This is a genomic window from Paludibaculum fermentans (assembly GCF_051172195.1).
GTDB lineage: Bacteria > Acidobacteriota > Terriglobia > Bryobacterales > Bryobacteraceae > Paludibaculum > Paludibaculum fermentans_A.
In genome coordinates this window covers 1093556-1151226 of the sequence record NZ_JBPJAQ010000002.1, presented here as the reverse complement: position 1 = coordinate 1151226, position 57671 = coordinate 1093556, and the positions used below count along the sequence as shown (strand labels likewise).

Here is a 57671-nt window from a genome sequence, read left to right as displayed (position 1 = left end):
AGAAACTGTTGCCCGCGATGAACGACGAGAAGCAGGCCGGGGGAATCGAGGCCAGCGTGAACAGGAAGAACATGGCCGTGGCCAGCGGGCCACCGATGCCGGAAACGACGGCGTCGTAGTTATAGCCCTGGACGTTGGGCATCAGTACACGAGCTCCGGCGACCGAGACCAGCGGCAGCCCGCCGGCAATCATGATGGCCGCGACAATGCCCACCAGCCCGCCCCACTTCACATCGCTCGTGTTGCGCGCGTTGCTGCCGAAGTCGGTGCCGGCGGCGCCGGCCGTGGCGAAGAAGCCGATGACAATCTGCAGCAGCATCGTGAACGCGACGAAGGAGTTCGGCTCGGACGGCACGTGTCCGGAGATGCCGGGCGAGACTTTCACGAAGACGACCAGAATCATCAGCAGCGGAATGAAGTTCAGGAACGTGGCAATGCGCGCCACATACTGGATGCCCATCACGCCGATCCATGCCATCAGGTAGCCCCAGATGACGCCCGTGACGATGAACGGCATGGTGCCGGCCTTGGCCTCGATGCCCAGCGCCGTCAGGACGAACTTCGTGGCAAAGAACGTGCCCACCGCCAGCCAGCCCACCTGTAGCAGGCCCATCAGCAAGCCGGGCATGGCGTAGCCGCCCCGTGTGCCGAAGGTCGAACTGCCGATGACGTAGAGCGGATACCCGGTCTTCATCCCCAGGATCGCCGGCACGTAGTAGTACAGCGCGTAGCTCAACAGTCCCGCCGCGGCCAGCGCCAGCAGGCAGACGGTTAGTGTGCCGCGCGTGATGGTCCCGGCGGCAATGGAGTTATAGAAGGCGATCCAGAGGAAGACGCCGGCATAACTGGGAGCGGTGTTCTTGTACCAGGGAGCCCGGTTCGTAACCGGGTTGGGTACGGCTTTGGAGAGGTAGTCAGGCAGCATACAAGGCTGCCGAATCTTATCAGAAGTGCGGGTGGAGTGCGCGGGTATTGCGCGAAGAGGCTAGTGGATGCGGGCCGAGAGGTTGGTCATCATCTTTTCAAACTTCACGCGCTGCTCCGGAGTGAGCACGTGGGTGATGCGCTGTTTGCCGTCTGACCGGAAATCGTCCATCTGCCCTTGCAGGTTCTGGTAGTAGAGCACGAACTCGTCGAGCACGGTCTCAATCTGCACGGCCTGTTCGGGGGTGAGGTTGAGCTCTTTGCGCATCATTTCCAGCGTCAACTCGCGGCCGCCTTCTTTCCAATAGGGAGACGCAGGAGCCCGGTTGGCCGTCAGGCGCACGGTGAGCGCACCCGCGGCGGCGCCGCACAGAAAAATGGTCAGCAACAACATCACGATCCTGGGGTTGTGCCAGGAGGGCCGGTTGTCGGCAAGACTGGATCGCACGCTCACCTTGAAATAATACTCCCCGCGGCTAGTCGGACGAGACGGGCAGGGCCGAAGCCGTGGCGCCGGTGCTGTAGGTCGCCAGGTTTACCAGAACCACTTCCCGATCGTGACGCGGATCGTCGCCGCTGGCATGCGGCAAATCGTAGCCGGCCATGATTGTCATGGGATCGCTATCGATCGCCATGGATTCGGAATTCGTCTGGAACACCGCCGAGGTCAGTAGTACGAACAAAGCCAGGGACGCGTACATGAGCCGTTTGCCAAAAGCCGGCTCCAGAAAAATAGACCAGAATGAGTTGCCGGATTGGGCTTCGATGCGATCCATCACGCGAGCGTAGAAGCCCGCGGCCGGCTCGACATCGGCAGGCGCGCGCAACGACCGAAGCAGGGTCACCTGTTCCACCATTTGACCCACTTCGTCGCGACACTCCGCACACACGCTCAGATGGCGTTCCAGACCCTGGTATCGATGCGATTCCACCTTACCGGAGAGGAAGTCTTCAAGTCCGTCCTCGATGGGCTGATGCATAACCGTCTTCCCTCAAAAGTATCCGTTGCTCGGACTCCTGCTTTGGCCGCTGGTCTCTATCACTGCACCGTCCGGCTCATGCTGCCCGGTCCGGCCGCCAACGTACCGCCACTTTCAACCCCATGGGGCACTAAACCCCTTGGGATTATCATACCCGGACCACTCCTGGTTGCAAGTGGGTCCAGGGAATCCTATTCCGCGGTCAACCGGGCCCCTGAACCCCGGGTGAGCCTCTGCGCTGCCTTTAGTAGCTTCTGGCGAGCGCGAAATAACTTCACTTTGATCGTGTTTTCGTTCATCCCGGTCATTGCCGCCAACTCCTCAACGGAATGACCTTCCACTTCTTTCAACATCATCAGGTTCCGGTCTTCCTCGGAAACCTTCGACAAAAGCTTGAGCACCAGGTCTCGTTTGGCCAGGGTATCGTCAGCGGCGGGGGTGCCATCGGGCTCGCTCCGCTCCATGCTCACCGCGTCGTCCTCGCTGAAGTCGCTCTCGTATACCAGCTTCCGCACTTTCTTCTTGCGCAGGTAGTCGTAGCACTCGTTCACTGTGATCTTGTAGACCCAGGTGAGCAGGCTGCTGCGGAAGTCGAAGCTGTTGATCGAGAAGTAGACCTTGGTGAAAACCTGTTGAGCGATATCCTCGGCGTCGTTGCGGTTCCGCAGTATGCCGAAAATGATCGAGAAGACCTTAGACTGGTAGCGGTCGACGATTTCCCCAAAGGCGAGCTGATCGCGCGCCTGGACTCGTTTGACCAGTTCAGCTTCTTCGGTCTTGCGGTAATCCACTCGCGTTTTACCCTGACGGGAGGCCTTTGCCTGTACCCCGGCATCGGGAAGCGGTAGCACGCCGGTGTAGCTGCTCATACGCCCTAACCGACGCGCGCCGTTCGAGTCCGGTTTCAATTGATTCCGTTACGTTTGAGTCACTTCGGCGCTCTCATCGATGCCGGCGGAATCAGGATGTGTCTACCATAGCAGATCCACGCACCCTTTGGCTTGCACGCCGCATCTTCTATAATGAAAATGTCAACCGGATCCCGTGCTATCATGTGGATTCCGGACTAAACAGTAGGAGGTCGACTAACGCAATGATTACATTGACCCAGACAGCAGTCGGTAAGGTGAAGGAAATCCTCGACGCACAGGAACCGAAACCCGAAGGGCTGCGCATCTCGGTGGTCGGCGGCGGTTGCTCGGGCTTCAGCTACTCCATGGCCTTCGAGAACGCCCCCGGCATGCTCGACAAGACTTACAAGTACGGCGAACTCAAGGTGTTCGTCGACCAGGCCAGCATGCTCTACCTGGACGGCGCCGAAGTCGACTACGTCGAGAGCCTGGAAGGTTCGGGCTTTAAGTTCAACAACCCGCAGGTGAAGTCCACCTGTGGCTGCGGCTCCAGCTTCAGCGTCTAACCGGCGCAGCGGGCCGTCTCAGTGAAGAACAGAAGGGCGTGCAGGACCGTTCAGGTTCTGTACGCCCTTTTTTCGCGTCTATAGTTCCCAGGAGTTCTCCATGTCCAATCCGCCCCAGCCCGGTCTCGACCTCGGCCATCTGATGACGGAGCAGATCAACGCCGCCTCGGCCGGCCTCGACACGCTGCCTACCGCCGAGATGCTGGCGGTCTTCAACCGCGAAGACCAACGGGTCGCCCTGGCGGTAGAACAGGAATTGCCCCGCATCGCACAGGCCGTCGATGCCATTGCGGACGCGATCCGGGCCGGCGGACGGCTCTTCTACACCGGCGCCGGCACCAGCGGCCGGTTGGGCGTCCTCGATGCTTCCGAGTGCCCGCCCACCTTCAATGTACCCGCGGGGCTCGTCGTCGGATTGATCGCCGGCGGCGACACCGCGCTGCGCAATGCTGTGGAAGGCAGCGAGGATTCCGCCGTCGCGGGCCGCGCCGATTTGCAGGCGCATGGCTTCACAAAAGCCGACGTCCTGGTGGGGATCGCCGCCAGCGGCCGTACCCCTTACGTGCTGGGCGGCATGGCCCTCGCCAACGAACTAGGCGCAGTGACGATCGCCATCGCCTGTTCGCCGGACTCGGCCATCGGGCGGGCTGCGCAAATCCCCATCGAGGTGCTCTCCGGCCCCGAAGTCGTCACTGGCTCCACCCGGTTGAAGGCGGGCACGGCCACCAAACTCGTCCTCAACATGCTGTCGACGGGAGCCATGGTGAAGCTCGGCTATGTCTACTCCAATCTGATGGTGAACGTCCAGCCGACCAACGAGAAACTGCAGGACCGTGCCATTCGGATCGTGATGGCCATCAGCGGGCTCGACCGCGCAGCCGCCGCCGCCGCCCTGTCAGCCTCGGGCCGCGACGTGCGCCTGGCGATTGTCATGGGCAAGCTCGGCCTCTCGCGCGAACAGGCGGCTGAGAAACTCAAGGCCAGCGGCGGGCGGGTGCGCGAGGCAATCGGGTAGAATCGGGGAGTCATGAAGCATGCCACTGGATTCCTCGCCATCGTGAATGATGCCAAAACGCGTGTCCGGGAGATCGACATCCCGGCCTACCTCGAGATGCAGCAGGCGGGCACTCCGCATATCCTCATCGATACACGCGAGCAGAGCGAATGGGCCGCCGGGCACATTCCCGGAGCGATTCACCTGAGCAAGGGCATCATCGAACGCGACATCGAGGCCCAGGTCCCCGACGCCGGAACGAAGCTGGTGCTTTACTGCGGCGGCGGCTACCGTAGCGCCCTGGCCGCCGACAACTTACAGAAGATGGGCTACACCGATTGCATCTCCATGGATGGCGGCTGGCGCGGTTGGACCGAGCGTTCCCTGCCCGTCGAAAAATAGGCTCGTTAGAAAGCCTTGAGCAGTGTGGTGAGCAGGCGGAAGCCGATGTGGGCCAGCGTGGCCACTTCCAGCACGCGCACGAAGAACACCACCCGCTCGTTCATGAACTCGAAGCGGATGAAGAGCGCGCAGATTACGGCCACGTACACGACGTAGGGATTCAGTACCTGATCATAGGAATTCAGGTACGTCACGAGCACAAGATAGAACAGCAGCGGCCAGCTATTTTCCAGGCGCATGCTGAACCGGCTCATGCCGATCCAGATTGCCCCCATCAGCAGCCCAAATGTCGCGAGAAGCCCAATGTTCCCCATACGCCAAACCCAGCCACATCAGCTAGAAAGTCCATAATACGCTGGTGTAGCCTGTGTTTGCGCGGTAATTCTGCAACGGCAGGAGATCTTCGCGATAGCGGTAATACTGATACCCGGCGTTCCACCGAAGCTTGGGCAGAATCTTTACTGAGATGCGTGCCAGCGGCGCGTCAAACCCCATCGGGAACGTCTGAACGGAGCGCAGCAGCGCCAGGGTCGAGCCACCCTGCGGCGAGCCGCCGGCGTCCCGTGTCAGGCTGAGCCCGGCGTAGAGATCCACCCGGCCCTTGATCGAAAAGTGCGCCCCCAGGTGGCCGGTATGCAGATTGCTGAGGAATAGCGACTGGTCGCCATTGATCTGGGCCGAAGCCAGGAAGTAGGCCAAACCCGTCGCGGTGTACGAGTGGATCTTCGAGTAGCCCGCATCCAGCGAGAACCAGTCGCGCGGCATCCACGAACCGTCGAACGAATACTGCCGCACCCGGGCGCTGTGCGCGAACAGCGATGTGGAGTTGTTGTTCGTATACGACTTCGCCAGGGCCGAGAGCGTCCACGGCCCCTGGCGGTAGGAGGCGCGCGCCGAGACGGCGTGGTAGTTCTTCTCGGACGTCGGGAAGAACGGCCGGTCCTGCCTGCCCAGTTCGCCATCCACCGACACGGTGAACGGCTTCCACGGCTTCAGTCGGATGCCGGCCACGCCCGCGTTCAGCTTGTTCGTCTGCTCCGTCCGCACCGAGAACGGGAAGTTCTCCACGGTCACCTGCTCCACACTGCGGATCTGGCGGTTGGAATACTGATACCCCCCACGGATGGTGATCCAGGGTTTGGCTTGATACTGGGCGTCGGTGGCGTTGGTGATATTGCGAATGCCCAGATAGTCGAAGTTGACGTAGGCCGTAGTGAGGGAGGCGTTCTCGAGCTCGACATAGGACGAGTCGCCCTCCATCCGGGTGGAGTGGAAGCCGGTATGGTTCGTGATCGTCAACTTGGCCGTGGGAAACAGGCTGAGGGTCAGGTTGCCGGTGGCTACAGGCCGCCGTGCATTGCCGCTGACCAGCACCTGCCGGTTGCGCGCCCCGCCGAACCGGTCGGTACCCAGGGCCGTCTCATCGAAGGTGAAATTGCGGCTGCCCGCCGACCAGGAGAAGCGCCCGTTCACTGCCCAGTGCTCCCCCTTCTCGCGAAACAGGTTCAGCCGGAACGAAGGCGTGTTCCCCTTGTAGGGACTGTCGCGCAGGAAGCCGCTCAGCGTCGTCCGGTCCGTGGTGTTGTTGCCGGCGGAGGCGCCAGCCAGGGCAGCCGGCATCTCTTCCCGGTAAAACTCCCACGACTGCATCCAGTTCACCTTGACGCCCAGCACCTTCAACTCATTGCCGAAACGGACCTCGTTCTGCCGCCTGTGGACATCGGCGAACAGCGGAAACTCATCGCCGCGCACGTCAAATACGTTCACAGTTGTCAGTGCGGACCCTTCCTGCACATTCCGGCTGAACCCCAGGAAGAACCGCACGCGCCCCTGCGGAAACAGCGTGAAATCGTGATCCTGCATCTGCCGGTTGGTGTTGGTGGCATGCAAGCCGTTGGCGATGGCGAGCGCCGGATTGAAATACTCGCTGGAGCGCCACACCAGGTCGTAACGGTACAGCCCGTTCTTCGCGATGCGTAGATTCGCAAACTGGTAGGGATCGTTACCCAACCCCTGCGTCGACAGCACCAGCTCATCCATCCAGCTGCCGTGCCCGTCCCGCGAGCGCACAGCTAGCCTGCTGCCCAGCAGCCGGATGCCGTTGCCATAGTTCACATCGCTGCGGTACTTGCCGAGGTTCCCGTCCACTTCGCGAAACCGGTAGCCCACTTCCCAGGACTGCAGCAGGTTATAGTTCCCGATGTTTTCGCCGCGCGCCTCGCCCACCTTCTCATCGGTGGGAGCCGCTGGCGGTTGCCCCCACACCAGGAAGCCGCAACCCAGAAGTATGCCCAGCAGCCGGATTCTCATCGCAGGAACCTCTGGTCGGCGTTCGAGCCGTGGATTCGAATGTGGCAGAGTGTACAGTTCCGGAATCGTGGATCAGCCATGTTGTGCGTCGGCGGAGTCAGCTGTATGCCATCGGCATCACGCCCGAACGTACCCGCGCCGTTATGGCATTCCAGGCACACAGTGAACACCACGGGCCGTTTCAACATCCTGGCGTTGGCAGTGCCGTGAGGTACGTGGCAGGAGGAGCAGCCATCCACCCGCACCGCCGGGTGCTCGAAGGCGAACGGCCCGCGCTTGTCGGTATGACATTTCAGGCACGGCTCTTCGTTGTTCAGGGCTGTATCCACCATGCGCGGCCGGGCACCCATGCTCCAGCTCGCCGCATTGGCGCCGTGCGGATTGTGGCAGTCCGAACAGTTCATGAAGCCTTCGTTGACGCGATGCTTGAACGGCTGCGAAAACTGCGCCCGCACATTGCCGTGGCAGCCATAGCACACCTCGCGCTGCTCCTTGGCAAGCAGGGCCTTCTGCGTCTTCGATTTATGGATGGAGTGACACGAATTGCAGGCCACAGAGGCCTGCGTGTGGGACGACCGCCGGATGTTCGCCCGGCCCAGGCTCTCGGCGTGGCATTGCAGGCAGGTATCCACCACCTGCTTGGGCTGCATCAGCGAAAAAGCCGAGATCTTCGACTTGTCGCCCTTCGCCGCCACATGCTCGCTGCCCGGACCATGACAACCTTCGCAGCCTGTCTTCTCAGGCGGCTCCTTACCGCTCGCAATCGTCTTGTAATGCGGATTACGGTAGAAATCAACGGAGAGGCCCGGGTGGCACGTTTTGCACGCCGCGCTGCCAACATACTGCGATGCCGCCAGCGAGGTAGCCGCCCCGAGAGAAATCTGTGCCGCTGTCGCCAGCAGCCTGATCCACCAACTGTTACCCGCCATGCCTACCTCAATAGACAAGGCCGGATCGCGTGCGGAACACGATCCGGCCGAAGTCTCTTAAGTTGTGCGGCAGGCCTGCCCGGCAGACTCCGGGCTGCTACTACCAGACGTAGCTGATGGAAACCGTGGGCACGATGTTGAAAATCCACCCGCCGAGGCTGCCGGTAACCGGGGTGATGACGTCGGTCGGCATCTCGTTGAAATAGCCGCGGACTTCGCCACGCAACTGCATGTGCGGGCTAAGAGCGACTCGCACGCCGCCGCCAGCGGTCACAATCGGCTTCCACTGGCTGGTATTGGTCAGCACGGCCAGGTTGCCCAGCGGCTGCAGGGCCACAGCCGATCCGGTGCCGGTGAATTGCTTCATGCCGCCGCCCACCAGGAAGTAGGGACGGAACTTGGCTTCCTTGTTCTTGTTCGCGTAGATGTGCACGTCGTAGTGAATAGCCTGCGAACGGCCGCCCATGGTGTAGCTCTTGCCAAGGCCGGCCAGTTCCATCTGATTCGACATGTACGAATACCGGACCTCACCGCCCAGCCGGCCGCCGATCTGGCCGACGAAGCCGCTGAAACTGTATCCGGGTTTGAACTTGGCGCTGATATCGCCCGACGTCGTTGTCAATGTCTTGGCGTTATACAGCGAAGCGCCGCCACCTGCGCCAACCTCAAAACGTTGTCCGTATGCCACTGACGACAATAGTGTAACCATGCCCGCGGCGATCATCAGGGAAACGATCCTGGAACGAAACATAGCGATCCTGCTTTTTTTCTTGTTTTAGTGTTGATGCGGGCCAGGCCCTTCACCCGCTGTGGAGGCTGGCCGAAGTCCTGGCGAAATGGCAGTGGAGCGGCAACCCACTCCACTGCCTCCGGTCTAGTCGATTACGCGGACGTTGACTGAGCTGGAATACCCACCCTGCTGGATTTGCATGGTCTGGTTCATGCCCTTGGGTACCTTGAACGGCACCGTCACCTTGATCTCGTACACACCCACCTGGCCCGATACCAGTTGCGATGTGATCACCGGCAGCCGGTAGCCGTTGATCGTCACCGACGGGTCGGTCAGCACGACCGGTGCATCGGCCGGAGCCGGCGTACCTGCCGGAATCTCGGGATTCGTCACGCCCATGCCGGTGAGATAGATCACCAGTTCATCGTTGCTGCGAATCGGATTCGAGGGGGTCACCACTTCACCGTTCGAGGAACGAACCACTGTGGGCACTTCGTAGTCCGCGGCCAGCGTCGTGCGGAACACGCTCGGCGCCGTCGGCAGCACCGTCAGGTTGTAGTTGTCACTGACACCACCCGGCGTCCGCAGCACCATCGTCACATTGCCTTCCGCCTGGAACGGCAGCTGCGCGTTGATCTGCGAGGGCGAAACCATCAGCATCGGGACGGCCAGGCCGTTCACCGTCAGGCAGCTCTCACCCAATGCCGTCGGCAGCGGAATCTCCTTCGTCGCCAGGTTCGTGGGGCTCAGGTTGCTGCCCTGCACGATCACCAGGCCGCCCGGTGCCACGGCGCTGGTCTTGTCCGCCGCGTTCACCACGCGGTCAATCTGCGGGATCGCCGTGGCCGCGTCGTAGTTCCAGGCCAGAATTGTGAAGCCCGAAGTCGACAGGTTCACCAGGGCGGAACGGTCCGGCAGCGTCGCCAGCGTGCGGGTAAACACCGCATCGGTTGAGCCGAGGATGGGTGCTTCCACCATGCGTGTGGAGTTGCGCCCCATGCCGCTCGACAGATCCACGCGCTGGATCACGCCCGGGCTCGAGGAGTCCGCCGCGCCGGTCCGGTAGCCCGTCTGGTCAATGAAGACGAAACCGGATGAACTGCCGACCGCGGTATCAAACTCCGCCACTGGCACCAGCGATGCATTGAAGAGGGTGGTGCCGATGACGAACTGATTGAAGCTCGAAGCCGCGAAAGCGCCGCTCAGGGCTGTGAAATCCTGCCGGGACACCGTGAAGGCATCCGAGTTGGCATTGTAGAGCAGGACATTGCCGTCCGACATCGCAGCCATGATCGAACTGCCGTTCGCCGAGGCCACCAGTGCCGTATTCAGCGCGATGTTGTTGTCATAGACGCCCAGCGTGGGCAATTCCGTCGCGGTACGGCTGAAGAGGTCGATCCGGTCGATCGTATTCTTCGGGCCGGCCACTCGGGTCGCCGAGAGAATCGCATTCGCCGAGGCCGCGATCGTGCGGGGGTAGTGCCCGAACGGGAAGCGGATGGGCGCCTGCTGTTCCAGCGTCTCCAGGTCATAAACATTCGCGTACTGGGAATTGTCGTTGCCCACCAGCAGCAGCTTGCGGTCGAACGTCAGCGCCATCGAAGTGGGCGTGTTGCCCGTACGCAGAGTAGCAATCTGCGTATAGTTGCTGCCGTCGAACACCAGCACCTGGTTTGTATCCTGGCGCAGGATAAAGAAGCGGTTGCGGAACGGATCGGCCAGGATGTCCACCAGTTTGCCGGGGACGTTCTGGAACGTGCCGCGCTGATCGGGATCCTGCAGATTGACCAGCAGACGGACGGACGAAGGAATATTTACAGCAGTGGCCGATTTCACGTTGATTGTCGCCGTCAGCGTGCCGCGCTGATTCTGGAAAGCGCTGGGATCGATCGCCACCTTTACCGTCATCGGGGTCTTGCCCCGGCTGGGCGAAATGCTGATGCCCGAAGATGTCGTCGACAGCGAGAAGTCGGTCTGTCCGCCGCTGGGATCAACAATCGTGAGTTCCTTGGTGATCACGCCCTGGCTGCAGAAGCTGTTGCGGAACACCAGGTCGGGCTGCGCCGCAACCACCCGCGGGCTGCCCGCAAGGTTGCCCACCGGCAGGATCATCACACCACTCTGAGACAGAGCATACATGGTGGAGCCATCGGAAGAGAGGATACCCTTCCCGGCCAGATGCTCCGGCAGCTTGATCTTCTCGCGCACCGCCAGGTTGTCGGCGTCGACAATCGTCATCACGGGCGACGGCAGGGTCGTGTCCGGAGTGTTGTTGGAATTGCCGCTACCTGTACCCGTACCTGTGGTCGCCGTGGCTTCGGGCACTTCAGCATAGATGATGCCGCGATCGGAATCGATGGCATGCGAGCCAATGTTGAGCAGGCCTCTTGGATTGCCGAACTGGTTGGTCACGCTCACCCGGTCGAACACCGCCCATCCCGCGGCGTAATAGGATCCATCCCGGGAAACGCTAATCGCCCGGGGACCCAGTGGCGGTACGGCCACATATCCACCCGAGCTCACGGTCCGTGACGAGACGTCATAAGTGAACAAAATCGTGTCCGTGACACCGTGGATCACCAGGCCGTCGCCCGACGCCTGAATGGATGCGCCCACGATCTCAGTCGGATAATTCGCCGGCGGCTGCGGCAGTGTTTTCGCCGTAACACCCGCGACCGTGTCCAGCACACGCATCGTGCCTAACTCCGGATCGAACAGGATGAACTGCGTACTCGTCAACACCAGCGCCTGGCCGTCGATCCCGAAAGCGACGCCAAAAGGCGGATCCGCCAGCGAAAACGTCTGCTTCGCTCGTGAATCCAGCTCAATCACCGTCAGCGCATTGCGCGGTGTGTTCGGCGCCGTGAAGTTGCCATAGTGCCCCACCACCAGGTAGCGGCCGTCCGGCGACAGCGACAGTGAACTCGGCTGGGAAGCCACATTGATAGACCGCGTCAATTCGCCAGTTTGAGCCGAAACAACGTCAACCCGGTTCGCAGTGAAGTTCGCAACGTACAACAGGCCGCGAGGCTCATCCAAAGCCAAGTCGGCGGAAGCACCCCCGAGCGCAACAACCTTGCCGAAAGTCTGGCCCCAGGCGCTCGTTGCCAAGACCATTCCGATTACCGCGATCCACCATCTTGACGTACGCATCGTACTCTCCCTCACTCAACAAAAATCAAACAAATTCCATCCGGTCGAACCCAGCGGTCACGGCCCGGCCTCCGGCCTTCCGGCTCTCTCCCGGCCAGAGCCATGCCCCGCTGGATCACATTCAAGTCTCTTCCCGAAGTCCCGGATATTCCGGGGTCCGGGCGCGAGCAGAAGCCTACTCGTCGGATTCCTTGCCCTTGCGGCGCATGATGATGACGCCAAGAAATACAACGGCCAGAACGGCGCAGGCCACGCGAACGAGTGAAGTCGTTTCCATTTGAGATTTCTCCTTTCCCTATCCCGCGAACAAACAATCGAACTCTTGTGAGGCTTCTCTCTTTGAGAGACCACTCACACGCCAGTCATCATGGGGACCAATTCCCGCATGATCTTGACAGCCACAGGTCCAACCGTCACCACGAACAATGACGGCAAAATACAGAAGAAGATCGGGAACACCAGCTTGACGCCCAGCTTGGCCGCTTTTTCCTCGGCGATCTGCCGCGCCTGCACCCGCATAAAATCGGAGTGCGCGCGCAAGCTCTGCGCCACACCTGTACCGAAGCGGTCCGACTGGATCAGTACGGCAACCAGCTTCTTTAAATCGTCCACAGCCGTTCGTTCCGCCAGGTTCCTCAGCGCTTCCGGCCGCCGCTTGCCGGCCTTCAGCTCCAGGTTCACCATCGCGAACTCTTCGCTGATTTCCGGATGCGCATGCTCCAGTTCCTTGGCCACCTGCAGAATCGCCTGGTCCAGGCCAAGCCCCGACTCCACGCAGACCACCATCAGGTCAAGCGAATTGGCCAGGCCGCGGCGAATCTCTTTCTGCCGGCGGCGAGACATGATCGACACATACTCGTTCGGCCCGAAGAAGCCCAACCCGGCGGCAGCCAGCACCGCGGCGCCTTTGTTGAATCCTTCCGCCGATGAATTCCAGACGACCGCCGTCATGATCAGCGGCAGCGCCACACCCAGCACGACCTTCGACCCGTACAGCATCCGCAGCGCATTCGGCCCACGCATCCCGGCCCGCATCAGGCGCCGCTGCATCACCGAAACGTCCTTTGGCGACGCCGGCAGCACGGTGCCCAGCCGGTTCAGCATGTCGCGGAATACCAGGCTGGGATGCGTAGGCATCTCCTCTTCCGGATTCACGCCGCCACCGGTCACACGCTCAATCGCTTCCTTCGGCCGCAGCCAGAGCTTCATCCCCAGCAGCGCGATACCAATCGCCACCCCCAGGAAGACCACGAAACTGAGTATCATTGCCATGGACTAGACCTCGATATTCACGATCTTCTTGATGATGAGATAGCCGATAATCTGCAATCCGACCGCGCCCAGCGCCATCATGTTGCCAATCTCCTCGCGGGCGAAAAAGGTCACGTAATCGGGATTGACCAGGAACATGATCGCCGCCACCGCGCAGGGGATGGACGACAGCGCCATGCCCGTCATACGGCCGTGCGCGCTGATCGCCTTGATCTTGCCGCGCAGCTTGAACCGTTCACGAATCACATACGCCAGCTTGTCCAGGATCTCGGCCAGGTTGCCGCCCGTCCGCTTTTGCAGCAGGACGGCGGAAACAAAGAAGTGCACGTCGAGGGATGGCACGCGAACAGCCAGCTTCTGCAGCGCCGCATCCAGCGGCAACCCCAGGTTGTGCTCTTCAAAAGTGCGCCGGAACTCACCCGCCAGCGGCTCCTGGAACTCACGGTGCAGCATCTCCAGCGATACCGAGAACGCATGCCCGGCGCGCATCGAACGCGCTACAAATTCCAGGCTCTCCGGGAACTGCTCTTCAAACTTGTGCAGCCGCTGCTTCTTCTTGTGCGACACGAACATGAGCGGCAGGCAGGCCGCCGTCAGGGCCGGCAACACCGATAGCGACTGGAACCGCGCGGGCAGAAACAGCCAGCCGGCCGCAAATCCGGCCAGGAACAACGCCAGGCACATGTGCACCAGGCGCGCCACTTTCCACTTCAGTCCGGCCTGGTCGAGCAGCGTCTTCAGGCGGTCCTGCAACTGATAGCGATGCAAAACCCGCAGCACATACTTGCCGGTGATCTTGTCTTCCTCGGTGATCAGCGGGATGGCCGACTTCTCGCCCTTCTTGCCGCGGCCCAGCCGGTTCGTTCCCAGCAGCCGGTGCTTGATCTTGTCCGCATCGGCGCTCTTGAACGCGTTCGACAGAATCCACCAGCCGCCCGCTACGGCGGCCCAGATAACCAGGAGGATGAGGATGAAGTTCATGACCCTCAGATCTCCACTACTTCGTCGAATAAGTCAGGCCGCAGGCGGATGCCGGCCGCCAGCAGTTTCTCGTAGAATTTCGGCCGGATGCCGGTCGCCGCGAATCGGCCCAGCACTCGTCCTTCCGGGGACAGGCCGCGCTTTTCGAAGACAAAAATGTCCTGCAATGTCACGACCTCGCCTTCCATGCCTGTCACTTCCGTAATGTTCGTCACGCGGCGCGAACCGTCGCTCAGGCGGGCCGCCTGCACCAGTACGTGCACCGCGCTGGCAATCTGCTGGCGGATCGACAGCAGCTGCATGCTCGCGTTGGCCAGCGAAACCATCACTTCCAGACGGCTGATACCGTCGCGCGGGGAGTTCGCGTGGATCGTTGTCAACGATCCGTCGTGACCCGTGTTCATCGCCTGCAGCATGTCCAGCGCTTCCGGTCCGCGGACTTCGCCCACCACAATGCGGTCGGGACGCATACGCAAACTGTTGATCAACAGCTCGCGCTGGCGCACCGCGCCGTGGCCTTCCAGGTTCGGAGGACGCGTTTCGAGGCGTGCCACGTGCGGCTGCTTCAGCTGCAGTTCGGCCGCGTCCTCAATCGTGATAATGCGTTCTTTGGGGTTGATGAAGAAGGACAGCGCATTCAACAGCGTCGTCTTACCGGCGCCCGTACCACCGATGATGATGATGTTCAGGTGGGCCTTGACGGCCGCTTCCAGCAACTCCATCATGCCGCGCGTCAGGGCCTTCTTCTCCACCAGGTCAGCCGGCATCAGCTTGTCCTGGGAAAATCGGCGGATGGACATCAGTGGCCCGTCCAGCGCCAGCGGAGGAATGATCGCGTTGACGCGGCTGCCGTCCAGCAGGCGGGCGTCCACCATCGGCGTCGATTCGTCGACACGGCGGCCCACCTGGCTGACAATCTTGTCGATGATGCGCAACAGGTGCTGGTCGTCGCGGAATGTGACGCTGGTCAGTTCCAGCAGGCCCTTCCGTTCCACGTAAACCTGTTTGCTGCCGTTCACCAGGATGTCCGAGATCGTCGGATCCTGCAGCAGCGGTTCCAGCGGACCAAGACCAAAGACCTCGTCCAGAACCTCTTCACAAATCTGCTGCTTCTCCAGCGCGCTCAACAGCGTCGGTTCGCTGTCGATCAGCGAGATCAGCGCCGAACGCACCTCGCCCCGCACCCGCTGGTTGTCGATCGTGGCCAGCGCTTCCAGATTGATCTTGTCCAGCAGCTTGCGATGGAGTGTGAACTTGAGTTCCTGGTACTCCGGTTTCAACGACGACTTGGGCTTTCCGGCATTCTTCAGAAGCCGTTGTTCCCAGGAGATCGGCTGAGCCGGTTTTTGATCCATCGTCGGAATCATGCTGGTCCTCTAAGATTCTTTCCGGGCAGCGTCTGCTGCCTGCTCCTAATTGATCGGCCACCCACGCGAAAAACTTGAGAGGCCATTAACCCTCTGAAAGCGCCGGCTTGGTTTCCAGCATTCCGGAGCCGGTCTTCCGGTCGCCCTGGCCCAGTCCGGCGATTCGCGCCGAAATCTGCTCAATGCTGCGGCCCAGATCGCAATCAGCCGGCAGCGGTTCGGCCCTCGTGACCACCTTGTGCAACGCGTAGTAATCATTCGGGAACGAGGCGAATACTGAACACGTGAAAATCTTTTCCATGTCCGCGGTCGAGATGTCTGCCTTCCGGTTTACCCGGTTGACCACCATCTGGAACCGGTCCTTGCCATAGCCCAGTTGCCCCAGCATGCCCACCGCGCGCCGCGCCAGATGCAGGCTGGGCAGTTCCGAAGTCGAGACCAGGTAGGACTGGTCCGCCTCCGACAACACAAACAGGCTCAGCCGGTGGAATACCGTCGGCAGATCCACCACCACCCAGTCGTAGAGCATGCGCGCGTACTCCAGCACGTCGTGCAGCCGGCTGAATTCAATCGAATCCGACATCGCCGCGTCGGGCGCCGCCAGAACGTCCAGCCCACCCGCATTCACGACCAGCGAGGACCACAAACCCGGATCAAGCTGCTCAGACCGCTCCAGCGCATCCATCAGCGAATACGTCGGATTCACCTTCAGGGCAAATGCTATCGATCCGCTCAGGATGTCGAAGTCCGCCAGCAGCACTCGCTTTCCAGTAAGCCTCTTCAGGCAGAAGGCAGTCTGTGTCGCCAGCGTCGAAGCCCCGGACCCCGGTTTCGCCGACGAGAAGGCCACCACCTTCCCGAAATCCTGCCTGGGGTGGCCTTCCGGCTCACGCATGCGCGTGACGCGGAGCGCCGCTTCTTTCTGCGCCGCCACGTCAAACGGTTCGTACAGGAATTCGCAGGCGCCGGCCCGCAGGCTCTGGATCAGCACTTGCGGATCGTTGTCGTTGTGAACCCCGATCACCTGGATCGTCGGTTGAAAGCCGGCGATGAACCGCATCAGCCGGAGCGCCACTTGCAGATCTGTGGCGACGTCCAGCAACACCACCTCCGGTTGAATCTGCCTCAGGCGGATCTCGAGGGTTTGCTCCTGCGGATAGCTCTTCAGCTCCGACAGCACCTCGAACACCCGTGATTCGGCCAGCGACAACTGAAGGCGTCGAGCCATCTCGCGATCCTCTGCTATGAGCAGAGTCGTCAAGGATGGCTCTCGAACTGTGCCACGCCCCTTCATTCGATTTCCAGAACCCCTGTATCTACGCGTCTCGGCCTCAGACCTACTTGACTGGAGGAGTCCGCTTCATCGCGTCCTTATGGATCTGCGCCGGATCACCCTTGATGATCTTGGCGCCCGACCCGACGTTCGACGACTGCGTCTGGCCATTCGGCAGCATCATCGGATTCAGGAACCCGCCCGGCAGGTTCGGCAGCAACTTCGGATCCGACGCGCTCTGCGGCTCGACGAGTTCCGGCGTCACCATCACGATCAACTCTGTCTTCTGGCGGTTTTCGTTGCGGCTCTTGAACAGTTGTCCCAGCAGCGGAATGTTGGACAGGCCCGGCATCTTGGCGAAGACTTCATTCGTACGGTCATCCACCAGTCCGCCAATGATGAAGCTCTGCCCAGGCCCAAGCTCGATCGTCGATTCCACACGACGCGTAGCCAAAGCGGGAATCACAAAGCCGCTCACCGACACCGCGTTCGCTAGGTCAATCGTCGAAACCTCAGGCTTCACATACATCTTCAGCGTGCCGTTCTCGGTCAGCGACGGGTTGAAGGTCAACCGGATGCCGTATTCACGGAACTGAATCGTCACCGCACCGGAATTGGCGCCGCCCTGCAGCACCGGAACCGGGAATTCGCCGCCTACCAGGAAGCTGGCTTCCTTGTTGTTGCTCGTGATCAGGTTCGGCTCCGCCAGGATCTGCAGCATGCCCTGCTGTTGCAGCAGCTTCACAAACGCGGCCAGGTTCAGGTCCGGCCGGAAGGCAAAGATGTTCAACGCATCGGTAATGCTGAACGTGTTCCCACCACCACCGATCGCGTCCGGTCTGGTCGACCCGAACTGGCCCGTGCCCACGCTGCCAACTGTGTTCAAGGCGCCCAGCGACGTGAGATTCACCGCAAACTGATTCGTATAGTTGCGATTCAGCTCGGCGAACTTCACCCGCAGCAGCACCTGCTTCTCAATCGGAGCCGAGCGCACCTTCATGTTGTTCACGACGCTCTTCGCCATCGGGGTCAGATACGCCAGAATGCGCTCCACCACCAATTGGCTCGAAACCGTGCCCGTGATCGAAATCGTGTCTCGGGCGCTGCCCACCTGGATGTCTTCCTTCGGGAAGGCATCGCGGATCAGCTTGCGCGCCGGATCCAGATTCTGCTCCACATTGATGTTGTAGAAGTTGCGCTGTCCCGACTTCGCCCAGATCACCAGCGTCGCCGCGCCAAGTCCCTTGGCGTGCAGCAGGATCTCCCGCGTCGAAACAGGCACATAGTCCACTACCTCCGGATTCGACGTCGAGATCCGGTTTACATCCTCCGGGTAGTCGATGACCACGCTCTTGCCCAACGTGACGCGGATGTCTTCCGCCCCACCCTGCGCGTGCAGAGCCTGTGCACCGGATACCATTAACAGAGCCAGCCCCACGGCCAGCCCGAGCGCGATTTTGATGATTCGTTGCATGGCGCTTACTGGTTCCTTCCGGCGTCTTCGTTCGATTTCTTGCTTGCGACGTTCTCGACCTTCTTGTCGATCCCGCGGATGGTGATGATCTGGTCAGGCACCGGAGCTGGAGGAGGCGCTGCCGCCGGGGCCGCTGCCACGGCTACCGGAGCAGGACGCGCCCGCCGCGGCCTCTGCACCAACCCGTCCGGATCGTCCGAACGCTGGCCGCCGCCACCGGTCATCCGGCTATGGCTGCCATACAGCGTCGAAAGACTCAGCCCTTCCGTCTTCTCAATGTTCTGGTCGCCGCCGTTGCGCAGCACCAGTTGGATGCGGCCCTCATTGCCGGCCAGCGTCAACAACTCAGCCTGCTGCGGCGTCACCAGCACCGTTACGTTCGGCGCGTCCACCGGCTTGCCGGACTGGTCGGTCTGCATCATCTGGCCCGACGACAGCACCAGGATGTTCTGCAGCACGGTCTTCGTCACCGTCGTCTGATTCCCCGGGGGATGCCCCGTAATCAGCACGTCCACACGCATGCCAGGCAAAACGTAGCCCGCTACGCCCACCACATCGTTGACGCGAACCGTCACGGCTCGCATACCGACGGGGATGATCGGCGCCAGGCCCACTCCGCTGCCGCGCTGCGCCAGGCGGCCTTCACTGATCGGCTCTTCCGCCAGGATCGAAGACACCACCGGACGGTCCAGGACGTCTTCCGGCTTGCTGAACGCACCCTTGGGGAACGCCTGCACCGGCACTTTGATCACCTTCACGTCCGCCGTCTTCACGGTGAGGCCCACCGGCAGCGGCCGCGCGGCAATTACCATGTCTCGCAGGTCGCTTACCTCCTGCTTCTTCGGGCCGTTGGCCCGCGAGGTCATCTGGTAGAAGATGCTGCTGACAACCAGCGCAAACACCAGACTCACCCCGAGTACTGTTAGAAACCTGCGATCCATTTTCTTGCCTCCTGATCCATGGCCTCTACCGTCGCCGGTGTAAGGCGCTTTGCCATCCAATTTCGATGTCCAGCCCCGTGGGCCGTGGATCGTGTCTCCACATCACCGCGTTGCACCATCGATAGGCTCGCGGAGTGAACCCGCCGGACTCCACTTCCGGCTCGCCTCCGCATCGCCAACGGGCAGTCGGTACCGCTGACCGCCTCCGTCTCACTCATCACATGCGCCTCCGGGAACGGCCGCTCCTTACCAACTCGGAACTCCGCTCTCTCCTGGGCTCCACCGGGCCGGGCAATAATGGCCCCGCCGCAAAGCCCGTGGCCAGCGCAAAGGAGATCAAATCCTCACCCGATGGCAACCGCCATTCGCAGTCTGCCGTCAGGCCGCCTGCCACCGCATTTGCCAGTGGCGCTTCCATCTCCAACCGGGATATCGCGGTGCCGGGGGTCATCAACGTCTCCTGTGCATCTTTCGGCTGTCTCAAGGATTTTCATTAGCCCCCGCATCCGTGTTTTCGACACCCGCCCGAGCCGCTTCAACACCTTCCACCGCACGCCGCCGGAACACGATCGCCTTGCCGTCGTCCTCCACCACCTGCCACTCACCCGACTCCTTCAACACCGTCGCCAGCGGGGACTTCACCTTCAACAACGCCGCCGTAAAACCGTACTTCCGCATCACGTCTTTCCAGCGGTATTCACCCGCCATCATCTGGGCATACTCCTTCGTCAGCGCTTCCCCATAGAAATCGCTGCGCCCATCGAAAAACACCTTCTGCTGCGGGTAAAACTTGTAGATTAGGTAGTCCGCCCACTGGTCTTCCGTCGCCACCCGCGACGTCTTCAGCAGGTCCGCATGTCGCGCCGCCATCTTCGTCGGGAACCGGAAACTCGGAAAATCGGTTGGCCAGGGAATCGGCAGAATCGGCAACGCAATCAAAATAAAGGGGATCACCGCCCAGACACTCGTCCGGTGCAGGCCCGGCTGCGCCTCGCGCGCCAAACCCTGCAGTATGCCTAAGGTCGATTTCTTCCCTGCTCCGCTCGTCCAGGACATCCAGGCTCCCTGGATCTCATCGGCTAAAAAAGGCAAAGCAAGGGCCACGAAGATCGGAATGTGCCGCGCTGAAACTAGCGACGAGTGCGCCCAGAATAGGATCAGCAGCGGACCCACAAACTGCTTCCGCCGTAAGGCCCATCCAGCCCCGATCAGCGACCCCAGCAGGATCAGTTCGAACTGCGACATGTTCTCTGACCGGAAGGTCGGCGACTGGAACTCACTCACCATGTCCTTGATCCAGCTCACGCTCAGGTATTCCGCCATGTGCACGTGCAGCCGCCACCCATACGGGTTCAGCAGCGAGGCCGCCAGGCACGTCGCGGCCAGCGTAAGATAGCGTTTTACCGTCCCCCACTCCGCGGTCCCAAACCACGCTTCCACCGCCGTCCCCACCGCCACCAGCCCCAGGATCGCGATCAGCGACAGCCACCCGCCGTGCAGGTTGGTCCACACCGCCGTCACCGGCACAAGCGCCCAGATCCACTTCGTCGGCTTCCGCAAATCAGCCTGGATCAGCCAGCTGCAGGCCGCCACCAGCAGCAGCGTCCAAAGGTGCGGCCGCGCCAGCAAATGCACCGTGGCCGACCCAAAACCCATCAGCGCCAGCGGTAACGCTATGAAAATATTGGCCCCACGCCACACCATGTGGCGGAAGATCAGCCCGCAGAACAAAGCCGAACACAGGATCCCGAACAGCAGCACGCCCTTCATGCCCGCCGCCGAGTGCATCAGGGAGAACAGGATGTCCGACAGCCACTCCCACGCAAACCAGGGCTGCCCCGGCTTCGTGAACGAGAAGATGTCACCGCTCACAAACTGACGGTGCTGCAGGATCCAGTCACCCGTACGGATATGCCAGCCCGTGTCCCCGTCGAACAGCAGCAGGCCCGTGCCCCCGTCCGCCAGCCCGAAGAACCAGAACGGCAGCGAGATGAACAGCAGGTCGAACAGCGAAGGCAGCAGCCAGCGCGACAGACTGCCCTGTTCCAGCGCGCCCAGCCCGTCTCCGCGCACCGGCAGCGCCGCACTCTGTTCCGCCAAGGGATTGCTGGATGTGGCCATGTGACCGCGAGACCCTCCTGAGGCAGGGACCTGAGAAGTCCCTCAGGTTTAGATCGGCGCGGGATGCGGAAACAATTAGACCTGGACTAGTTCCTGGGCAGAAACAGCAGCACCTTGCCGTCCTCGTCCGCCAGCCGCCATTCGGCCGCTTCGCCCAGGACGCTCGCCAGCGGGCTCCGCCGGTCCACTAGAAATGCGGTAAACCCATACTTCTTAACCAGTTGCCGCCAATCGTACGGAGCGTTCAACAGGTTGCAGTAGTCCCGCGCCAGCTTCTCGCCAAAGAAGTCGCTGCGGCCATCCAGGAAGGTCTTCTGTCCCGCCGCCCCACGGTAGATCAGGTAGTCCGCCCATTGATCCGACGCGAACACCCGGTTGTGCGCCAGCAGCTCCCGGTGCTTGGCCACCATCGCGATGGGAAACGACTCCGCGCTCAGGTCGGCCGGCCAATGCAGCGGAGCCAGCGGCGCCGCCAGAAACGGCACCAGCACCCAGACGCTCGCCCTCGAAATCGCCGGCTGCGCATCCGCCGCTATCCCCCGCACAATTCCCGCCATCGATTTCCTAGCCGCGCTGCCCGTCCATGCCTGCCACAGCCGTGCCAATTCCCCGGCCAGTAAAGGCAAGGCCACCGTCAAAAACAGGGGGATATGCCGCGCCGACAGCAGGCTCTCGTGAGCCCAGAACAACAACAGCACCGGCCCCACCAGCGCCCTGCGCCTCAGCATCTGGCTCACCGCCACCACAGACAGCAGCAGGACCACTTCGAACATCGCCATGTTCTCGGTCCGGAACATCGGCGACTTGTATTCGCTGATCAGTTCCTTCGCCCAGCCCTCTGTCAGGAACTCAAAAGTGTGGACATGCAGGTGCCAGCCGTACGGATTCAGCAGCGAAGCCGCCAGGCAGCCGCCGGCCAGCCCGGCATACCGCCACACTGTCTTCCACTCCGCCCGGCCCAGCCAGCTCTCGCCAGCCTTCGCCACCGCCACCAGTCCCAGAATCGCCACCAGCGCCAGCCAGCCCCCGTGCAGGTTCGTCCAGACCGCGGTCAACGGCAGCAGTAGCCAGATCCGCCGGCCCGGCTTTTCCAGGTCCGCTTCGATCATCCACATCGCCAGCGCCAGCAGCACCATCGTCCAGATGTGCGGCCGCGCCAGCAGGTGGACGCTCGCCGCCCCAAATCCGAGCATCACCAGGGGAAAAGCAATGAAGATGTTCGCGCCCTGCCGCACCATGGTCCTGAACAGCAGCGCCACATACAGCGACGCCAGGGCCATCGTCAGCAGCACGATCCCTTTCAGCCCCGCGGCTGTGTGGATCACGGAATACAGCACATCGGTCAGCCACTCCCAGGCAAACCACGGCTGTCCCGTCTTGCTGAACGAAAACAGGTCCTCGCGCACAAACTGCTTGTGCTGCAGCATCCAATCGCCTGTGCGGATGTGCCAGCCGGTATCCCCATCCGACAACAGCGACGACGCCACATCGCCCGACAGCACGAAGAACCACAGCGGCAGCACCACCACGATCACGTCGAACAGGGAAGGCCGCAGCCAGCGCCGCCACGCCGCCTCATGCCCGGTCAGGCCAGGCGCGCGCAGGGTCTCCGGCGGGGAACCGGACTCGTGGCCAGGGGCGGAGAGGAATGTGGACATGGCTGGGCCGCTCGTCTCAGCGGACCGCATCCTGCGCCCGCTATCCCCTTTGATCGGCCCCACCCGCCCAAACGTTTAGCCCGCCGTCACCATTGCACCAGCCACACCACCGCCCCCGTCACGTACATTGCCGTGAAGCCGCCCAACACTCGCAGCCCAAACGCCCGGCCTCCACTCGAAAAGGCCACCACCGCCTTGAAAATCGCATTCGCCGTCAGGGAGATCAGGATGCCCGCCACGGCCAGCCACACCGCCGTCTGCCCGTCCCGCAACAGTCCACCCAAGGTGAAGGAGATCGCGTCCACATCGACTGAGCCGCCAATCGCACTCGACGCCAACAGGCCCGACGTCCCAAACTCCGTCGTCATGCCCCGCGCCACCAACCGCACCAGCGCAAACAGCACGCCGAACTGGATCGCCGGCAACAGCCGCAGCGGGTTGCTCAACTTCACCGCCTCCGGAGCCTGTACAGCCGCGGCCCGGATGCTCCGCCTCAGCCAGATCGTAGCCGCCACCCCAGCCACTGTCATAAACCCCAGCAGCGGCAGGCACGCCGCCGCCAGTGGCCCCCCGGCCAGCCACAGCAGCATCGCTACCCTGGGAAACTGCACCGTATTCGCCAGTACCGTCGCCATCGCCAGGCTGCGCGCCCGCTCCGGTTCCTCATGCGCCTGCCGCGCAAACGCGGTCGTCGCCGCCGTCGTCGATCCAATCCCGCCCAGCACCGCCGTCAGCGGCAACCCCCGCTCCTCCCCCAGGAACTTCTGCAGGAAATAGCCAAGGTAGGAGATCGAACACACCAGAATCACGAAAATCCAGACCCGCCTCGGCTCCAGGAATTGGTAGGGGCCATAGCTCCCGTCCGGCAGCACCGGCAGGATCACGAAAATCACCGCCAGGAATCGCAGCGTGTCGAAATACTCACCCTCCGTCAGCGACTCCACCAGGAACTTCCGCAGCGGCTCCCGCGCATCCAGGAACAGCGCCAGAATCACGGTCAGCGCAATCGCCAGCGCCGACCCCCAACCCAACCCCGGCGTCGACGTCAATACACACAACAGAAACGTGACCACCGCCACGATCTCTGTCGTGATCCCCGTCCGCCCCGGAGTCTGAATCCGGAATATCGCCACCAGCGCCGTAATCGCCAGTAGCGCCGTACACGTCAGCCACGGAATATTCAGAATCCCGCACACTCCGCCCGCCAGGCCGATCCCGATGAAGTCCCGCAGCCCCGCGTGCCGCTCCTTCCGGTCGGTCTCCCGTTCAATCCCGACGATCAGGCCAATCAGCAGCGACTCGCCCATCGCTATCCACGCCGGAGCAAGATGATCCATAGGTTCCGGCCTTATTCTGCCTCAGACTCACTTGAAAATGCGACCCCTTCTGCTCTACCCTTGGTTCGATGCAAGCTCCACTGTCTCTTCGCGTTAGCGCCTGGGTCCTGTTTGCCATGGGTCTCGCCCATACCTTGGGACACATCGCGGGTCTCAAAGAATGGCGCACGCCTCCGGACGAGAGGACACGCATTCTCGTCACGACCATGAACAATTACATGGTCGGCAGCTCCCCCGTCGATCGCAGCGTGACAAGTATTTATCTGGGATTCAGTCTGGTTGTGGCGGCAACGCCCATGATGATGGCGGCCCTCGTCCTGGTCGCTTCCAAAGCCCTTCAGGAAGATCGCCCCAATTTGCGCCGCCTCACGCGCATCTACCTCGCCGGCCTGCTCGTGCTCTCGGCCATCTCCATCAACTACTTCATCTGGCCGCCCACGATTTTCCTGCTCACCGCCTTCGGCTTCGCTGCCTGGGCCATGGCCGGACTGCGCAAAGCGTAGCCCGCCGCCATCTCAACGGGACTTACTGTTCACGAGGCAGCCTGCGCGCCTCTTCCCTTGCCCGCCGGGCCTCTTCCCTGGCTTGCCGCGCCGCCTCCCTCGTCTCTTCCCGAGCCTGATGCGCCGCGTCTCTTACCGAATCCCGCACTTCCCGGTGCGCCTTCTGCGCCTCGATCCGCGCCTCCCTCGCCGCTTTCTCCAGCTCTTCTTTTGCCTCGCGCGTAGACGACTTCACTTCGCGAGCCGCTTCCCGCATCTCGTGCGCCGCTTCGTGCGCCGCCTCCCGCGCTTCTGTCGCCGCCTGCCGCATATCGTCGCGCACCTGCCGGCGGTCGTGCCAAGTACAACCAGTCAGGCCGCCCAGAAGCGGAACTATGAAAATAAGGAGGATTGTTACTCTCATCTCGCTCTTCTATTCCATACGCACGCCGCACGCGGATTGTTCGGCCAGAGTGCCACTGCCCCTCGACTCGCTCGCCATCTCCCCCGAATTCTACTATTCCGCCCGCAGCGAACCAACCATCGGCATCCGCACCGCCGCCCGCGCCGTCACCCACGCCGCCCCCAAACCCACGGCAAAGATCACCAGCAGCGCCCCAAACATCGCCATCACCGGCCAGCCCGACCCTTCCCCCGCCAGCGCCGGACCCACGGCCACCAGTGCGCTCAGGAACCCGGCCAGCAATCCCGCCGCCAGCACCGCGCCCGTTTCCATCAGGATCATCCTCGACAGTTGCCGCGGTTCATACCCCGCCGCCCTCAACATTGCGAACTCCCGCCTTCGCTCCCAGACATTGCGGATCATCACTACCCCCAATCCAGCCGTCCCCAGCAGCAACCCCAATACCCCCAGCACCTGGAACGCACTCAAATACGTGTTCTCCACCCGGTGGTACGCCGCCAGCCGCGCCCGCGCCGGTTGCACCGCGAACCCATAGGCACTCAACGCCTGCTCCAGTGGACGCGCCGCCTCCAGCGGACCCTTCAGCAGAAATACCCGCCACCCCGTCACGTGCGGAAACAACCTCACGAAATTCTTTTCACTGATCAGCAATTCGCTCTGGAAAACGCTGCCCCGCAGTGCCGCCACCAGCCGCAACCGCAGCGGCGCAGCCCCCTCCCGCGCCACCTCCACCTCGTCCCCCACCTTCTTGTGCAACACATAGGCCAGGGAATTCTGGTCCACTATCGCCGGAATCGTGCCCCCATTCATCTGCGATTCCAGCAGCAGCCACGGATTCGCCTGCGTTTCGGCCGACTCGCCCGTCGACGCCGTAAACTGGAATCCATTCGATCGCAGAAACCCCTGAGGCACACCCAGAATCCGCGGATCCTTCGGGATATACAGGTTCAAATCGCTCACATCATCCCCAGGCCGCAGCCGGAACCGCGCCCACTGCAGCGAACCCGCCGCCTGCAGCCCCAGTTGCTCCAACCCCTGCCGCGTGCCTCCGTCGTACACCAGCGGCGCCTGCGATTCCGCATACAGCGCATAGCCGCCCGTCCCCTCCAACGTCTCCTTCTGCCGGAACGACTCCATCGCCACCAGCAGAAACGCACAGGGAGCAATCAGCGCCAGGCTCAACACCGTCCGCCTTCTCCTCCACGACAGGTTGCGCAAGGCCAGCCGGAACAACGCCCGCTTCCCGGGAATCGCCACCAGCGAAGGATACGGCCGCCGCAGCAGCCAGTCCATCCAGATCGTCAACGACGCCAGCAGGCAGGCGCCCGCCGCAAAGCAGCCGGTCCGCGCCCCAATCGTGCGCAGCACTGAGAGGCCCACCAGCGCCAGTGCCGCCGCCAGCGTCCCCCAACCCGCCAGCTTCAACCACGCCGGAGCGCTGTCGTCCGCCGTCTCCTCAATGTGGAACGCCTTCGGAGCCAGCCCCTCCCAGTTCCGCATCGACATCCATACGCCCAGCGCCGCCGCCGCCGCCCCGGCCACCGCGCCCTCCGCCATCAGCCGCCCGTGCACACTCAAATGCAGCAGCTGCGTGCCCGTCGCTCCGTTCCACCAGTTCTTCAAACCCGTCAATATAAAGGCCGCATACAGCGGCGCCAGCAGCAGGCCCACCGCGACGCCCGCCACCACCACCACCAGCCCTTCCACTTCAAACAGGCGCAGCAGCGAATCCGCCGGAAAGCCCAGCGCCAGCAGCAATCCCGTCTCGCGGTCCCGCTTCTCCACCCCCAGCCGCAGGATCAGCACCATCAGCAGAATCGCCGCGAACACCAGGAAACAACTGAAATACGCGAAATACTCGCCAAAGTCGGTCGACCCCGCCGCCGCCTCCAGGCTCTGCCGCCGCACCGCCCGGATCGTGAACAAGCCCGCCAGCGGATCGATCTCCGATCGCAGCAGGTTCCTCAATTGCGGCTCGTCCTGCATGAATCGCACCGATGTATATGACCCGAACCGCGTCCCCCACAGCTTCCGGCCCGCCTCCAGCGGAATCCACGCCTTCGGTGTCGTCCGGTACAAATCCCAGTACATCTGGTCGCGCGGCCGGATGCGTCTCCGGTCCATTGCAAACGGAGCCGCCCACTTCACCATCTGCGGCTGATCCGTAAACCCCGGCACCGGCGGCATAAAGTCACGGTCCGCCGCCAGCCCCGCAATCGGCACCACGCCCGCCAGTTCAAACTCCGCCTTCGTCTGCTGCGGCGCCCAGTTCGACTCGCCTGCCGCGAACTCCAGCGTCACCTTGTCGCCCAGCTTCACACCCAGATCGGCCGCCGCCCAGTCGTTAATCAGAATCGGCGGCTTCTTCGTCTTCGGCAGCGGCTTGTCATCGTGGATCTCCGCCATCGAGGCATCATCCAGGGCCGCTACCGCGGAGTACGGAATCGAGTGCCCGCCCACCCCAATCGTACGCACCCATGACACCAGCGACGGCCGCGCCAGTACACCCAGCTCCTTCGCCGTCTCAATCGCCTTGTCCGCCATCCGGTCGTCCAGGATCGTGCTCTCGTGCTCCAGCACCATCTCGTCCGTCGACGCCCGGTGCCTCAGCCGCAGCCCGACATCTTCCATCTGGAACTTCGACTTCAGCCGCGCAGCCAGTTCGGTCCCACCCCGCGGCCCCGAGAGCAGCACCACGTTCACTTCGTTGGGAACACCCAGCTCGTACTGCAGCCAGCCCAGCGGCACGAACACCGCGCGCACCTCGCCCTGCTCCGCCTGCAGGGAAAAATCACCCAGGCTCTCCGGCTGCACTCCGTGCGCCACCCTTACCTGCAAAACAGCCGCCGTGCCGTCCTTCGTCCCCTGCGGAGCCTCGCGCGGAATCGTCACCGGCCGCTCCACCAGCACGGAAACGGCACTGCCTGCCCGCGCCCCCAGTTCCGCCGCCAGCGCCTTGCTCAGATACGCTTCGCCGCCCGTGGGCGCATGGCCCGCCTGTCCGTGAAACTGATAGAAGGAGTCGTCCACCCCATAAACCACCACACCCGCGCCGCGGCCCGACAGCCCTTGCGACGCCCGCCCCTCCGCCGCCACCAGACCGCAACTCCGCCATTCCGGCCGGAAGAGTCCTGCGACCTCGTGGCGGAAGTAGCCCCGCGAGGTCAGCGTGTGTTCCGTCCCGCCCAGCCGCTGCGTTACCAGGCTCCCCAGGCTGTGCCGCACCGAATGCCCCGTCAATAGGGCGCCCGTGATCACCGCCGTCGCCGCGGCCGCGCCCAACGTTGCCGCCAGGTGCGATCGCCGGTAGAACACCAGCGACCGCCACAGGTACTGCAGCCGCGTCACAATCGGCCATCCGTCAGCAGCACCCGCCGGGGCAGCTTCGACGCGATCACCTGATTGTGGGTCGCCACCACCAGCGTGACGCCATATTCCTTGCGCAGCTTCTCCAGCAGTTCCGCTACTTCGTTCGCCGCCGTGCTCTCCAGGCTGCCCGTCGGCTCGTCGCACAACAGGATCTTCGGCCCCCGCACCATCGCCCGCGCCACCGCCGCCCGCTGCTTCTCCCCCGCTGACAGCGCCGCCGGCCGGTCGTTCAGCCGCTCCGCCAAACCCGCTTCTTCCAGCAGCTTTCGCGCCCGCTGCGGACCCATCGTGTCTTCCGGTCCGATCATCAACGGCACCATCACGTTTTCCAGCACCGTCAACTGCGGCAGCAGGCAATGATCCTGAAATACGAAGCCCACCTGCTCGTTCCGGAACTTCGCCTGCCCGGCTTCGTCCAATCCAAACGGATCCACACCGCCCACCTTCACCGTGCCGCTGGTCGGCCGGTCCAGTGTGCCCACCACCTGCAGCAGCGTCGACTTGCCGCTACCCCCCGGGCCCACCACCGCCACTCCGCCGCCATCCTCCACCTCCAGGCTCAGGCCGCGCAACACCTGCACCGCCCCGCCTGGACTATCGAAGGTTTTCACCAGCTCTCGCACTTCGAGCATCGGGATCCTTGCCGCAACAGGGCCGCCTCGGTCTGGCCAATACGCCCATTCGCTCCGCTTATGTTAGCGAAACCCCGGCGTGTTGCGCAGCCGTTTCAACGCTCCTGCAGCAAAAAGATGTTGCTCCTCACTTCGCCCCGTTCGAATACAATCCTGTCCGAAATCGGCGACCACGTCGGATACCGCACATAAACCGCCAGTGACCGGTTGTCCGACAGCCGCCGTGTCTCTTTACTGGTCCGCGAAGTCCAGTATAGATTCCACACGCCGTCCCTGAATCCCGCATAAACCACCCTGTCTCCATCCGGAGCCCATCCGGCCGGCCACGCGTGCCCTCGCCCTTCCGTCAGCACCACCGGAGCTCCGCCCTCCACCGGCACCATCACCAGGTTCGTGTTCTCCCCCTGATGCACTTCCCCCACCACCCAACGCCCATCCGGAGCCCACAATGGAAACCCGATCGAGGCGTCCTTCGGCGAGATTTGGCGAGCCGCGCCGCCAGCCAGATCCTGCACCCAGATGCTCTTCCGCCCGCCTTCGCCTGTTCTTTGCGTCACCACGCTGCGGCCATCCGGCGAGAGCCGCGCCCAGGCGTTCGGCTGCCCCTCCACCGGAACCTTTCGCAGTACCCCCTCCAACGATGTGAAACACATGCTGAACCCGCCTTCGTCCTTGCACAGGGTCGCCAGCTCCTTCCCATCCGGAGTCCACGACGGCATCCTCTCCCCCGGCGGCAGCGTCGTCACCTGCCTGGCGTTCCGCCCGTCCGCATCCATCAGCCAGAAATCCCCCGGCTCGCCAAACCGTCTCGAAAAGTACGCGATCTTGCTCCCATCAGGCGAGAACACCGGGAACGAATTCCGGAAGCTTGTGTCCTGCATCAGCACCTTCGGCTCGCCGCCCCCGGCCGGAATCTCACTCAGGGAGGTCGTCAGCTTGCTCACCGAAATGGCGAGCGCCGAGCCATCCCTGGAGGCCGCCAGGTCCCGCGGCATCGTGCCCGCCAAAGTGGCCGTCACCCGCCGCGCCTCGCCCACCGTCCCCCCGCCGCTCAACCCCACCTTGATAATGCTCACCCAGTCCTGTTTGCCATGGCCGACATAATATAAGGTGCGGCTGCCCGCCGCATAAGCCGTCGCGCCCAGCATCGGGACCGGCAGCTTCACCCTGGAGGCCGATCCACCCCGTGCGCCGATCGACCACAATTCCGGCCACGACACCCGCGTTGTTGACACGAACAGGATCGCCCCCTCCGGCATCCACAAAGGATTTGAATGCGCGCCCGGCGCGCTGTTCAGCCCTGTCAACTGCCGCGCCGCTCCACCCTGCGCCCCCACCACCCAGATCGTCGACGCGCCGCTCGGCAGCAGGTCCAGCGGTGAGAGCGAGAACACCCCCTCCGACTGGAATGCGATCTCATGGCCGTCCGGCGACCACGCCGGCCGCGACCCGAAATCCGTCACCATCCGCGCCACTCCGCCCAGTGCCGGCACCACCCCGATGCCGCCGCGCCGCTGCGATGTGAACGCCAGGTACTGCCCGTCCGGCGACCACGACGGTTGTAGATTCTGCATCCCGTCACTGGTCACCTGCAGCTCCCGCCCACCCTGCGCCAGCGGCCTCACATAGATCTCGAATCGGCCCGAGCGGTCCGACGAATAGGCGATAGACCGGCCATCCGGCGAGAAACTCGGGCAGATATCTACACCTGTAGAAGTGGTGAGCTGCATCATCTGGGGCGGCAGGGGAGCCGCCTGCTCCCGGCGCAGCCACCAGAACAACCCAAGCAGCGGAATGGCGGCCAGGTAGAACAGCACCCGTCGGTTCATCCGCTTCACCGGCACGACCGGCGTCTCGCTGACAGTCCGCACTTCCGGCAGGAACCGGTAGCCAATCGTCGGCACCGTCTCAATCACCCGCGAGTCCCGGGCTGTATCCCCTAGCTGTTTCCTCAGTTGCGCGATCACCCTCGTCAGCGCGTTATCCGAAACGAACGTCCCCGCCCAGACCGCTTGCACCAACTCGTCCTTGGTCACCGCACGGCCCCGGTTTTCCACCAGGTAAACCAGCACCCGGAACGCCTTGGGCTCCACTTCCAGCGCCGCGCCGCCCCGTAACAGTCGGTGGCCGCGTGTCTCGATCACTACGTCATCGAACTGATAAGAAAGACTTTCCACTAACATCACCAAACCATCATCCTTCCATCACGACTCACCTGGCGTACTAACCATACGCTGCCGTCATGAAATTAGTTCTCTGCCTTTTGATGGCCAGTGGTTGGACGTACGGATTCGCGGAACGAATGCCTGCCGCCGAAGTTCGTTTGAACGGAGCCGGACCTTTCCACTTCGCCGTCGACACCGGGGCAGGCTCCACCTTGATCAGTACGCGCCTCGCCGCCGCCGCTCGGCTCAAAGCCGATTACCGGGTCGAGATGGTCACCGCTGCCGGCAGCCGCATCGTTCCAGCCACCGCGAAGACCGCGCTCTCCGTACCTGGACTCGAAGTCCCCAATGTCGAGGTGCTTTGGTGTGATTGGCCGCTGCCGGACGGCGTCGATGGCATCCTGGGACAGAGCTTCCTGGCCGGTCAGTCCTACCGAATCGACACCCGGGCTGGCCTGGTGACCTTCGGGGCGTTCCCGGTCTCCGCGGGGCAGACGGTACCAATCGAGTGGATCGACGGCCGGATGGCGGTCAAAACTATGGCGCCCGGCCGCCGTACGCTCCACCTCATCGTCGATTCCGGAGCCTCCGAGATTGTCCTCTGGCCGAAACGGCCGCTGCCCCTGACCGATGTTGGCCAAGCTGTCGCCTCCAGCCATGCCGGCAGCAGTTCCGTCCCGCTGGTCCGGATTCCCTGGCTGCAAATTGGCTTCGTCCGTCTCAAAGAGCCCTTGGCGGGTCTCATGGCCGGAGATCACAACGAGGATGGCCTGCTGGCGACCCGGCACTTCCGCCACGTGTATGTCCTGGGAGATCGCGTCGCCTTCGAGCACTAGCTACTTCAGGATGCCCTTCACCACCGAGGCCTTCTCCACACCAGTTAGCCGCTGGTCCAAGCCTTGGTACTTGTAAGTAAAGGTTTCATGGTTGATCCCGAACTGTTGCAATAACGTGGCTTGCAGATCACGCACATGCACCGGATCCCTCACGATGTTGTAGCTGAACTCGTCCGTCTCGCCGTGCACCGTACCGCCCTTGATCCCGCCGCCGGCCAGCCACAGGCTGAAGCACCGCGGGTGGTGGTCGCGGCCGTAATCCTTGTCAGTCAACTTACCCTGGGAGTAGATGGTCCGCCCGAACTCCCCGCCCCAGATCACCAATGTGTCATCCAGCATGCCGCGCTGCTTCAGATCCTGTACCAGGGCGTATGAGGGCTGGTCGACGTCCTTGCACTGCGACGGCAGCACCTCCGGCAGGTTCCCGTGCACATCCCAACCGCGATGGTAGATCTGCACGAACCGCACGCCCCGTTCCATCAGTCGGCGCGCCATCAACACACTGTTGGCGAACGTGCCCGGCTTCTTGGCGTCGTCCCCGTACAGCTTGTAAGTTGCTTCGCTTTCTTTACTTAGATCGGTAAGCTCAGGTACGGACGTCTGCATCCGGAAGGCCATCTCATACTGTTCGATACGGACCCGCGTCTCCGGATCGTGCAGCCGGTCAAACTCCATCTGATTTAACTGGCCCAAGCCGTCCAGCATCCGGCGCCGGACCTCGGGCGGCACCCCGTCCGGGTTATTGATGTACAAAACCGGGTCGCCCGCCGCTCGGAGCGCGACTCCGGAATACTGACCCGACAGAAACCCTGAACTCCACAGCCGGGCGGAGATCGCCTGGACGTTAGCCTTTGGATTGCTATGAGTTGCGTTCAAAACGACAAATGTTGGCAAGTCCCGGTTCATGCTCCCCAGGCCGTAAGCGATCCACGACCCGATGCACGGCTTGCCCGCGATCATGAACCCGGTCTGGATGAACGTCATCGCCGGTTCGTGGTTGATCGCCTCGGTGTGCATCGACCGGATGATGGCGATGTCGTCCGCCATCTTCCCCATGTAAGGAAGCAATTCACTGACATACGCGCCCGACTGCCCGCACTGGTTGAAGTTGAACACCGACGGCGCAATGGGGAACCGGCTCTGGTTCGACGTCATCGTGGTCAACCGCTGGCCCTGGCGGATCGAGGCCGGCAAATCCTTATCGAACCACGACTTCATCGTCGGCTTGTAATCAAAGGTCTCCTGCTGCGGCGGAGCCCCCACCATGTGCAGGTAGATCGCCCGCTTCACCTTAGGCGGAAAGTTGGGCAATTGTGGACGGGCCGAATCTGCGCTGAGGAGTTGCTGCAGGGCCAGGGCGCCGAAACCGCGCGCGCCGCCGCTTAACAACCGCCGTCGAGTCATCTCGTTCATTTCGTCAGCACCTCGTCCAGATTCATCAGCTGGTTCGTCACCATCGTCAGCGCCGCCAACTCCACCGCCGGCACCGCCGGATCCGCCTTGCTGGCGCCCACGCTCACCAGCTTCTTCGCATCCTCCGGCTTGGTGTCGTAATACTTTAAGAATTCCTTGTATGACGCTCTGACAACAGTAATTTCTTTGTCATTCAACGGTCGCTCGAGCAGGTTCTGCGCGACGAATGCCAGCTGCCGGTCGACATCCGTTTTAGCGCTTTCCATCGCCCGCGTAGCCAGCGTCCGGGCCGCCTCGACAAACTGTTCATCGTTCATCGTGACCAGGGCCTGCAGCGGAGTGTTCGTCCGCTCCCGCCTGACCGTGCAGGTCTCGCGCGTTGGCGCATTGAAGATCTCCATCGAGGCCGGCGGCGCGCTGCGTTTCCAGAAGGTGTAGAGGCTGCGGCGGTAGAGCTTGTCGCCGCTATCCTCCTTATAATCCCTGGTGTTACTGCCGTTCATCGCAACCGCTTCCCAAACTCCGGTGGGTTGGTAGGGCCGGACGCTGGGCCCGCCAATTGTTGGAGTTAGAAGGCCGCTGGCCGCCAGCGCGTAGTCGCGAATCATCTCGCCTTCCATGCGGTAGCGGGGTCCGCGGGACAGCAACCGGTTCTCCGGATCCTTCTCGAGTTTCTCCGGCGTGGTCAGCGCCGCCTGGCGATAAGTGGAAGACGTCACCAGTAGCTTGAAGAACTTCTTCACGTCCCAGCCGTTGTCGCGGAATTCGATCGCCATCCAATCCAGCAATGGCTGGTTGACCGGACCCTCGCCCTGCGACCCGAAGTCCTCTGCTGTCTTCACAATCCCGTCGCCATAGAGTTGCTGCCAGAAGCGATTGACGGTCACCCGCGCGGTGAGCGGATTGTCAGGCGACATCAGCCATTCCGCCAGCCCCAGCCGGTTGTGCGGCATGCTGCTAATCATGGGCGGCAGCACCGATGGCGTGTTTGCGTCGACCTTGGCGCGCGGCTGATCGTACATGCCGCGATACAGGACATGCGCGAATGGCTTCTGGTCTGTCCGCTCTTCCATCACCAGCGAGATCGCGCCCCGCTTGCGGATGGCGCGCCGCTCCATGTCCAAGTCATGAAGTTCTTTGGATACAGCCTGATAGGCCGGATCCTCGTTCAATCGGTTAAACAGCGCCAGCGAAGCCGGTTCACCCGGATTCAGCAGTGACGCTTCCTGCAGCGAGAGGGCCTGTGTGAAGATCCGGAAGTCGGCGATAGCGCCATCCTCGTCACGCTTCGGATTACCTAGCCTCAGGGGCACCTCCGTCTTAAAGCTTCCCTTGATGGAATCGCCCGCATCCCGCTGAGTGCCAATCTCTTTCTGATTTAAGAAAAACCGCACACCCAGCGCCGCGCCAGTGCCATCATAGGCCATCACCAGGTGATTCCACGTCCCCGGAATCACTTGGTCGAGATGACCGCCGCGGACCTCCATCGACTTGCCCTCATCGCCATAGAACCGCATGCCCACCACGCGGCCACTGACAAACAGCATCCAGCCACGGTTCTTTTCCTTCGTATCCAGCTGGGCGGCGATAGTATAGGTGCTCTCGCCGTGCGGGTAGTAGAACCACGCGCTCAGCGTGAAGGGATCCTTGACGTCCAACGGCAAACCGGGTAACTCCAACTGCGAACCGGGCGCGAAATGCAGGGCCGTGCGCGCCGGCCAAGGCGATCCGCCGAGAGTTAACCCCTTACTGAATGCGGCATTGACCCGCTCTCCTTGAGACTCCACTTGAATAGCGCCATTGGGCTCCACCGCCAGACGGGCCTTCGACGGACCAGGCTGCGCACTGCCCGTCAGGGCCTGGCGCCGGTTCGTCAATTGGTCAACCAGCGAAGCTTCCCTAGTGCGGATGGCAGCCCAGCGCGGCCGGTCTTCCTCTTTCGGAACAACCACGATCGGTGGCGTATCGGAGATATTGCCATCCATGATGTTCTGGGTCGTATTGCGGAAGAACGCCCCCAGGGCATAGAAGTCCTTGGAAGGAATCGGGTCGAACTTGTGGTCGTGGCAGGTGGCACAGCCAACAGTCAACCCGAGGTAGACCGCGCCGATCGTGTCCGCCCGGTCCTTCGCGTAGATTGCATCGTACTCATCGATGATGATGCCGGCCTCGTTGGTGGTGACATTGCAGCGCTGGAAGCCGGTGGCAATCTTCTGCTCCAGGGTCGGATTCGGCAGCAGATCACCCGCGAGTTGCTCCTTTGTGAAGCGGTCGAACGGCATGTTGGCGTTGAACGCCTGAATCACCCAATCCCGGTACGGCCAGATCTCGCGGTAGTTATCGATGTGGATTCCATGCGTATCTCCATAGCGCGCCGCATCCAGCCAGTAGCGGGCCCGATGCTCGCCCCAACGCTCACTGGCTAGATACCGATCTACCAACTTTTCGTATGCGTTAGGCGATGAATCTTCAACAAATGCTTCTACTTCCTCTGGTTTTGGAGGAAGACCCGTCAGATCGAGAGCCAGCCGCCGGATGAGAGTTCGCCGGTTCGCCTCCGCAGCCGGAGCCAGCCCTTGGGCTTCCAGCTTCGCTAACACGAACTGATCAATAGGGTTACGGACCCACCCGGTATTCTTTACCGGCGGTGGATCCTGCTTTACCGGCGCGGAAAAGGCCCAATGCTCCTTCCAGTCGGCACCCTGTTCGACCCAGCGCTGCAGCGTCTCCTTTTGTTCTCTAGATAAAGTTTTATGTGAATATTCTGGAGGCATCCTCTTGGCAGCAATCGGGTTATTAATCCGTTGCAAAAGTAAACTCGTCTTGGGGCTCTTTGGAACGATGACTGTGCCGTTGGCGCGCTTGGAAAAGGCGCCTTCCCGGGTGTCGAGACGCAGGCCCGCCATGCGCGTCGTCCTGTCATTGCCGTGACAGTGGAAGCAGGCATCCGACAGGATGGGCCGCACCTCCTTTTGGAAGTCGACCGGCTTCGGCGGCGGAGCGGCGTGGGCGCCGGCCGCCCAGAGAAGAGCGATAACGCAAACAGTGCGTGTCATGGAAGATTGGGTAGGGATAGTATATCGCCAGTCCCGAGTGAAATGAGATATTCTGTGGTTTGCCTTTGTCGGTCATTGTCCTCTAACTCGAAGCGGCCGAATCCTCTCACGGATTCCTAACGAAGCCTGCGGTGTGTTTCGAGGACAACTCCATTGCTTTCCACATATGGCTGGTCACCCGCACGGGCTGACCAATTCGCAGAGTGGCATCTGCGCGGCTGCGTGCCCGGCCGCGTCCTGCGCCAGGAGTACGGCTCCTGGCTCATCCAGCTAAGTGATACAGAACATTGGGTCCGTCATGCCCGAAAGGGCGTCGCGCCCGTAACCGGAGACTGGGCTGCGGTTCGCTCCACGCTCGACTGCGTAGAAGCCATCCTGCCCCGGCAAAGCCTGATCGAGCGCAAAGCCGCCGGCAAACGGCCCGAGCCCCAACCGCTCGCCGCCAATGTCGATCTGGCTTTTATCGTCATGGGTTTAGACCACGACTACAACCTCGCCCGGCTCGAGCGCTACCTGATCCTGGTGGAGACCAGCGGCGCCCGCGCCTGTATCGTTCTCAATAAGCGAGACCAACATCCGGCACCCGACGCCTGCGCCATCGCCACCCGCGAAGCGGCCCGTGGTGCCGAGGTGGTACTCCTTTCTGCCTTGCAGGACGATGTACCGGCCCTTCTGGGGGGAGTCTTGGGACTGGGCGAGACGGCCGCCCTGCTGGGCTCCTCCGGCGCCGGCAAGAGCACGATCACGAACCAACTATTGGGTTCGAACGTTCAATTGACCCAACCGGTGAGAGAGGACGACAGCCACGGCCGGCACACCACCACCCGCCGCGAGCTGCATCTGCTGCCGCAGGGTTGGCTGCTGATGGACCTGCCCGGCCTGCGCGAAGTGATGCCGTGGACGGACGAAAAGGTAGAAGTCCGGTCATCCAAGCTCAGGGCCGAGCTCGAGGAGCTGCGCGAAAAGCGGGCGCTGCGGAAAGAGATGCTGCATCGCCGCGAAATAAAGAGCCGGTGGTAGCGGTGCAGTTCACCGTCACTTGCCGGCGCGCAGCTCGATGTAGTGCGCGCCCACCTGGCGGCCAGCGAGTTGGAGGCTTCCCTCTATCTTCGCCGGCCCCTGGGGCAGGACCACTTTCGACAAGACAGCCTGAACCGCACCGGCCGGCACGGGCACCTCCTGCCGGATTGGCCCACAGGTGAGCACGGCGACCGAATCCTGGGTGGTAGGGGGGAATCGCAGCGTAACTACGAACTCTGTAGTACTACGCACGTCGATTATATAGTGACCTAACCCGTCCGCATTCCAAGACGCCTGCGGTCCCCGCCAATCCTGACGCGAGAGTATGACCGGATTCTCGTGCGGCGTCCCCACGAAAATGCGAGGCGGAGCGTAGCCGCGCTCGGCCGAGACGTCGGCGAACCAAGCGTCGTACTGGTAGCGGAGTTCGCGGGCGACAGCCGGTTCTGCAGCGGCCAGATTGTTCTGCTCGCCGGGATCGGCAGGCAGGTCGTAGAGTTCCGGTTCCTTCTTATCCGTGCCGACGAGCTTCCAGCGATCCGTGAGGACCGCGCAATTCCGGAACGCTTCCGGAGCGTCGCCTCGGTGCCACTGGAAGTACAGGGACCGCTCGACCGGCGGCGCCAGCAGGGACCGGCCGTCGAGCTTGCGGTCTTTCGGCAACGGCACCCCGCAAGCGTCGAGAACGGTGGGCAGGAAGTCGACGTGGGCAGCAATGCGCGAGTCCTTCGTACCAGGCTGAATCTTCGCCGGCCAGCGCAGGAAGCTGGGCACGCGGATCCCGCCTTCATAGGGGGTGGTCTTCAGGCCGCGCAGTCCGGCGTTAAACCTCTTCTGCTGCGGACCGTTGTCGGTCATGAACCACAGCAGGGTGTTCTGCTCCAGGCGGAGGCGGCGCAGGTGGTCGATCAGCCGCCCGATGTTCGAGTCGAGATTGGCGACCATGCCGTAGATGCGGGCAGTGGTCTCGTCGAGTCCGGCCTGGCGGTAGGGTTCGGCCCACTCGTCTTTGATCTCCAGCGGGGTATGCGGCGCATTTGTGGCGATGTAGGTGAAGAAAGGCTTTCGCCTGTTCTTCTCGACAAACTGCATCGCCTCGTCGAAGAAGATATCGGAGCAGTAGCCCTTGCGGAGGGCGCGCCGGCCGTTCAGCTCCAGCGGCGGATCGAAGTAGCCGGTATTGGGCGGCGACGCGGGTTGGGCGAGGCCGCCACCGCGCAGGGTCAGCGCGGTCTGGAAACCCTGATCCATCGCCCGCAGGGGGTAGTTGTCGCCCAGGTGCCATTTTCCAAACAGGCCCGTCTCATAGCCGGCGCCGGACAGCGACTCGGCCACGGTCACTTCGCCGGAGTGCATCATCGAGCGTCCGAGGTAAGTATCGACGACGCCGGTGCGGTAGTTATAGCGGCCAGTCATGAGGCACGACCGGGTGGGCGAGCACACGGGCATGACGTGGAAGCGAGTGAACTGAACGCCCTGCTGCGCGATGGCGTCCACGTTCGGGGTGCGCAAGTGCGGGTTGCCGTGCAGTGACACGTCGCCATAGCCCTGGTCGTCGGTCAGGATGAAAATGACGTTGGGACGGGCCGGCGCCGCCTTGAGGACAGTGGGGGCGAAGGCGGAAGCGAGGGCGGCACGGCGGGTGAGCATTTTCGACAACGATACCACCGGGACGAGGCTGTTGCCGATATCCGCATAATTCCGCATACGAACGACTTCGTTGTACGTCTATGCTGCAATGGAGAAGCTTATCAAAGACGTACGCCACGCCCTGAGGATGTTGGCCCGAAGTCCGGGCTTCACGGCCGTGGCGGTGGCCGCCCTGGCGTTGGGGATCGGCGCCAATACGGCAATCTTCTCCGTGGTGAATGGCATTCTGTTGCAGCCTCTGCCCTACAACGGAGCCGACCGGTTGGTTCGATTGCAGTTGAAGTTTCCGGACGGCAGCGGCAATTCCATCTCGATTCCAAAATTCACGGCGTGGAAGGCCAACACGCCGGCCTTGCAGTACATCTCTGCCTTCAACAACACCGGCCCGGGGCTGAACCTGACGGGCGGCAGCACGCCGGAGCAGGTGAAGGGCATTCACGTCTCAGCCGACTATTTCCAGGTCTTCGACGCAGCGCCGGCCCTGGGCCGCGTTTTTTCGCCTGAGGAAGACAGGCCCAACGGGCCGAAGCTGGCGGTGCTGAGCCATGGATTGTGGAAGCGGCGGTTTGGCGGAGACCCCTCGGTGATTGGGCGGGTGCTGGTACTGGACGGCGAGGGGTATTCGGTGATTGGCATCCTGCGGCCCTCGTTCCGCTCCTACCCACCGGCCGAGATCTACCTGCCGCTGCAGGTGGATCCGAATTCGACGAACCAGGGCCACTATCTTGGGGTGGCGGGCCGGTTGAAGCCGGGTGTCCAGATCGAGGCGCTGCAAGCGCAGATGGCGGCGGCAGCCGAGCGCTTCCGGGCGGCGTACCCGAAGTCGATCGACAAGCAGGAATCGGCCACGGCCGTACCGTTTGGCGAGGCGATGGTGGGGGACGTGAAGAAGCCGCTGCTGATCCTGCTGGGGGCGGTGGCGCTGGTGCTGCTGATTGCGTGCGCGAACGTGGCGAACCTGTTGCTGGCGCGGGCGACGCACCGGTCGCGGGAAGTAGCCATCCGGGTCGCGCTCGGCGCGGGCCGCTGGCGCATCATCCAACAACTTTTGACGGAAAGCATCCTGCTGGCGCTGGCCGGGGGCGTGGCTGGATTTGTCCTGGGCGCCTGGGGCGTGCGCGGGTTGATCGCTCTGAGCCCGACGGGCCTGCCGAGGGCGGAGGAGTTTGCCCAGTCGGCTGTGCTGGACTGGAGGGTGCTGCTGTTCTCCCTCGCAGTCGCCATGGGGACGGGGATCCTGTTCGGCCTCTTCCCTGCCCTGCAGATCTCGCGGACCGACGTGCACGGCACCTTGAAGGAAGCTTCGTCGCGTTCGGGCACGGGGCGACGCCACTGGGCCCGCAATGCCCTGGTGGTGACGGAAATCGCGCTGGCGCTGATCCTGCTGGTGGGCGCGGCGCTGTTGATCCGGACCTTCGCGGGATTGCGGCAGGTGCAGGCCGGGTTCAATCCACACCAGGTGCTGGCCTTTGAAACCTCGCTCTCCGGCTCGAAGTACAAGCAGACGGCCCAGGTGGAGCAGTTGTCCAGGGAGGTGGTGCGGCGCCTGCATACGGTGCCGGGCGTGACAGCCGCGGCGATTGTGCCGTTTCTGCCATTGGAAGGCGGCTTCGGACTGGGCTTCACGATTGTGGGGCGGCCACTGGAAGGCGGGGCGGAATCGACGGGCGGCGCCACCTGGATGTATGTGTCGGATGAGTATTTCAAAGCCCTGGAGATCCGGGTGGTGCAGGGGCGTGCGTTTACAGAGCGCGATACGAAGCTGTCGTCGCCGGTGATGGTGGTCAACGAAGCCTTTTCGAAGCGGTATTGGAAGAAGGGCAGCCCGATGGGGGAACGGATCGACATCGGCCGGGGCATGGGGCCGGACTTCGCTGAGCAACCGCGCGAGATCGTAGGCGTAGTGGGCGACGTGAAGGAGCAGGGGTTGGGCAGCGACGCGCCTCCAGTGATGTACGTCCCGCTGTCTCAGTTGAAGGACAGCTTCATGGCGCTGAACAACTCGATAGCCCCGTTGAGCTGGGTGGTGAAGACGTCGGTGGATCCGCTCACGGTGAGTGCGGCCGTGCGCCAGCAGGTGCTGGAAGCGGACAGCGGCGTGGCGGTGGCGCGCGTGCGCGCGATGACCGATGTGGTGGGCGAGTCGACGGCACGGGAAGACTTCAACATGACGCTGCTGACGCTGTTCGCGGCGATTGCTCTGCTGCTGGCGGCCATCGGAGTGTATGGCATGTTGTCTTACTCGGTGCAACAGAGAGCGCAGGAGATCGGCATCCGCATGGCGCTGGGGGCGCGCGGAGTGGACGTTCTCAGGATGATCGTCAGCCAGGGCATGCTGCTGGCGGGGCTGGGCGTGGCGATCGGCCTGGCCGGCGCATTCGGGCTGTCCCGGTTGATGGCGTCCCTGCTGTATGGGGTGAAGCCGCAGGATCCGGTGACGTTTGGCGTCGTGGCGGGCATCCTGCTGGTGGTCTCGCTGGTGGCGTGCTGGATTCCCGCCTGGCGGGCGATGCGGGTGGATCCGCTGATTGCGCTGCGCTATGAATAGGACCCCTGAGTCCTGCTACTGTGTAGAATTCGGGTACTGACTTCAATTAACCGAGGTAGCAGCGATGCAGGTAGTAGCAGGAGTGGACCTTGGCGGCACGGCCGTCAATTACACACTGATTAACGCGGAAGAGCAGTTTTTGATCAGCGGGTTGCAGGAGCATCCGGCGCGATCGAAAGAGGGTCCGGAGATCTGTCTGCAGCAGATTGTGGACGGGCTGCTGATCGCGGTGGAGAAACTGGGCCTGACGATGGACAACGTCGCCGTGGTGGGCCTGGACACGCCGGGTCCGGCCAGCGCCTCGGGTGTATTGAGCGCGGAAGGCTCGACCAACTTCGTGCACGCGGACTGGGCCTCGTATGACATCCGCGAGAACCTGGCGCTGAAGCTCGGCAAGCCGGTGTCGTACCTCAACGACGGCAATGCGGGCGCTCTATGGGGCCACTTCTCGCTATTCGGCGGCACGTCCGGGTCGACCTCGATCTCGGCGATTGTCGGGACCGGGCTGGGCGGCGGCGTCATCATCGAAGACAACGTGGTGAAGGGGCGCAAGGGGTTCGGCGGCGAACTGGGCCATGTGCTGATCCCTTACCAGGGCATTCGCGGGATTGAAGGCATTGTGCCGCAGTGCAATTGCGGTCGCGTGGGCGACCTGGAATCGCTGTGCTCGCTGACCGCGATCGAGAAGACTTTTCTTCCCTATTTCTTTAAGAAGTACCCGGGCCACGACCTGGAGAAGCTGGGCGATATTCACAAAGCGGCGAAGGCCGTGCGCGGGCTGGCCGAAAAGGGCGATGCGCTCTGCAAGGAGATATTCCGGGTGCAGGCGCACGCGCTGGGCGTGTTCTTCGACGAAATGGTGAATACCTTCGATCCGGATGCGCTGATTGTGGGCGGCGGCGCGATTGAGACGTCGGAAGAGTTCCAGAACTGGTTTATCTCAGAGATTCGCGCCGGCATGCCGGAACAGCGGGCGGAGCAGGCCGATATCCCGATCCACATTATGCCGAACGGAGATACGGCTGGCGCGCGCGGCGCAGCTGTGGAGGCATTGAAGATCGCCCGCCAGGGTGGGCTGATTTAGTTCATTTTTTCGAGCCTGGAAAGACGGCGCGGAGGCGAGGCGGCTCGCTACCGCGCCGTCTTTGTTTTGGGGGATATGGCGAATGGAGTGGCCAGCGGCGGGCTGTCTTTTAGCGGTATCCGCATCCCGCAGTCAAGTCATACTCCGTGATACTGGATGAACAAGCGACACCAATTTTGTGACATCTCCACATTAATTCGTGATTATTTAGCCTTTTCTATACAGTCCTCGGCGCGGCGCTCCGATTTCATGGGGAGCCGCTATGTCCTATATCGAATACGTAACCTCTGACGATCACGTCAAAGACATGCTGCCCGACCTGGCGAAAGCCAACCAGTTCAGCATGGAGGACCTGAAGCAGAATCGGACGGGGCGCATCAGCGATGCGCAGTGGATGCGGCTGCTATTCCGCGCCCTGCGGCCCGTACGGTATACAGGTGGAGCCCTGCTGGGCTGGCTGCTTTGCTGCTTCATCATCAAGACACTGGTGCCGGACATCATCCTGACCATTGCTTCCTATGTGGGGGCGAAGGGGCTGGGCATCGTCTTTGGCGGCGCCACCCTGGCCTGTGTGTTTGCCTTCGTGATCTCGGCCTTGCGCAGCGCCCGCACGATGGCCCTGCTGATTTTCGACCTCAAAGAGGGCAAGGCCACCTGCCTGGAAGGGCGCGTGTCCCACAGCCGGGAGGAAGAAGAGGGCCTGGGCATGGCCCGGCTTCACGGCGAAAAACACACCAGGTACTGCTACGTCATGAAGGAAGAGTACTTCGACGTGGACGAGGACGCGTTCAAGGCGCTGCCCGGGGGCATGGTGGCGCGGCTGTATCACACACCCAGGAGCAAGCTGCTGCTGTCGATCGAGCCAAAGTAAGGCGGCATTACTTCAGGGCGTTGAGGATCGGCGGCAGGTAGCGGTTGGGATCCCAGACGGCGCCGACGCGCGTGAGGCCCATGCGCACCAGGACCACGCGGTGAGAGGGGATCACGATCACCAACTGGCCTTCGTAGCCCTGGAACGAGAACGTATCCTCAGGCAGCAGCGGCCACTGGCGTTCTGCGACAGAACCGCGATTGAGCCACAAATGCGCGCCATAGCTGCCGTGGGGCGCGGACGGGGCCGGAGTCGTGCTGAATCGGACCCAGCCTTCGGGCAGCAGGCGGCGGCCGTTGAGAACCCCATCCTCCAGAAAGAGCTGACCCAGCCGGGCCCAGTCACGGGCCGTGGCGTAGGCAAAGGAAGAGCCGACAAACGTGCCGCTAGGGTCGACTTCGAGGGTCATGTGGCGGGCGCCGATGGGCTCAAACAGGGCTTTCCGGGGGAAGTCCCAGTAAGCCCGGAGGTCACCGTGGAAGGTGTCTCGCAGCAGCCGGCTGAGGACATTGGTGGTGCCGCTGGAGTATTGCCACTGGACACCCGGCGCCGCTTCGAGCGGCATGGCGGCAGCATAGGCGCCTGCGTCGGGTTGCCGGAACAGCATGTTGAGCGCGTCGGCAGGCAGCGCTGTGCGGAATTCGCGGAAAGCGAGGCCGCTGGACATACGCAGCAGTTGTTCGGGCGTGATGGCATGACGCGGATCGGCGGGATCGGCCCATTCCGGCACGGCGGCCGGCCGGTGGATGTCGAGCGCTCCGCCGGCTACCCGCAGGGCCAGCAGGGCGTTGGTGATGCTCTTCGCCATGGACCAGGAGAGCAGCGGCCTGTCGCGGTGGAAGCCTGGCGCGTAGCGTTCGGCGACGAATTGGCCATCCCGCATGACGACCAGGGCGCGGGTGCGCAGAGGATGAGCGCCGCCGGGCTCTTCGCTGGCGAACTGCAACAGGGAGTCGATGGCGCTCGGCGGCAGCGGGGTTTCGGGCGGCGGCTCGGGCCCGGGTTCGGGGACAGGCTGGGCCCGGAGTTCCGCTTCGGTGACTCCAATCAACAAGGTGCAGCCGAGAGCGGGCCGGTAGATGGCGCGGCGGGTCCAGAGACCCAGGACGGAAGCCGAGGCGGAGTCCGTTCCGGCGGAAAAGCGCTGCACCGCAGCCAGCGGATTTTCGGGGCGGAGATCCTGGTCGATCACGTCCTGGGGCGTGCGACGGGAGAGAAAGACGTCGGAGCAGAGGGTTTTGGCGGCGGCGGCGTTGGCTGTGGCGGCGATGGAATGCACGGCATAGCCGGCAGCCGCGAGGAGCAGAAAGAAGGCGGCGGACAAGAAATAGCGAAGGAGCGGCCGTCTAGACATGGGCTCCGTCGACCGATGACAGCATGGAAGTCAGGTTAGCATCGGAGGGCGAGCTGGGGGAGCAGAGGGAAAACCACAAATTCAGGCAGGTCGAGGGCGTTTAATGATGACCGGATTGTGCGGATTTATGCAGGGAAGCTGGCCGGGGGCTCGTTTTAATGCATGAATGCGTCTACGAGCATCAAGTAAGCTGGACCGTTGGCCGATAGAGTACTATGTCCACTGGCAAATCCCCCTCGTCTGCTCAGCGGGCCCGGCGCAATTCCTGGCGCGGGCTGATCATCGCCGGGGCGGCCGGCATCGCCCTGGTGCCGCTCACCATCTGGGTCCTCCCCTACGCCGTGCTGGCTTCTGATCTGGCTCGGGGCATTCCTTCAAAATGCGACCCCGCTTCCACATTGAAGTACCGTCAGAGCATGGATCTGATGGCGACGGAAATCAGCGAGTCCATGGCGCATGCGCGGCTGGTCGACCGGGATCCGACGTTCGACATCGTAAAGATACAGACAGCGGGCCGGGCGTTCTGGATTCCCCGTAAGGGCTCAGACCAGCAAGGACTTACGTCGGTAGCAAATCTGCAGGCGGAGCACCGCTGGATGGAGAAAGCGAATCCGGACCTACAGGTGACGCCGGGCGAAACGGTGCTGGATTGCGGCGCGCATGTGGGCGTCTTCACCGACACGGCCTTGCGGCGTGGGGCCGCGACAGTGGTGGCATTCGAGATCGATCCTGACAACCTGGAGTGCCTGCGGCGCAACTTTGCCCCGGAGATCGCCCAGAAGCGGGTAATCCTCGTCTCGAAGGGCGTCTGGAGCAGCGAGACGTCCATGGACTTCACGATCTCGAGGCAGGATTCGGCGATGAACTCGCTGGTATTGAGCGTCGCCGGGGCCAAGACCATCAAGGTGCCGTTGACGCGGATCGATACGGAATTGAAGGAGTTAGGCATCTCTAAGGTCGACTTCATCAAGATGGACATCGAGGGCGCCGAACGCGAGGCGCTGGCCGGCGCGGCGGGTACGCTCAGGCAGTACAAGCCGATTCTGGCGCTGGATGCGTACCACCGGTTGGACGATCGGGAAGTGCTGCCCAAGGTGATCCTGGCGGCCAATTCCGGCTACGTCCAAACGTGCGGGCCGTGCGAGCGTTATTGGGACTCGTATAAGCCACATGTCTTTTATTTCCACTAGATAGCGCTGGACCACCGGATGGTCCAAACGTTGCAGGCACATCCAATTTGGGACTATCTGTTCAGTACTTCCTACTCCGGTTGCTCCATTCCGGATGAGACGGTGAACAGCCTACCCTGAATGAGGGGAACTGCAATGTCTGAGAAACGTGATAAACAGCGCCGCTCATCCACCGGCAAAGTTCGTGTCGCCTGGATGGAAACGTCCGGAGCCTACTACCAGGAGAAGCCGAACCTTCTGGACTGTTCTGCTTCGGGCATGTGCGTGATGTTGACGCGGCGGATTGCGCCGCAGACCCGAGTTGGTGTACATACCGAGGATCACGGCCACATTGCCAGTGCCGTGGTGCGGCACGTTACACAACTGGGGATGCGGTTCCGGACCGGCCTGGAATTCCCGTCGGAACTCACGGGCAGCCGCACAAAGCTGTAGGCGGCCCAACCGCCGTCGCTCAGGCTTTCAGCAAGGCAGCCCAAGTCTTGGGCCCGACAATGCCGTCCTGCGTGAGGCCGCGGACGCGTTGAAAGTTCATGACGGCCTCTTCGGTCTTAGGTCCGAATTTGCCATCGGCGACGAGGTGCGCCCCGGCAGCGTTCAGATGCTGCTGGAGTTGAACGACGTCGGTGCCAGCCGCGCCATAATCCAGCACACTCATGACGGAACGGCCCGAGCCGTGGCCGGAACCACTGCCGGACCGGCCGGGAATCGCCGTGGATTGCGGTGGGATGGCGTCGCCCACCAGATGACGTCCGATCTCCAGGGCGACGTGGACGTGATCCGTATGCCCGCCGATGCGCTTGGGATCCACCGGACGCCCGTCCTGGATCCAGATATCCAACGGGGCAAAGAAGAGTTCGAAGATGGGACCGCGCGGGCGGCGGGCGATGGGCAGAAGCGCCTGGGCAACCTTGGGTGCGTCGGAATCGCCGACACCGTAGTCGCGGGCAAGCCCGCGGTAGTGATAGGAGCCGGGCTCGTGCTTGCCGCCGTTGGTCTGCTCCTGCGTGGGCGGTCCAATGCGGATGGCCCTGCGGCGCAGGAACTCGTCGATCTCCTGCCAGGGCTGGCTGAAGGTCTTGGGGGCACGGCGCGCCGTCTTTTGCGTGACTTTGTGCGCGGCGGCGGGTGTGGCCTGGTTCTTCGGCATGTGGTGGCCCGGAACCAGCGCGGCATGGCAGTGATCCATGTGTCCGCCAATGCTGCTGCCGGGTACGCGGTTGCCGTTGACGTACCAGATGTTGAGCGGACCGAAGAACAGCTCAGCCAGCGGCGAACGGCGCATGCGGGCGATGGGATGCAGGCAGCGCGCAACGGCGGCGGCATCGCTGTCGTAGAGGCCGTAGTCTCGAGCTGTGCCGGCGTAATGGTATGAGTTGGCGGCGTGACCGCCACCCGTGGTTTGCCCCGTCGTGGGCGGACCGATGCGCACACCATGCGCGCGCAGGTAGTCGTCGATCTCCTTCCAGGCTCCAGACATGTTCCCCCCCTTTGTTCCCCAGGCGGCGCACAGGCCGCGCAATGCCCCAAATAGTTCCTGCCGTTCCGAGACGGACTAGTCGCCTTGCAGGAAGCTGACGAAACGCCAACTTCCGTCGGGCTGTTGTTCAAATGCGGCTCGCCATTGGCGGTACCCCTCTTTGGCCGCTTCCGGCGGAGCGAGTTTGACCTTCCCCTTCAAGCCCCACTGCGGAGGCGGTGTGAAGTCAACGGCTTCCTTCCCCGCAATCTCCTGCAACGCATCCCAGCCTTTGATCTCAGCACGCCCCCAAAACTGAAAAGCGTTATCGGGGGTGGGTGTTCCATCACCGAAGGTGTATTCAAATTTCTCAGACATCAACGGCCGCAGCCGGACGGGATCGCGGGCATTCACGGCTTTGCGGAATTCGGCCTGGAACGACTCCCACGAGGCGGGGGCCGCTGCCTTCTGCTCCACCGGTGCAACGGGCGCCTGTGGCGCCGTGGAGCAGGCGGACAGGAAAACGGCCAGGAGCAAACCGCAACTTGAGGGCTTCATGATGACGGAGAATAACACGACTCCGGGCGGAGCCCAAAAGTATTGCGTAACGGTGTGGAGCCGCGGCCGGGGGTGTGTTGCCGTGGATACACGCGTTGCACTAGGCTGGGCTAGAGCACGCCGAAGCGCGGCAATTCCAAGGAGATAACGATGCCAGACGAAACAGCGAACGCGGGTGCAACCCGGCGGGACTTCGTGGCCACGGCGGCGGGTGTGGGCCTGGGCTTGACGGCCCTGCAGTACAAGGCGATGGCGGCACCGGGCGAGAGCGACAAGATCCGCGTGGGCTTCATCGGCTTGGGCGGCCAGGGCACCGGGCGTCTGAATGAGTTCCTGAAGCACCAGGATGTGGAGGCGGTGGCAGTCTGCGATCTCGACAAAAAGCACGTGGAGCGTGCCGCCGGCATCGTGGAAAAAGCGCGCGGGACCAAGCCGGAAATCTTCCACGACTACCGCAAGCTGCTGGAGCGCAAAGATATCGATGCCGTGATGGTGGGCACCCCGGATCACTGGCATGCGCTGCCCACTGTGCAGGCGTGCCAGGCGGGTAAGGACGTCTTCGTGGAGAAGCCGCTGTGCTACTCGATCGGCGAAGGCCGGGCCATGGCGAACGCGGCGCAGAAGCACTCGCGCGTGACGCAGATGGGCAATCACATCCACAACGACGTGTCGAATTACCGGCGGGTGGTGGAGATGGTGCAATCCGGCAAGCTGGGGAAGATCAATCGCGTGTACTGTGCGCTGGCGAGCGGCGAGATGTCGCTGGGCCGGCCCGCCGACACGGCTCCGCCGCCTGAGTTGGATTACGATTTCTGGCAGGGACCGGCGCCGAAGCGGCCGTATAATCCCAACCGTTCGCACTTTACTTACCGCTATTTCTGGGATTATTCCAGCGGCTATTTCATCGATTTCTGGTGCCACTACGCGGATGTGGCGTATTGGGCGCTGGATCTGAAGGCTCCGAAAAACGTCTCGGCGGCAGGCGGCCGCTGGCTGGCCGACGACAATGCGGAGACGCCGGATACGCTGGAAGTGCTGTATGAGTACCCGGACCTGGTGCTGTCGTGGACTTTGCACCCCAAGGGCCGGCCGGGCTACGAGCACATGGGCAGTTGCGTGATCTTCGAAGGCACGGAAGCGACGCTGGTCACGAATTACAACCGGAATGAGATCTGGGCAAAAGGGAAATTGGCACCGGATTTCCCGCGGCCCGAGCCGAGTATTCCGAATTCGCCCGGGCACATCCGGGAGTTCCTGGATGCCGTCAAGTCGCGCAAGCCGACGACCTGCAACATCGACTACGGCTTCCGCCTGACCAAGGGCGGACTGCTGGGTGTGATCGCCTTCCGCACCGGCGAGCGCATCTATTGGGACGATCAGAAGGAGAAGATCATCGGCAAATCGAAGGGCCATGATCTGGTCTCGCGGAAGTACCGTAAGCCCTGGAAGTTGAGCTAGGACGATGCGAGCCGCGGTATGGGCTCAGTTGGGGCTGCTGTGTTTAGCGGTCGGCTTGTCCGGACAGACCTCTACGCCGTTCTCGCACGGGCCGCTGATGGTCTCGCAGAATCACCGGTTTCTGCAGCATAAGGATGGAACTCCGTTCTTCTGGCTGGGCGACACGGGCTGGCTGCTGTTTCAGCAGTTGACGCGGGAAGAGGCCGACCAGTACCTGGAAGACCGGCGCACCAAGGGCTTCACGGTGATCCAGGTGATGCTGCTGCACACGGCGGCGGATCACAACGCCTACGGTGCTCCGGCACTGATCGACAAGGATCCGGCCAAGCCGGCTGAGAAGCCGGGACACGCGCAGGCCGGATACGACTACTGGGATCACGTGGACTGGGTGCTGGCGGCGGCGGCGCGCAGGGGCCTGTATGTCGCGATGGTGCCCGCCTGGGGCACGCTGGTGAAGAAAGGCCAGCTGAACGGCCAGAATGTCGCGGCCTACGCGGGCTGGCTGGCGGCCCGTTATAAGGATCGTCCCAACGTCATCTGGATGACAGGCGGAGACATTCAGGGCGATGTCCAGATAGAGGTCTGGCGCAAAATGGGCCAGACGTTGCGGCACGGCGATACGCACCACCTGATCACCTACCATCCCTTCGGGCGGACGCGGTCGGCCACCTGGTTCCACAACGAACCCTGGCTGGACTTCAACATGTTCCAGTCGGGGCACCGGAGCTACGAGCAGGACACGGAGGGTCCGGATCCCAAGGGCGAGGACAACTGGCGCTATGTCGCTGAGGACTACGCGCTGACGCCGGTAAAGCCCACCATCGACGGCGAACCCTCCTACGAACAGATTCCGCGCGGCCTGCACGACAAGACCCAGCCGTTCTGGAACGAGAACGACGTCCGGCGGTATGCCTACTGGTCGGTGTTCGCGGGCGCGTTCGGGCACACCTACGGCGACAACTCCGTCATGCAGATGTACAAGCCTGCTGACAAGGATCCGTCGTTCACGCCGAAGAAGCCGTGGTACGAAGCGATCCACGACCCCGGCGCCGCGCAGATGCAATACCTGGCCAAGCTCGTGAGGTCGAGGCCTTTTTTCGAGCGGATCCCAGACCAGAGTATCGTCGCCGGCGAGCCAGGCACGCGGTATGAACGTGTCGCCGTGACGCGCGGCAAGGAGTACCTGTTCGCGTACACCTACACCGGCCGCCCCTTCGAGCTAAACCTCGGAGTGCTGCCCGGAGAGAAGCTGATGGGCTGGTGGTACAGCCCGCGGGACGGCAAGTCGAAGTCGATCGGGCTCCTCAAGAACGAAGGAGTGAAGAAGTTCACACCGCCCGGCACGCCGGCCGAGGGCAACGATTGGGTGCTGGTGCTGGATTCCGTCCGGCAGGGCTTCCCTGCCCCGGGGACAGTACTCGCCGGAGACTGAGCGCCGGCTCAGCGCATCTTCGTGCTAACGACGGGAACCAGCGGCCACTCGTCCGCGGTGATGAGCCCGTCGTGGTTCTTGTCGAGTTTCCGCAGGACGGCGGGCGCATGGCGCATCTCCTCCCTGGACAGCTCGCCGTCGTGGTTGGTATCCAACGCTTCCAGCAGCGGATGCAGGCGCACCACGGCTCCACTGGCATCGGACGGCTCGGCGGGCTGGACGAGATCCAGAGCATAGGAACGATCGCCGGTCTGCCGCAGGATCCCGTATTCGGCGGCGGTCCGGGTGGGATACAACGAACGCTCAGCCCGCGACTGCAGATCCTGCGAACGGCTGGGAGCACGGGCCGGCGCCTCGGTTTGCTGCCCGCCAGGCGGGGCGGATGAGGGCGGCGCGGAAACACGCTGGAAATAGTCCTCGGCCGTCAGGCGTCCGTCCCCATTGCTGTCCAGGCGGCTGAGGGCGGAGCCGGCGTTCGCCATCTCCTCGGTCGAAACAACGCCATCGCGATTGGTATCGAAGGTTCGCGACGAGAGGGTCAGGTAGACAATGGATCGGCCCGGTTGCGCCGCGGAAGGCGTGGGCGGCGGAGCGGGCGTCCACGAGGCGGCAGTGGAGGCAGGCGGCGCCGGCGGCCGCGGGCTGGAGAACGCGCGGTCGTAGAAGCGCAGAATGCGAACCCAGACGGAATCGGTGCCCACCTCGCTGTGCGTCGATGAACCGCGGCCACTGGCGCCACCTCCGAAGGCGATGGCCGATTGACCGCCTTCCACTCCAAAGCCGGCGCTCCCCGCCACTGCGCGGTTGGAGCCCGAAAACGTCGTATTCCACGGCCGCCGTCCCTGCCCGTGTCCCAAGGCGAAGCCCACGACCACGAAGGCGGCCAGGGCGACCAGTCCACCGTGGAACAGCGCGCTCTTGGGCGGCATCGAGTGATCGGCGCAATAGAAGACCGGCACGCCGTCGGTAGGGGCCAGCGGAGCGGCCTGCGGCCCGGCTTCGTTCTCCCGCAGCAGCCATTGGCGGCCCAACGAGAGCAGGGCGTCGCTGAAGAGCGGCCAGGGGCGGCCCGCCCGCGCGGCCTCGTCAAAGATGCAAAGCATCTCATCGCCGTAGCGCTGCCGGAACCCGGCTGGATGAAGACGCAAAAGTTGGATATAGAGAGACCGCAGCATCACGCCCTCCCGAATTTCGTACGCGCCAGGCGGAGTTTGGCCGCGTGGACGATGGCTTCCATTCGTTCGACCTCGGCGCTGAGCACTCCGCGGCCCAGCGCACCCAGGCGGTAGTAGCGGCGGCGCGGATCGTCGTCGCCCTCACGCGCTCCGGCTTCTTCCACCAGACCCTGCGTGGTGAGCCGCTGCAGGTTGTCGTACAGCGTCCCGGGGCCCAGCTTATACTGGCCGCCGGACTGCCGCGCCACCTCCTGCATGATGGCGTAGCCGTGCAACTCGCCCGCGCTCAGCGCCAGCAGGATGTGCAGCGACGCCGGCAGCAGCGGCAGGAACTTCGTTGGATCCGGTTTCATGGCTCGGCTCCCGTTATATCGGAAGCCGAGTGAGTTGGCAAGGGTTTTAATGCGGCGGCCGGAAAGAATGGGCTATACTGATGTTTCATGCAGTCAGCTCGGAACATCGCCCGGCATCATCACCATCATCATGGGGTGGGCGGGCGTTCTTTGTCCTGAGCGAGGCAGCGCAGGGAAAGATTCAGAGCCCGCCCGGTCCGGCCAGGACCAGGCGGGCTTTTCGTTTGCTGGAGTAATCGACACTATGGATCTCGACTTCAATAAGACAGGCGGCATGATTCCCGCCGTTGTCCAGGATGTGACCACGGGCCGTGTACTGATGGTCGGCTTCATGAACGAGGAAGCGTTCCAGAAGACCGTGGCCACGGGCCTGACAACCTTCTATAGCCGTAGCCGCAACAAGCTCTGGACCAAGGGCGAATCGTCAGGCCACACCCTGGTGGTGAAGTCGATCCAGACCGATTGCGACAAGGATTGCGTGCTGGTGCAGGTGGAGGCGCAGGGTCCCGGCGTCTGTCACGAAGGCTACCAGTCGTGCTTCTTCCGGACCCTGGATGAGGGCGAGTGGAAGATCACCGAAGCACAGACCTACGACCCGAAATCCGTTTATTAACGCCAGGAAAGCGCAGATACTCATGAAACTCAAACTCGGCATCCCCAAGGGCTCACTGGAACAGGCCACTGTCGATCTGTTCCGCCGCGCCGGCTTCAACATCACCACGTCGTCCCGCTCCTACTTCCCTTCCATCGACGATCCGGAAGTGGAGTGCATGTTGATCCGCGCGCAGGAGATGGCCCGCTACGTCGAAGACGGCGTGCTGGACGCGGGCCTCACGGGGCGCGACTGGGTGATTGAGAACGACTCCGAAGTGGAAACCGTGGCCGACCTTATCTATGCCAAGCAGAGCTTCGGCAAGGTGCGCTGGGTGCTGGCCGTGCCGGAAGCCTCGCCTGTCAAAACGGTGAAGGACCTGGAAGGCAAGATCATCGCCACTGAACTCGTGGGCGCGACGAAACGCTACCTCGCCGCCAACGGTGTAACGGCGAAGGTGGAGTTCAGCTGGGGCGCAACGGAAGTCAAGCCGCCGGAGCTGGCCGACGCCATTGTGGAGGTGACGGAGACCGGCAGTTCGCTGCGGGCCAACAAACTGCGCATTGTCGAGACGGTGATGGAGTCGAACACGCAGTTGGTGGCCAACAAGGCGGCCTGGGCGGACGACTGGAAGCGGCAAAAGCTGGAAGACATGCGGATGCTGCTGCAGGGCGCCATCAACGCCCTGGGCAAAGTCGGGCTGATGCTGAACGTCAACAAGGAGAATCTGGAAGCCGTGCTGGGCGTGCTACCGGCCCTCAAGAATCCGACGATCAGCCCGCTCAGCGATGGGCAGTGGTTCGCCGTGAATACGATTCTCGATGAGTCGACCGTGCGCACCATCATCCCACGGCTGAAGCAGGCGGGCGCGGAAGGCATCGTCGAATACCCGTTGAACAAGATCATTCTGTAGGAGCCGCGCATGCTACGAATCGTCGAATCCAGGCAGGCCGGGCGGTTGCTGAAGCGGCGCGCGGCGCGGATGACGGAAGCCGAAGAGGCCGTGAGGCCGATTCTGGAAGCGGTGCGGACCCGCGGCGATGCTGCGTTGATGGAGTACGCACAGAAGTTTGACAAGCTGACGCGCAAGAGCGTGGCCGTGCCGGGCGCGGAACTGCAGGCCGCGGCATCACGATTGTCGCCCGCGTTCCGCAAGGCCGTGGCGGTCAGCGCGAAGAACGTCAAGGCTTACGCCAAACTGCAGTTGCCGCAGGTGAAGAAGGCCCAGCCGGCGCCGGGCTTGAAGCTCAGCCAGATCGTACGGCCGCTGGATTCCGTGGCGGCCTACATTCCGGCGGGCCGTTATCCCCTGCCCTCCACTGTGATCATGACCGTCGTACCCGCGCTGGTAGCGGGCGTCGAAAACATCATGGTGTGCTCGCCGCGGCCGGTGGACGAGATCTTCGGCACGGCCTCGATCCTGGGCGCAACCCGCGTCTTCGAGATGGGCGGAGCGCACGCCATCGCGGCCTTCGCCTACGGCACGAAGACCGTCCCGCGCGCCGATCGCATCGTGGGTCCCGGCAACATCTACGTCGCTGCGGCCAAGAAGATGCTCGCCGGCGAAGTCGGCATCGATTTCGTCGCCGGACCGACAGAGATCCTGATCATCGCGGAAGAGGCGAACCCGACGTGGCTGGCGGCCGACATGCTCGCGCAGGCGGAGCACGATACCGACGCCTCGGCGATCCTGCTGACCACCTCACGATCCCTGGCCGAGGCCGTGGTGGCCGAGGTCGAGAAACAGCTCCAGACGCTGCCCACAGCAGCCACGGCGCGCGTGGCCATTGATAAGAACTCGGCCGTAATCCTGGTGGCTGACACGTCGGAAGCAGTGGAGTTATCCAATCGCTTTGCGCCGGAACATCTCTCGATCCACGACGCGAAGCTGCTGCCCGGCATCCGCCATGCGGGCAGCGTGTTTGTCGGCGCCAACAGCCCGGAAGCCGCGGGCGACTACGCCTCGGGTCCGAACCATGTCCTGCCGACCTCCGGCGCGGCCCGGCTGCGCGGCGGGTTGAGCGCGGCCGACTACGTCAAAGTGATCTCCGTCCAGGAGCTGTCGGGCAAGGCCCTGCGGGCGCTGACTCCGGCCATCACGACCCTGGCGCGGGCTGAGGGTCTGGAAGCGCACGCCCGCTCAGTGGAGGTACGCAATGCCTAAGCCGAGACCAGCAGTGGTCGAGATGGCCCCTTACTCGCCTCCGGCTTCCGGGCGCGATGGGAAGCTGAGGTTGGACTTCAACGAGAACACCGTCGGGTGCTCGCCCAAGGTGCTGGACCTGCTGCGTGCGAAGCTCAGCGAAGAACAGTTGACGGTGTACCCGGAATACGAAGCGGCGCGGCTTGCCCTCTCGGATTACTTCCAGGTGCCGCAGTCGGAGTTCCTCATCACCAACGGCACGGACGAAGCCATCCAGGTGCTGATCAACACCTACGTCGACAACGACGACGACGTCATCGTGCTGCACCCGACGTACGCCATGTACCGCTTCTATGCCGAGGTGGCCGGCGCCAAGGTTCGCGAAATCGGTTACCGCCCGGGCGACCTGTCCTTCCCCATCGATGAGCTGATTGCGGCGATCCGGCCGGACACGAAAGCCATCCTGATCTCGAACCCGAACAACCCAACAGGAACGGCCATCGGCATCGGTGACATCGTGCGCATCCTGGCGGCGGCGCCCAATGCGGCGGTACTGATCGACGAAGCCTACTACGAGTTCTACGGCGTGACAGCGTTGCGGATGACAGACGAGTATCCGAACCTGTTTGTCAGCCGCACGTTCTCCAAGGCCTTCGGCATGGCGGCGCTGCGCGTAGGCTGCCTGTTCTCCCAGAAGGAGAACGTGCAGTACATGCACAAGGCGCAGTCGCCATACAGCGTAAACCTGCTGGCGGCCATCGCGGTCCGGGCGGCCGTGGAGGATCGTGCGTACGTCTCGAACTACGCCGCACAGGCCGTGGAAGCGCGGGAAGCGCTCTACCGCGGCTTCGAGCAGCGCGGCATCCCTTACTATCCCAGCCAGGCCAACTTCGTGCTCTTCCAGGCCGGCGCACAGGCCGTGCCGGTGCGCGACGCGCTGCGGGCGCGCGGCATCCTGGTACGCGATCGCAGCTACGAACTGGCCGGAACGGTGCGCGTCACGGCTGGCACGACGGCGCAGGTGGCGCGGTTCTTCCAGGCCCTGGACGAGGTGTGGCAGTGAAGGACTCGCTCATAGTCTTCGATATGGATGGCGTGCTGGCCGAGGTCGGCGAGTCGTACCGCGAGACGATCGTGCAGACCGTGTCGCACTTCACCGGTAAGCAGGTAGCGCGCGAGCGGATCCAGGACTACAAGAACCAGGGCGGCTGGAACAACGACTGGTCGCTCTCCCTGCGCCTGTGCCAGGACCTCGGGGTGGATGTTCCATATGAAGAGGTGATTGAGCGATTCAATCTGATCTTCCTGGGCGACGACTTCAACGGGCTGATCCTGAAAGAACAGTGGGTGCCGCGCAACGGCCTGCTGGAGCGGCTCAGCGAACGCTACGCCCTGGCGATCTTCACGGGCCGCCCGCTGGAAGATGCCGCCCACACGCTGCGGCGGTTCGCCTCCGGCATCGTGTTCTCACCCATGATCACCATGGAGAGCGTGACCGAGCACAAGCCTGCGCCGCAGGGACTGCACCTGATCCGAGCGGAACGTCCCGACGTAGAAATGTTTTATGTAGGCGATACGGTGGACGACGCCCGCAGTGCAAGAGCCGCCGGCGTTCCGTTCATCGGCATCGCCGCGCCCGCCAATCCACGTCATGCGGAACTCGTGCAGGTGCTGGAATCAGAGGCCGCCATCGCCGTGCTGGATGACATCAATCAGTTGGAAGGAGTTCTGCCATGAAGCGCACAGCCGTCATTGAACGCATCACGAAAGAGACACAGATTCGCGCCAGCCTCACCATCGAGGGCAAGGGCCGCTATGAGATCTCCACCGGAGTGCGCTTTCTCGACCACATGCTCGAGCTCTTCTCCAAGCACGGCGGCTTCGACATCGCGCTGATCGCCCGCGGCGACCTCGACGTCGACCAGCACCACACTGTGGAAGACGCCGGCATCGTACTCGGGCAGCTCTTCGCCAAGGCCCTGGGCGATCGCAAGGGCATCAACCGCGCAGGCTACTTCGTCCTGCCGATGGACGAGACGCTGGCCGTGGCCGCCGTGGACCTGGGCGGGCGTCCCTACCTTGTCTACGAAGATCGCGTGAAGACCCGCCTGGTGGGTGACCTGCAATCGGAACTGCTGGAGGACTTC

Annotated in this window: 49 protein-coding genes (2 of these 49 running past the window's edge); 19 read left to right on the top strand and 30 right to left on the bottom strand. The window is 62.9% G+C overall.

Annotated features, from left to right (window positions below):
• From ACR9Y2_RS31325 to ACR9Y2_RS31310, 4 genes are all read right to left on the bottom strand, one after another.
• Positions 1-925, bottom strand: the 5' portion of a protein-coding gene (locus tag ACR9Y2_RS31325) for a cytosine permease (protein WP_435045818.1). Its footprint begins 392 nt before the window's first position; 925 of the gene's 1317 nt are visible here — the first part of the coding sequence; its start codon is at positions 923-925; its stop codon lies off the left edge, out of view.
• 60 nt (positions 926-985) lie between these two features.
• The gene (locus tag ACR9Y2_RS31320; protein ID WP_435045817.1) at positions 986-1372 is read right to left on the bottom strand and encodes a hypothetical protein; all 387 of its coding nucleotides are present in this window, start codon (positions 1370-1372) and stop codon (positions 986-988) included.
• Positions 1373-1400: 28 nt separating this feature from the next.
• Positions 1401-1904: an anti-sigma factor family protein gene (locus ACR9Y2_RS31315; protein ID WP_435045816.1), complete on the bottom strand. Its 504-nt coding sequence runs from the start codon at positions 1902-1904 to the stop codon at positions 1401-1403.
• 191 nt (positions 1905-2095) lie between these two features.
• Positions 2096-2773 (bottom strand): RNA polymerase sigma factor, encoded by a 678-nt coding sequence (locus ACR9Y2_RS31310; protein ID WP_435045815.1) that lies wholly within the window; start codon positions 2771-2773, stop codon positions 2096-2098.
• 224 nt (positions 2774-2997) lie between these two features.
• Between ACR9Y2_RS31310 and ACR9Y2_RS31305 the strand changes: the two genes are divergently transcribed.
• The 3 genes from ACR9Y2_RS31305 (at position 2998) to ACR9Y2_RS31295 (ending at position 4717) form a co-directional block, all read left to right on the top strand.
• The gene (locus ACR9Y2_RS31305; protein ID WP_435045814.1) at positions 2998-3321 is read left to right on the top strand and encodes a HesB/IscA family protein; all 324 of its coding nucleotides are present in this window, start codon (positions 2998-3000) and stop codon (positions 3319-3321) included.
• 100 nt (positions 3322-3421) lie between these two features.
• Entirely contained in the window at positions 3422-4336 is a 915-nt protein-coding gene (murQ, locus tag ACR9Y2_RS31300; RefSeq protein ID WP_435045813.1) for an N-acetylmuramic acid 6-phosphate etherase, read from the top strand.
• A 12-nt stretch (positions 4337-4348) separates the two neighbouring features.
• Positions 4349-4717, top strand: coding sequence for a rhodanese-like domain-containing protein (locus ACR9Y2_RS31295; RefSeq protein WP_435045812.1), 369 nt, complete (start codon positions 4349-4351; stop codon positions 4715-4717).
• A 5-nt stretch (positions 4718-4722) separates the two neighbouring features.
• Here the strand turns inward: ACR9Y2_RS31295 and ACR9Y2_RS31290 are convergent, their stop codons facing one another.
• From ACR9Y2_RS31290 to ACR9Y2_RS31225, 14 genes are all read right to left on the bottom strand, one after another.
• Positions 4723-5031, bottom strand: coding sequence for a hypothetical protein (locus ACR9Y2_RS31290; RefSeq protein WP_435045811.1), 309 nt, complete (start codon positions 5029-5031; stop codon positions 4723-4725).
• 22 nt (positions 5032-5053) lie between these two features.
• Entirely contained in the window at positions 5054-7027 is a 1974-nt protein-coding gene (locus ACR9Y2_RS31285; RefSeq protein ID WP_435045810.1) for a hypothetical protein, read from the bottom strand.
• Entirely contained in the window at positions 7024-7956 is a 933-nt protein-coding gene (locus tag ACR9Y2_RS31280) for a DmsE family decaheme c-type cytochrome (RefSeq protein ID WP_435045809.1), read from the bottom strand. Before ACR9Y2_RS31280 ends, ACR9Y2_RS31285 begins: the two co-directional genes overlap by 4 nt.
• A 100-nt stretch (positions 7957-8056) precedes the next feature.
• Complete coding sequence (locus ACR9Y2_RS31275; protein ID WP_435045808.1) at positions 8057-8707, bottom strand: outer membrane beta-barrel protein; 651 nt, start codon at positions 8705-8707, stop codon at positions 8057-8059.
• 123 nt (positions 8708-8830) lie between these two features.
• Entirely contained in the window at positions 8831-11839 is a 3009-nt protein-coding gene (locus ACR9Y2_RS31270) for a hypothetical protein (protein WP_435045807.1), read from the bottom strand.
• A 351-nt stretch (positions 11840-12190) separates the two neighbouring features.
• On the bottom strand, positions 12191-13111 hold the full coding sequence (locus tag ACR9Y2_RS31265) for a type II secretion system F family protein (protein WP_435045806.1): 921 nt from the start codon (positions 13109-13111) through the stop codon (positions 12191-12193).
• Positions 13112-13114: 3 nt separating this feature from the next.
• The gene (locus tag ACR9Y2_RS31260; protein WP_435045805.1) at positions 13115-14092 is read right to left on the bottom strand and encodes a type II secretion system F family protein; all 978 of its coding nucleotides are present in this window, start codon (positions 14090-14092) and stop codon (positions 13115-13117) included.
• A 5-nt stretch (positions 14093-14097) separates the two neighbouring features.
• Positions 14098-15447: a CpaF family protein gene (locus ACR9Y2_RS31255; RefSeq protein ID WP_435045804.1), complete on the bottom strand. Its 1350-nt coding sequence runs from the start codon at positions 15445-15447 to the stop codon at positions 14098-14100.
• A gap of 97 nt (positions 15448-15544) precedes the next feature.
• Positions 15545-16687: an AAA family ATPase gene (locus ACR9Y2_RS31250; protein ID WP_435045803.1), complete on the bottom strand. Its 1143-nt coding sequence runs from the start codon at positions 16685-16687 to the stop codon at positions 15545-15547.
• 109 nt (positions 16688-16796) lie between these two features.
• Positions 16797-18206, bottom strand: a complete 1410-nt coding sequence (locus ACR9Y2_RS31245) for a type II and III secretion system protein family protein (protein WP_435045802.1) — start codon at positions 18204-18206, stop codon at positions 16797-16799.
• A 5-nt stretch (positions 18207-18211) separates the two neighbouring features.
• On the bottom strand, positions 18212-19147 hold the full coding sequence (gene cpaB, locus ACR9Y2_RS31240; RefSeq protein ID WP_435045801.1) for a Flp pilus assembly protein CpaB: 936 nt from the start codon (positions 19145-19147) through the stop codon (positions 18212-18214).
• A gap of 480 nt (positions 19148-19627) precedes the next feature.
• Positions 19628-21268, bottom strand: a complete 1641-nt coding sequence (locus ACR9Y2_RS31235; protein ID WP_435045800.1) for a hypothetical protein — start codon at positions 21266-21268, stop codon at positions 19628-19630.
• An 86-nt stretch (positions 21269-21354) separates the two neighbouring features.
• Positions 21355-22926: a hypothetical protein gene (locus ACR9Y2_RS31230; RefSeq protein ID WP_435045799.1), complete on the bottom strand. Its 1572-nt coding sequence runs from the start codon at positions 22924-22926 to the stop codon at positions 21355-21357.
• A gap of 86 nt (positions 22927-23012) precedes the next feature.
• Entirely contained in the window at positions 23013-24263 is a 1251-nt protein-coding gene (locus tag ACR9Y2_RS31225) for an MgtC/SapB family protein (protein WP_435045798.1), read from the bottom strand.
• A gap of 68 nt (positions 24264-24331) precedes the next feature.
• Here ACR9Y2_RS31225 and ACR9Y2_RS31220 point away from each other — a divergent pair, with 68 nt between their 5' ends.
• Positions 24332-24766, top strand: coding sequence for an LIC_13387 family protein (locus tag ACR9Y2_RS31220; protein ID WP_435045797.1), 435 nt, complete (start codon positions 24332-24334; stop codon positions 24764-24766).
• 22 nt (positions 24767-24788) lie between these two features.
• Here the strand turns inward: ACR9Y2_RS31220 and ACR9Y2_RS31215 are convergent, their stop codons facing one another.
• The 4 genes from ACR9Y2_RS31215 to ACR9Y2_RS31200 all read right to left on the bottom strand — a co-directional run bounded on the left by ACR9Y2_RS31215 (position 24789) and on the right by ACR9Y2_RS31200 (position 31353).
• Positions 24789-25169: a hypothetical protein gene (locus tag ACR9Y2_RS31215; RefSeq protein ID WP_435045796.1), complete on the bottom strand. Its 381-nt coding sequence runs from the start codon at positions 25167-25169 to the stop codon at positions 24789-24791.
• 93 nt (positions 25170-25262) lie between these two features.
• Positions 25263-28517, bottom strand: coding sequence for an FtsX-like permease family protein (locus tag ACR9Y2_RS31210; RefSeq protein WP_435045795.1), 3255 nt, complete (start codon positions 28515-28517; stop codon positions 25263-25265).
• Complete coding sequence (locus ACR9Y2_RS31205; protein ID WP_435045794.1) at positions 28514-29170, bottom strand: ABC transporter ATP-binding protein; 657 nt, start codon at positions 29168-29170, stop codon at positions 28514-28516. The genes ACR9Y2_RS31210 and ACR9Y2_RS31205 overlap by 4 nt, the downstream gene beginning before the upstream one ends.
• 95 nt (positions 29171-29265) lie before the next feature.
• Complete coding sequence (locus ACR9Y2_RS31200) at positions 29266-31353, bottom strand: winged helix-turn-helix domain-containing protein (protein ID WP_435045793.1); 2088 nt, start codon at positions 31351-31353, stop codon at positions 29266-29268.
• A 119-nt stretch (positions 31354-31472) separates the two neighbouring features.
• Here ACR9Y2_RS31200 and ACR9Y2_RS31195 point away from each other — a divergent pair, with 119 nt between their 5' ends.
• The gene (locus ACR9Y2_RS31195) at positions 31473-32171 is read left to right on the top strand and encodes an aspartyl protease family protein (protein ID WP_435045792.1); all 699 of its coding nucleotides are present in this window, start codon (positions 31473-31475) and stop codon (positions 32169-32171) included.
• Here ACR9Y2_RS31195 and ACR9Y2_RS31190 read toward each other — a convergent pair whose 3' ends face one another.
• Both ACR9Y2_RS31190 and ACR9Y2_RS31185 read right to left on the bottom strand, forming a co-directional pair.
• On the bottom strand, positions 32172-33584 hold the full coding sequence (locus tag ACR9Y2_RS31190; RefSeq protein ID WP_435045791.1) for a DUF1501 domain-containing protein: 1413 nt from the start codon (positions 33582-33584) through the stop codon (positions 32172-32174).
• A complete protein-coding gene (locus ACR9Y2_RS31185; protein ID WP_435045790.1) occupies positions 33581-36640 on the bottom strand; it encodes a DUF1553 domain-containing protein in 3060 nt (1019 codons plus the stop codon). Before ACR9Y2_RS31185 ends, ACR9Y2_RS31190 begins: the two co-directional genes overlap by 4 nt.
• A 153-nt stretch (positions 36641-36793) precedes the next feature.
• Between ACR9Y2_RS31185 and rsgA the strand changes: the two genes are divergently transcribed.
• Positions 36794-37660: a GTPase RsgA gene (gene rsgA / locus ACR9Y2_RS31180; RefSeq protein WP_435045789.1), complete on the top strand. Its 867-nt coding sequence runs from the start codon at positions 36794-36796 to the stop codon at positions 37658-37660.
• A gap of 15 nt (positions 37661-37675) precedes the next feature.
• Here the strand turns inward: rsgA and ACR9Y2_RS31175 are convergent, their stop codons facing one another.
• Positions 37676-39367 (bottom strand): arylsulfatase, encoded by a 1692-nt coding sequence (locus ACR9Y2_RS31175; RefSeq protein ID WP_435045788.1) that lies wholly within the window; start codon positions 39365-39367, stop codon positions 37676-37678.
• A gap of 31 nt (positions 39368-39398) precedes the next feature.
• On the opposite strand from ACR9Y2_RS31175, the gene ACR9Y2_RS31170 reads away from it, so the two are divergent.
• The 3 genes from ACR9Y2_RS31170 (at position 39399) to ACR9Y2_RS31160 (ending at position 43813) form a co-directional block, all read left to right on the top strand.
• Entirely contained in the window at positions 39399-41858 is a 2460-nt protein-coding gene (locus ACR9Y2_RS31170) for an ABC transporter permease (protein ID WP_435045787.1), read from the top strand.
• Positions 41859-41922: 64 nt separating this feature from the next.
• The gene (locus ACR9Y2_RS31165; RefSeq protein ID WP_435045786.1) at positions 41923-42942 is read left to right on the top strand and encodes an ROK family protein; all 1020 of its coding nucleotides are present in this window, start codon (positions 41923-41925) and stop codon (positions 42940-42942) included.
• Positions 42943-43204: 262 nt separating this feature from the next.
• A complete protein-coding gene (locus ACR9Y2_RS31160) occupies positions 43205-43813 on the top strand; it encodes a hypothetical protein (RefSeq protein WP_435045785.1) in 609 nt (202 codons plus the stop codon).
• A 7-nt stretch (positions 43814-43820) separates the two neighbouring features.
• Here the strand turns inward: ACR9Y2_RS31160 and ACR9Y2_RS31155 are convergent, their stop codons facing one another.
• Positions 43821-45167 carry a serine hydrolase domain-containing protein gene (locus ACR9Y2_RS31155; protein WP_435045784.1) on the bottom strand — a complete coding sequence of 449 codons (1347 nt, stop codon included), beginning with the start codon at positions 45165-45167 and terminating at the stop codon, positions 43821-43823.
• A 215-nt stretch (positions 45168-45382) separates the two neighbouring features.
• Here ACR9Y2_RS31155 and ACR9Y2_RS31150 point away from each other — a divergent pair, with 215 nt between their 5' ends.
• Positions 45383-46357: an FkbM family methyltransferase gene (locus ACR9Y2_RS31150; protein WP_435045783.1), complete on the top strand. Its 975-nt coding sequence runs from the start codon at positions 45383-45385 to the stop codon at positions 46355-46357.
• Between the two features lie 135 nt (positions 46358-46492).
• A complete protein-coding gene (locus tag ACR9Y2_RS31145; protein ID WP_435045782.1) occupies positions 46493-46789 on the top strand; it encodes a hypothetical protein in 297 nt (98 codons plus the stop codon).
• 19 nt (positions 46790-46808) lie between these two features.
• On the opposite strand, the gene ACR9Y2_RS31140 is transcribed toward ACR9Y2_RS31145, so the two are convergent.
• Positions 46809-47834 (bottom strand): peptidoglycan-binding domain-containing protein, encoded by a 1026-nt coding sequence (locus ACR9Y2_RS31140; protein WP_435045781.1) that lies wholly within the window; start codon positions 47832-47834, stop codon positions 46809-46811.
• Between the two features lie 75 nt (positions 47835-47909).
• A complete protein-coding gene (locus ACR9Y2_RS31135) occupies positions 47910-48371 on the bottom strand; it encodes a hypothetical protein (protein WP_435045780.1) in 462 nt (153 codons plus the stop codon).
• A gap of 150 nt (positions 48372-48521) precedes the next feature.
• Here ACR9Y2_RS31135 and ACR9Y2_RS31130 point away from each other — a divergent pair, with 150 nt between their 5' ends.
• Positions 48522-49829 (top strand): Gfo/Idh/MocA family protein, encoded by a 1308-nt coding sequence (locus ACR9Y2_RS31130; protein ID WP_435045779.1) that lies wholly within the window; start codon positions 48522-48524, stop codon positions 49827-49829.
• Positions 49830-49833: 4 nt separating this feature from the next.
• Positions 49834-51261 (top strand): glycoside hydrolase family 140 protein, encoded by a 1428-nt coding sequence (locus tag ACR9Y2_RS31125; protein ID WP_435045778.1) that lies wholly within the window; start codon positions 49834-49836, stop codon positions 51259-51261.
• A gap of 8 nt (positions 51262-51269) precedes the next feature.
• On the opposite strand, the gene ACR9Y2_RS31120 is transcribed toward ACR9Y2_RS31125, so the two are convergent.
• Both ACR9Y2_RS31120 and ACR9Y2_RS31115 read right to left on the bottom strand, forming a co-directional pair.
• Positions 51270-52436, bottom strand: a complete 1167-nt coding sequence (locus ACR9Y2_RS31120; RefSeq protein ID WP_435045777.1) for an EF-hand domain-containing protein — start codon at positions 52434-52436, stop codon at positions 51270-51272.
• Positions 52436-52789 carry a PadR family transcriptional regulator gene (locus ACR9Y2_RS31115; RefSeq protein ID WP_435045776.1) on the bottom strand — a complete coding sequence of 118 codons (354 nt, stop codon included), beginning with the start codon at positions 52787-52789 and terminating at the stop codon, positions 52436-52438. Before ACR9Y2_RS31115 ends, ACR9Y2_RS31120 begins: the two co-directional genes overlap by 1 nt.
• Positions 52790-53033: 244 nt before the next feature.
• Between ACR9Y2_RS31115 and hisI the strand changes: the two genes are divergently transcribed.
• The 6 genes in view from hisI to hisB are tightly spaced (at most 22 nt apart) and all read left to right on the top strand, a layout consistent with a single transcriptional unit that may run on beyond the window.
• On the top strand, positions 53034-53402 hold the full coding sequence (hisI, locus tag ACR9Y2_RS31110; protein WP_435045775.1) for a phosphoribosyl-AMP cyclohydrolase: 369 nt from the start codon (positions 53034-53036) through the stop codon (positions 53400-53402).
• 22 nt (positions 53403-53424) lie between these two features.
• On the top strand, positions 53425-54294 hold the full coding sequence (hisG, locus tag ACR9Y2_RS31105; RefSeq protein ID WP_435045774.1) for an ATP phosphoribosyltransferase: 870 nt from the start codon (positions 53425-53427) through the stop codon (positions 54292-54294).
• A 9-nt stretch (positions 54295-54303) separates the two neighbouring features.
• Positions 54304-55545, top strand: a complete 1242-nt coding sequence (hisD, locus tag ACR9Y2_RS31100) for a histidinol dehydrogenase (protein WP_435045773.1) — start codon at positions 54304-54306, stop codon at positions 55543-55545.
• Positions 55538-56587 (top strand): histidinol-phosphate transaminase, encoded by a 1050-nt coding sequence (hisC, locus tag ACR9Y2_RS31095; protein ID WP_435045772.1) that lies wholly within the window; start codon positions 55538-55540, stop codon positions 56585-56587. The genes hisD and hisC overlap by 8 nt, the downstream gene beginning before the upstream one ends.
• Entirely contained in the window at positions 56584-57261 is a 678-nt protein-coding gene (locus ACR9Y2_RS31090) for an HAD-IA family hydrolase (RefSeq protein ID WP_435045771.1), read from the top strand. Before hisC ends, ACR9Y2_RS31090 begins: the two co-directional genes overlap by 4 nt.
• Positions 57258-57671 carry the 5' portion of an imidazoleglycerol-phosphate dehydratase HisB gene (hisB, locus tag ACR9Y2_RS31085; RefSeq protein ID WP_435045770.1) on the top strand. Its footprint extends 177 nt past the window's final position, so 414 of the gene's 591 nt are visible here — the first part of the coding sequence; it begins with the start codon at positions 57258-57260; the stop codon falls past the right edge of the window. The genes ACR9Y2_RS31090 and hisB overlap by 4 nt, the downstream gene beginning before the upstream one ends.

Excerpts from the sequence above, each read along its gene's own strand:
- ACR9Y2_RS31285 (WP_435045810.1), bottom strand. The coding sequence starts at position 7,027 with ATGAGAATCCGGCTGCTGGGCATACTTCTGGGTTGCGGCTTCCTGGTG.
- ACR9Y2_RS31200 (WP_435045793.1), bottom strand. The coding sequence starts at position 31,353 with ATGTTAGTGGAAAGTCTTTCTTATCAGTTCGATGACGTAGTGATCGAG.
- hisC (WP_435045772.1), top strand. The coding sequence starts at position 55,538 with ATGCCTAAGCCGAGACCAGCAGTGGTCGAGATGGCCCCTTACTCGCCT.
- ACR9Y2_RS31160 (WP_435045785.1), top strand. The coding sequence starts at position 43,205 with ATGTCCTATATCGAATACGTAACCTCTGACGATCACGTCAAAGACATG.
- ACR9Y2_RS31130 (WP_435045779.1), top strand. The coding sequence starts at position 48,522 with ATGCCAGACGAAACAGCGAACGCGGGTGCAACCCGGCGGGACTTCGTG.
- ACR9Y2_RS31295 (WP_435045812.1), top strand. The coding sequence starts at position 4,349 with ATGAAGCATGCCACTGGATTCCTCGCCATCGTGAATGATGCCAAAACG.
- ACR9Y2_RS31125 (WP_435045778.1), top strand. The coding sequence starts at position 49,834 with ATGCGAGCCGCGGTATGGGCTCAGTTGGGGCTGCTGTGTTTAGCGGTC.
- ACR9Y2_RS31140 (WP_435045781.1), bottom strand. The coding sequence starts at position 47,834 with ATGTCTGGAGCCTGGAAGGAGATCGACGACTACCTGCGCGCGCATGGT.
- ACR9Y2_RS31165 (WP_435045786.1), top strand. The coding sequence starts at position 41,923 with ATGCAGGTAGTAGCAGGAGTGGACCTTGGCGGCACGGCCGTCAATTAC.
- ACR9Y2_RS31220 (WP_435045797.1), top strand. The coding sequence starts at position 24,332 with ATGCAAGCTCCACTGTCTCTTCGCGTTAGCGCCTGGGTCCTGTTTGCC.
- ACR9Y2_RS31225 (WP_435045798.1), bottom strand. The coding sequence starts at position 24,263 with ATGGATCATCTTGCTCCGGCGTGGATAGCGATGGGCGAGTCGCTGCTG.
- ACR9Y2_RS31270 (WP_435045807.1), bottom strand. The coding sequence starts at position 11,839 with ATGCGTACGTCAAGATGGTGGATCGCGGTAATCGGAATGGTCTTGGCA.
- ACR9Y2_RS31195 (WP_435045792.1), top strand. The coding sequence starts at position 31,473 with ATGCCTGCCGCCGAAGTTCGTTTGAACGGAGCCGGACCTTTCCACTTC.
- ACR9Y2_RS31185 (WP_435045790.1), bottom strand. The coding sequence starts at position 36,640 with ATGACACGCACTGTTTGCGTTATCGCTCTTCTCTGGGCGGCCGGCGCC.
- ACR9Y2_RS31145 (WP_435045782.1), top strand. The coding sequence starts at position 46,493 with ATGTCTGAGAAACGTGATAAACAGCGCCGCTCATCCACCGGCAAAGTT.
- ACR9Y2_RS31250 (WP_435045803.1), bottom strand. The coding sequence starts at position 16,687 with ATGGCTCGACGCCTTCAGTTGTCGCTGGCCGAATCACGGGTGTTCGAG.
- ACR9Y2_RS31290 (WP_435045811.1), bottom strand. The coding sequence starts at position 5,031 with ATGGGGAACATTGGGCTTCTCGCGACATTTGGGCTGCTGATGGGGGCA.
- ACR9Y2_RS31315 (WP_435045816.1), bottom strand. The coding sequence starts at position 1,904 with ATGCATCAGCCCATCGAGGACGGACTTGAAGACTTCCTCTCCGGTAAG.
- ACR9Y2_RS31120 (WP_435045777.1), bottom strand. The coding sequence starts at position 52,436 with ATGCTGCGGTCTCTCTATATCCAACTTTTGCGTCTTCATCCAGCCGGG.
- hisD (WP_435045773.1), top strand. The coding sequence starts at position 54,304 with ATGCTACGAATCGTCGAATCCAGGCAGGCCGGGCGGTTGCTGAAGCGG.
- ACR9Y2_RS31155 (WP_435045784.1), bottom strand. The coding sequence starts at position 45,167 with ATGTCTAGACGGCCGCTCCTTCGCTATTTCTTGTCCGCCGCCTTCTTT.
- ACR9Y2_RS31115 (WP_435045776.1), bottom strand. The coding sequence starts at position 52,789 with ATGAAACCGGATCCAACGAAGTTCCTGCCGCTGCTGCCGGCGTCGCTG.
- ACR9Y2_RS31280 (WP_435045809.1), bottom strand. The coding sequence starts at position 7,956 with ATGGCGGGTAACAGTTGGTGGATCAGGCTGCTGGCGACAGCGGCACAG.
- hisI (WP_435045775.1), top strand. The coding sequence starts at position 53,034 with ATGGATCTCGACTTCAATAAGACAGGCGGCATGATTCCCGCCGTTGTC.
- ACR9Y2_RS31260 (WP_435045805.1), bottom strand. The coding sequence starts at position 14,092 with ATGAACTTCATCCTCATCCTCCTGGTTATCTGGGCCGCCGTAGCGGGC.
- cpaB (WP_435045801.1), bottom strand. The coding sequence starts at position 19,147 with ATGGATCGCAGGTTTCTAACAGTACTCGGGGTGAGTCTGGTGTTTGCG.
- ACR9Y2_RS31230 (WP_435045799.1), bottom strand. The coding sequence starts at position 22,926 with ATGTCCACATTCCTCTCCGCCCCTGGCCACGAGTCCGGTTCCCCGCCG.
- ACR9Y2_RS31255 (WP_435045804.1), bottom strand. The coding sequence starts at position 15,447 with ATGGATCAAAAACCGGCTCAGCCGATCTCCTGGGAACAACGGCTTCTG.
- ACR9Y2_RS31215 (WP_435045796.1), bottom strand. The coding sequence starts at position 25,169 with ATGAGAGTAACAATCCTCCTTATTTTCATAGTTCCGCTTCTGGGCGGC.
- ACR9Y2_RS31150 (WP_435045783.1), top strand. The coding sequence starts at position 45,383 with ATGTCCACTGGCAAATCCCCCTCGTCTGCTCAGCGGGCCCGGCGCAAT.
- ACR9Y2_RS31190 (WP_435045791.1), bottom strand. The coding sequence starts at position 33,584 with ATGAACGAGATGACTCGACGGCGGTTGTTAAGCGGCGGCGCGCGCGGT.
- ACR9Y2_RS31135 (WP_435045780.1), bottom strand. The coding sequence starts at position 48,371 with ATGAAGCCCTCAAGTTGCGGTTTGCTCCTGGCCGTTTTCCTGTCCGCC.
- ACR9Y2_RS31265 (WP_435045806.1), bottom strand. The coding sequence starts at position 13,111 with ATGGCAATGATACTCAGTTTCGTGGTCTTCCTGGGGGTGGCGATTGGT.
- ACR9Y2_RS31310 (WP_435045815.1), bottom strand. The coding sequence starts at position 2,773 with ATGAGCAGCTACACCGGCGTGCTACCGCTTCCCGATGCCGGGGTACAG.
- ACR9Y2_RS31275 (WP_435045808.1), bottom strand. The coding sequence starts at position 8,707 with ATGTTTCGTTCCAGGATCGTTTCCCTGATGATCGCCGCGGGCATGGTT.
- ACR9Y2_RS31205 (WP_435045794.1), bottom strand. The coding sequence starts at position 29,170 with ATGCTCGAAGTGCGAGAGCTGGTGAAAACCTTCGATAGTCCAGGCGGG.
- ACR9Y2_RS31170 (WP_435045787.1), top strand. The coding sequence starts at position 39,399 with ATGGAGAAGCTTATCAAAGACGTACGCCACGCCCTGAGGATGTTGGCC.
- ACR9Y2_RS31305 (WP_435045814.1), top strand. The coding sequence starts at position 2,998 with ATGATTACATTGACCCAGACAGCAGTCGGTAAGGTGAAGGAAATCCTC.
- ACR9Y2_RS31175 (WP_435045788.1), bottom strand. The coding sequence starts at position 39,367 with ATGCGGAATTATGCGGATATCGGCAACAGCCTCGTCCCGGTGGTATCG.
- murQ (WP_435045813.1), top strand. The coding sequence starts at position 3,422 with ATGTCCAATCCGCCCCAGCCCGGTCTCGACCTCGGCCATCTGATGACG.
- hisG (WP_435045774.1), top strand. The coding sequence starts at position 53,425 with ATGAAACTCAAACTCGGCATCCCCAAGGGCTCACTGGAACAGGCCACT.
- ACR9Y2_RS31235 (WP_435045800.1), bottom strand. The coding sequence starts at position 21,268 with ATGGCCACATCCAGCAATCCCTTGGCGGAACAGAGTGCGGCGCTGCCG.
- ACR9Y2_RS31245 (WP_435045802.1), bottom strand. The coding sequence starts at position 18,206 with ATGCAACGAATCATCAAAATCGCGCTCGGGCTGGCCGTGGGGCTGGCT.